The 57,671-nt window shown below is 40.3% G+C and carries 52 protein-coding genes and 1 riboswitch (1 of these 53 running past the window's edge); of the genes, 35 read left to right on the top strand and 17 right to left on the bottom strand.

The window, feature by feature from the left end; translation table 11 throughout:
- Together uraD and puuE are read right to left on the bottom strand one after the other, a co-directional pair.
- Nucleotides 1-124: the start of a 2-oxo-4-hydroxy-4-carboxy-5-ureidoimidazoline decarboxylase gene (gene uraD / locus J582_RS14650; RefSeq protein ID WP_006582453.1), read on the bottom strand. 380 nt of this gene lie to the left of the window's left edge; only the first 124 of its 504 coding nucleotides appear in the window; its start codon is at nucleotides 122-124; the stop codon falls past the left edge of the window.
- A 99-nt stretch (nucleotides 125-223) separates the two neighbouring features.
- Entirely contained in the window at nucleotides 224-1,189 is a 966-nt protein-coding gene (gene puuE / locus J582_RS14645) for an allantoinase PuuE (RefSeq protein ID WP_031983388.1), read from the bottom strand.
- Nucleotides 1,190-1,441: 252 nt separating this feature from the next.
- On the opposite strand from puuE, the gene J582_RS14640 reads away from it, so the two are divergent.
- The 4 genes from J582_RS14640 to dsbD all read left to right on the top strand — a co-directional run bounded on the left by J582_RS14640 (nucleotide 1,442) and on the right by dsbD (nucleotide 5,103).
- A complete protein-coding gene (locus J582_RS14640) occupies nucleotides 1,442-1,792 on the top strand; it encodes an HPF/RaiA family ribosome-associated protein (RefSeq protein WP_002053923.1) in 351 nt (116 codons plus the stop codon).
- Between the two features lie 158 nt (nucleotides 1,793-1,950).
- Nucleotides 1,951-2,496 (top strand): ankyrin repeat domain-containing protein, encoded by a 546-nt coding sequence (locus J582_RS14635; protein WP_004711466.1) that lies wholly within the window; start codon nucleotides 1,951-1,953, stop codon nucleotides 2,494-2,496.
- Between the two features lie 12 nt (nucleotides 2,497-2,508).
- Nucleotides 2,509-3,276 (top strand): transporter, encoded by a 768-nt coding sequence (locus J582_RS14630; RefSeq protein WP_002053755.1) that lies wholly within the window; start codon nucleotides 2,509-2,511, stop codon nucleotides 3,274-3,276.
- Nucleotides 3,277-3,294: 18 nt separating this feature from the next.
- Entirely contained in the window at nucleotides 3,295-5,103 is a 1,809-nt protein-coding gene (dsbD, locus tag J582_RS14625; RefSeq protein ID WP_032048151.1) for a protein-disulfide reductase DsbD, read from the top strand.
- Here the strand turns inward: dsbD and J582_RS14620 are convergent, their stop codons facing one another.
- Both J582_RS14620 and J582_RS14615 read right to left on the bottom strand, forming a co-directional pair.
- The gene (locus J582_RS14620) at nucleotides 5,104-6,297 is read right to left on the bottom strand and encodes a GGDEF domain-containing protein (RefSeq protein ID WP_031983385.1); all 1,194 of its coding nucleotides are present in this window, start codon (nucleotides 6,295-6,297) and stop codon (nucleotides 5,104-5,106) included.
- A 178-nt stretch (nucleotides 6,298-6,475) separates the two neighbouring features.
- A complete protein-coding gene (locus tag J582_RS14615) occupies nucleotides 6,476-7,387 on the bottom strand; it encodes an alpha/beta hydrolase (protein ID WP_002053915.1) in 912 nt (303 codons plus the stop codon).
- Between the two features lie 149 nt (nucleotides 7,388-7,536).
- On the opposite strand from J582_RS14615, the gene J582_RS14610 reads away from it, so the two are divergent.
- Entirely contained in the window at nucleotides 7,537-7,974 is a 438-nt protein-coding gene (locus tag J582_RS14610) for a DUF2147 domain-containing protein (protein WP_002053814.1), read from the top strand.
- 38 nt (nucleotides 7,975-8,012) lie between these two features.
- Here J582_RS14610 and J582_RS14605 read toward each other — a convergent pair whose 3' ends face one another.
- Together J582_RS14605 and J582_RS14600 are read right to left on the bottom strand one after the other, a co-directional pair.
- Complete coding sequence (locus J582_RS14605; protein WP_031983384.1) at nucleotides 8,013-8,363, bottom strand: arsenate reductase; 351 nt, start codon at nucleotides 8,361-8,363, stop codon at nucleotides 8,013-8,015.
- Nucleotides 8,364-8,819: 456 nt separating this feature from the next.
- Nucleotides 8,820-9,644 carry an exodeoxyribonuclease III gene (locus J582_RS14600; RefSeq protein WP_006582457.1) on the bottom strand — a complete coding sequence of 275 codons (825 nt, stop codon included), beginning with the start codon at nucleotides 9,642-9,644 and terminating at the stop codon, nucleotides 8,820-8,822.
- Between the two features lie 38 nt (nucleotides 9,645-9,682).
- On the opposite strand from J582_RS14600, the gene pyrE reads away from it, so the two are divergent.
- Nucleotides 9,683-10,333 (top strand): orotate phosphoribosyltransferase, encoded by a 651-nt coding sequence (gene pyrE / locus J582_RS14595; protein ID WP_031983382.1) that lies wholly within the window; start codon nucleotides 9,683-9,685, stop codon nucleotides 10,331-10,333.
- A gap of 48 nt (nucleotides 10,334-10,381) precedes the next feature.
- On the opposite strand, the gene J582_RS14590 is transcribed toward pyrE, so the two are convergent.
- Nucleotides 10,382-12,574 (bottom strand): TonB-dependent receptor, encoded by a 2,193-nt coding sequence (locus J582_RS14590; RefSeq protein WP_031983381.1) that lies wholly within the window; start codon nucleotides 12,572-12,574, stop codon nucleotides 10,382-10,384.
- 226 nt (nucleotides 12,575-12,800) lie between these two features.
- Entirely contained in the window at nucleotides 12,801-13,013 is a 213-nt protein-coding gene (locus J582_RS14585) for a DUF1737 domain-containing protein (RefSeq protein WP_031982276.1), read from the bottom strand.
- Between the two features lie 161 nt (nucleotides 13,014-13,174).
- Here J582_RS14585 and gshB point away from each other — a divergent pair, with 161 nt between their 5' ends.
- The 8 genes from gshB (at nucleotide 13,175) to lpxC (ending at nucleotide 22,411) form a co-directional block, all read left to right on the top strand.
- A complete protein-coding gene (gshB, locus tag J582_RS14580; RefSeq protein ID WP_006582461.1) occupies nucleotides 13,175-14,122 on the top strand; it encodes a glutathione synthase in 948 nt (315 codons plus the stop codon).
- Nucleotides 14,123-14,356: 234 nt separating this feature from the next.
- A complete protein-coding gene (gene murG / locus J582_RS14575; protein WP_000132437.1) occupies nucleotides 14,357-15,454 on the top strand; it encodes an undecaprenyldiphospho-muramoylpentapeptide beta-N-acetylglucosaminyltransferase in 1,098 nt (365 codons plus the stop codon).
- 11 nt (nucleotides 15,455-15,465) lie between these two features.
- Nucleotides 15,466-16,914 carry a UDP-N-acetylmuramate--L-alanine ligase gene (murC, locus tag J582_RS14570; protein WP_004884918.1) on the top strand — a complete coding sequence of 483 codons (1,449 nt, stop codon included), beginning with the start codon at nucleotides 15,466-15,468 and terminating at the stop codon, nucleotides 16,912-16,914.
- Nucleotides 16,915-16,951: 37 nt separating this feature from the next.
- Nucleotides 16,952-17,878, top strand: a complete 927-nt coding sequence (locus tag J582_RS14565; RefSeq protein ID WP_000063661.1) for a D-alanine--D-alanine ligase — start codon at nucleotides 16,952-16,954, stop codon at nucleotides 17,876-17,878.
- A 2-nt stretch (nucleotides 17,879-17,880) separates the two neighbouring features.
- Nucleotides 17,881-18,735: a cell division protein FtsQ/DivIB gene (locus J582_RS14560; RefSeq protein ID WP_004884912.1), complete on the top strand. Its 855-nt coding sequence runs from the start codon at nucleotides 17,881-17,883 to the stop codon at nucleotides 18,733-18,735.
- A gap of 60 nt (nucleotides 18,736-18,795) precedes the next feature.
- Nucleotides 18,796-20,058: a cell division protein FtsA gene (gene ftsA, locus J582_RS14555; RefSeq protein ID WP_032048150.1), complete on the top strand. Its 1,263-nt coding sequence runs from the start codon at nucleotides 18,796-18,798 to the stop codon at nucleotides 20,056-20,058.
- A gap of 164 nt (nucleotides 20,059-20,222) precedes the next feature.
- Nucleotides 20,223-21,398, top strand: coding sequence for a cell division protein FtsZ (ftsZ, locus tag J582_RS14550; RefSeq protein WP_002053783.1), 1,176 nt, complete (start codon nucleotides 20,223-20,225; stop codon nucleotides 21,396-21,398).
- Between the two features lie 110 nt (nucleotides 21,399-21,508).
- Entirely contained in the window at nucleotides 21,509-22,411 is a 903-nt protein-coding gene (gene lpxC, locus J582_RS14545; protein ID WP_031982274.1) for a UDP-3-O-acyl-N-acetylglucosamine deacetylase, read from the top strand.
- 97 nt (nucleotides 22,412-22,508) lie between these two features.
- Here lpxC and J582_RS14540 read toward each other — a convergent pair whose 3' ends face one another.
- On the bottom strand, nucleotides 22,509-22,949 hold the full coding sequence (locus J582_RS14540; protein WP_004711488.1) for a DciA family protein: 441 nt from the start codon (nucleotides 22,947-22,949) through the stop codon (nucleotides 22,509-22,511).
- Nucleotides 22,950-23,056: 107 nt separating this feature from the next.
- On the opposite strand from J582_RS14540, the gene J582_RS14535 reads away from it, so the two are divergent.
- The 11 genes from J582_RS14535 to recJ all read left to right on the top strand — a co-directional run bounded on the left by J582_RS14535 (nucleotide 23,057) and on the right by recJ (nucleotide 36,929).
- Complete coding sequence (locus J582_RS14535) at nucleotides 23,057-23,749, top strand: M23 family metallopeptidase (RefSeq protein WP_031982272.1); 693 nt, start codon at nucleotides 23,057-23,059, stop codon at nucleotides 23,747-23,749.
- A gap of 250 nt (nucleotides 23,750-23,999) precedes the next feature.
- Nucleotides 24,000-26,717, top strand: a complete 2,718-nt coding sequence (aceE, locus tag J582_RS14530) for a pyruvate dehydrogenase (acetyl-transferring), homodimeric type (RefSeq protein ID WP_002053926.1) — start codon at nucleotides 24,000-24,002, stop codon at nucleotides 26,715-26,717.
- 2 nt (nucleotides 26,718-26,719) lie between these two features.
- Nucleotides 26,720-28,702 (top strand): 2-oxo acid dehydrogenase subunit E2, encoded by a 1,983-nt coding sequence (locus J582_RS14525; RefSeq protein WP_032048149.1) that lies wholly within the window; start codon nucleotides 26,720-26,722, stop codon nucleotides 28,700-28,702.
- Nucleotides 28,703-28,851: 149 nt separating this feature from the next.
- Nucleotides 28,852-29,124, top strand: a complete 273-nt coding sequence (locus J582_RS0104745; RefSeq protein WP_031953548.1) for a hypothetical protein — start codon at nucleotides 28,852-28,854, stop codon at nucleotides 29,122-29,124.
- Between the two features lie 36 nt (nucleotides 29,125-29,160).
- Nucleotides 29,161-29,357: riboswitch (yybP-ykoY riboswitch) on the top strand.
- Between the two features lie 15 nt (nucleotides 29,358-29,372).
- Nucleotides 29,373-29,948: a TMEM165/GDT1 family protein gene (locus J582_RS14520; protein WP_004711493.1), complete on the top strand. Its 576-nt coding sequence runs from the start codon at nucleotides 29,373-29,375 to the stop codon at nucleotides 29,946-29,948.
- A 268-nt stretch (nucleotides 29,949-30,216) separates the two neighbouring features.
- Complete coding sequence (locus tag J582_RS14515; protein ID WP_004711495.1) at nucleotides 30,217-31,014, top strand: MBL fold metallo-hydrolase; 798 nt, start codon at nucleotides 30,217-30,219, stop codon at nucleotides 31,012-31,014.
- A gap of 93 nt (nucleotides 31,015-31,107) precedes the next feature.
- On the top strand, nucleotides 31,108-31,473 hold the full coding sequence (locus tag J582_RS14510; protein ID WP_002053785.1) for a YkgJ family cysteine cluster protein: 366 nt from the start codon (nucleotides 31,108-31,110) through the stop codon (nucleotides 31,471-31,473).
- Nucleotides 31,474-31,608: 135 nt separating this feature from the next.
- On the top strand, nucleotides 31,609-33,075 hold the full coding sequence (gene guaB, locus J582_RS14505) for an IMP dehydrogenase (RefSeq protein WP_002053986.1): 1,467 nt from the start codon (nucleotides 31,609-31,611) through the stop codon (nucleotides 33,073-33,075).
- A 148-nt stretch (nucleotides 33,076-33,223) separates the two neighbouring features.
- Nucleotides 33,224-34,561 (top strand): phosphoglucosamine mutase, encoded by a 1,338-nt coding sequence (glmM, locus tag J582_RS14500; protein ID WP_032048148.1) that lies wholly within the window; start codon nucleotides 33,224-33,226, stop codon nucleotides 34,559-34,561.
- Between the two features lie 10 nt (nucleotides 34,562-34,571).
- A complete protein-coding gene (pdxH, locus tag J582_RS14495; protein WP_006580832.1) occupies nucleotides 34,572-35,228 on the top strand; it encodes a pyridoxamine 5'-phosphate oxidase in 657 nt (218 codons plus the stop codon).
- Nucleotides 35,229-36,929 (top strand): single-stranded-DNA-specific exonuclease RecJ, encoded by a 1,701-nt coding sequence (gene recJ, locus J582_RS14490; RefSeq protein WP_032048147.1) that lies wholly within the window; start codon nucleotides 35,229-35,231, stop codon nucleotides 36,927-36,929. It begins immediately after the preceding gene.
- A 43-nt stretch (nucleotides 36,930-36,972) separates the two neighbouring features.
- Here recJ and J582_RS14485 read toward each other — a convergent pair whose 3' ends face one another.
- Entirely contained in the window at nucleotides 36,973-37,740 is a 768-nt protein-coding gene (locus J582_RS14485; protein ID WP_002053751.1) for a putative porin, read from the bottom strand.
- Between the two features lie 393 nt (nucleotides 37,741-38,133).
- Between J582_RS14485 and prfB the strand changes: the two genes are divergently transcribed.
- The 5 genes from prfB (at nucleotide 38,134) to J582_RS14460 (ending at nucleotide 42,983) form a co-directional block, all read left to right on the top strand.
- Nucleotides 38,134-39,229, top strand: a protein-coding gene (prfB, locus tag J582_RS14480; protein WP_099143691.1) for a peptide chain release factor 2 whose coding sequence is annotated in 2 segments (ribosomal slippage) — nucleotides 38,134-38,205 and nucleotides 38,207-39,229 — 1,095 coding nt in all. Because the reading frame shifts where the segments join, the coding sequence is not laid out codon by codon here.
- A gap of 199 nt (nucleotides 39,230-39,428) precedes the next feature.
- Nucleotides 39,429-39,731 carry an ArsR/SmtB family transcription factor gene (locus tag J582_RS14475; protein ID WP_002053977.1) on the top strand — a complete coding sequence of 101 codons (303 nt, stop codon included), beginning with the start codon at nucleotides 39,429-39,431 and terminating at the stop codon, nucleotides 39,729-39,731.
- 28 nt (nucleotides 39,732-39,759) lie between these two features.
- A complete protein-coding gene (locus tag J582_RS14470) occupies nucleotides 39,760-40,818 on the top strand; it encodes an alkene reductase (protein ID WP_004711502.1) in 1,059 nt (352 codons plus the stop codon).
- A 168-nt stretch (nucleotides 40,819-40,986) separates the two neighbouring features.
- The gene (locus J582_RS14465; protein ID WP_031982268.1) at nucleotides 40,987-42,279 is read left to right on the top strand and encodes a 3-deoxy-D-manno-octulosonic acid transferase; all 1,293 of its coding nucleotides are present in this window, start codon (nucleotides 40,987-40,989) and stop codon (nucleotides 42,277-42,279) included.
- Entirely contained in the window at nucleotides 42,276-42,983 is a 708-nt protein-coding gene (locus tag J582_RS14460; protein ID WP_031982267.1) for a 16S rRNA (uracil(1498)-N(3))-methyltransferase, read from the top strand. The genes J582_RS14465 and J582_RS14460 overlap by 4 nt, the downstream gene beginning before the upstream one ends.
- Here the strand turns inward: J582_RS14460 and J582_RS14455 are convergent.
- Both J582_RS14455 and J582_RS14450 read right to left on the bottom strand, forming a co-directional pair.
- Nucleotides 42,972-43,943, bottom strand: coding sequence for a mechanosensitive ion channel family protein (locus J582_RS14455; RefSeq protein ID WP_002053811.1), 972 nt, complete (start codon nucleotides 43,941-43,943; stop codon nucleotides 42,972-42,974). The two genes, J582_RS14460 and J582_RS14455, sit on opposite strands and share 12 nt — an antisense overlap.
- A 113-nt stretch (nucleotides 43,944-44,056) precedes the next feature.
- Entirely contained in the window at nucleotides 44,057-44,632 is a 576-nt protein-coding gene (locus J582_RS14450; protein ID WP_031982265.1) for a DUF805 domain-containing protein, read from the bottom strand.
- A gap of 294 nt (nucleotides 44,633-44,926) precedes the next feature.
- On the opposite strand from J582_RS14450, the gene acs reads away from it, so the two are divergent.
- On the top strand, nucleotides 44,927-46,876 hold the full coding sequence (gene acs, locus J582_RS14445; protein WP_032048146.1) for an acetate--CoA ligase: 1,950 nt from the start codon (nucleotides 44,927-44,929) through the stop codon (nucleotides 46,874-46,876).
- A gap of 42 nt (nucleotides 46,877-46,918) precedes the next feature.
- On the opposite strand, the gene J582_RS14440 is transcribed toward acs, so the two are convergent.
- Complete coding sequence (locus J582_RS14440) at nucleotides 46,919-47,461, bottom strand: cysteine hydrolase family protein (protein WP_004711510.1); 543 nt, start codon at nucleotides 47,459-47,461, stop codon at nucleotides 46,919-46,921.
- A gap of 105 nt (nucleotides 47,462-47,566) precedes the next feature.
- Between J582_RS14440 and J582_RS14435 the strand changes: the two genes are divergently transcribed.
- Nucleotides 47,567-47,980: an Lrp/AsnC family transcriptional regulator gene (locus tag J582_RS14435; RefSeq protein WP_001019411.1), complete on the top strand. Its 414-nt coding sequence runs from the start codon at nucleotides 47,567-47,569 to the stop codon at nucleotides 47,978-47,980.
- A gap of 91 nt (nucleotides 47,981-48,071) precedes the next feature.
- Here the strand turns inward: J582_RS14435 and sfnG are convergent, their stop codons facing one another.
- The gene (gene sfnG, locus J582_RS14430) at nucleotides 48,072-49,184 is read right to left on the bottom strand and encodes a dimethylsulfone monooxygenase SfnG (RefSeq protein WP_032048145.1); all 1,113 of its coding nucleotides are present in this window, start codon (nucleotides 49,182-49,184) and stop codon (nucleotides 48,072-48,074) included.
- A gap of 44 nt (nucleotides 49,185-49,228) precedes the next feature.
- Nucleotides 49,229-49,966 carry an FMN reductase gene (msuE, locus tag J582_RS14425; protein ID WP_031982262.1) on the bottom strand — a complete coding sequence of 246 codons (738 nt, stop codon included), beginning with the start codon at nucleotides 49,964-49,966 and terminating at the stop codon, nucleotides 49,229-49,231.
- A 376-nt stretch (nucleotides 49,967-50,342) separates the two neighbouring features.
- On the opposite strand from msuE, the gene J582_RS14420 reads away from it, so the two are divergent.
- Nucleotides 50,343-50,993: a response regulator gene (locus J582_RS14420; protein WP_001023261.1), complete on the top strand. Its 651-nt coding sequence runs from the start codon at nucleotides 50,343-50,345 to the stop codon at nucleotides 50,991-50,993.
- Nucleotides 50,994-51,035: 42 nt separating this feature from the next.
- On the opposite strand, the gene J582_RS14415 is transcribed toward J582_RS14420, so the two are convergent.
- A complete protein-coding gene (locus J582_RS14415; protein ID WP_031982260.1) occupies nucleotides 51,036-51,803 on the bottom strand; it encodes a hypothetical protein in 768 nt (255 codons plus the stop codon).
- Between the two features lie 389 nt (nucleotides 51,804-52,192).
- On the bottom strand, nucleotides 52,193-55,690 hold the full coding sequence (locus J582_RS14410; RefSeq protein WP_004884881.1) for a PAS domain-containing hybrid sensor histidine kinase/response regulator: 3,498 nt from the start codon (nucleotides 55,688-55,690) through the stop codon (nucleotides 52,193-52,195).
- Nucleotides 55,691-55,873: 183 nt separating this feature from the next.
- On the opposite strand from J582_RS14410, the gene J582_RS14405 reads away from it, so the two are divergent.
- Together J582_RS14405 and actP are read left to right on the top strand one after the other, a co-directional pair.
- Nucleotides 55,874-56,206, top strand: a complete 333-nt coding sequence (locus tag J582_RS14405; RefSeq protein WP_002053967.1) for a DUF485 domain-containing protein — start codon at nucleotides 55,874-55,876, stop codon at nucleotides 56,204-56,206.
- A gap of 1 nt (nucleotide 56,207) precedes the next feature.
- Nucleotides 56,208-57,671, top strand: a 1,464-nt coding sequence (gene actP, locus J582_RS14400) for a cation/acetate symporter ActP (RefSeq protein WP_050674839.1), incomplete at its 3' end; no start/stop codon positions are given.

The raw sequence follows: 57,671 nt of genomic DNA, 5'->3' as shown, positions 1-57,671 counted from the left end.
CTGATGTTGAAGAGTAGGGACGTTCTGAAATAATTTTTTCGGCCCAAGCAGGAATATGGACGCAGTTGTTTAACAGAGTCTTGAGTTGCTCGGATGGGGCTTGATTAAACTCGGCTAAAAACACTGTTATTCCTAAACTCGTTATCATGATATAGAGTTTTAGCAATAACAGTGCCAAGAGTGGTTAATCTTTCTCTAATGAATTTGGAAAATTAATAACCAACTAACGAGTTATGTGATTTTTAAACCAATATTTTGCAATATCCTGACGACGACACACCCAGACACGATCGTGCATTTGAATATAGTCGAGGAATCTTTGTAAGGCTTTAAAGCGACCCGGACGCCCTAAAATACGGCAGTGCATTCCAATAGACATCATTTTTGGTGCAGTTTCTCCTTCTGCATACAGCACATCAAAACTATCTTTTAAATATTGGAAAAACTGCTCTGAGCTATTAAATCCGCCCGGTGAGCAGAATTTCATGTCGTTACATTCGAGCGTATAAGGAATAATGAGATGAGGACGTGATGCACCAGCCGTATCGGTCAGTGTGGTCCAAAAAGGCAGGTCATCACCATAATAATCAGAGTCGTATTGTATTTGTGGAAACTCTGCGAGTAAATGACGGGTATTAGGACTATCACGTCCAGTATACCAACCTATAGTCTTATTTCCAAACAAGTTTTCTAAAACTGATAAGGCTTGTTCCATGTGCTGTTTTTCGACTTCAATGTCGGTATCTTGATAGTGAAGCCAGCGGTAGCCATGAGAAACGACATCATAATCAGCTTCTTTAATTGCTTCGACAATATAAGGGTTACGGGCCAGCGCCATGGCAACGCCGAAGATAGTCATTGGAAGCTTGCGCCGTTGGAACTCACTATGGATGCGCCAAAAACCAGCACGTGAACCATATTCGTACATAGAGTCCATCGACATATGCTTAGCTGGATAGCTTGCAGCACCGATAATTTCTGATAAAAAATGCTCCGAACCTGCGTCGCCGTGTTCAATATGCTTTTCGCCACCTTCTTCATAATTCAACACAAATTGCACGGCAATCTTAGCATTGTTGGGCCATTTCACCTCTGGAGGCTGTCCGTGATAACCGATTAAATCACGTGAATAAGGAGACTTTTGAATCTGCTCAATGAGTTCTGCTCCAGATAGATAAGATTCGGTCACAATTGCTCTCCGTTTGTTCAATTTTTCATAAAAATTTAAAAAATCAGCTTGCATATTTTTATAGATGGACTGATATTGAAGGTATGAAGATCTTCAAAATAAATTAAAAGCAGTACGTTTAAGTCAGGAGATAACAAACCATTACACCATCAAAATGTACAATTAAAGTCAGTTCATGCATGCTTAAAACATGCCAACATAAAAAAGTTTTGCATAGAAAAGATCCACAGTAAGAAAGAGAGGATGGTATTTATGAATATTGAAATCCGCACAGATAAAAACATCCATAATAGTGAACGTTTAATTACTTATGTACGTGCAGAACTTACTCAAGAATTCCAACGTCATAGCGAACGTATTACACATTTCTCGGTTCATTTTAGTGATGAAAATGGGGACAAAGGTGGCGATAAAGATATCCACTGTATGATCGAAGCACGTCCTGCTGGCTTGAAACCAGTGGCAGTGCACCATAAAGCAGGAAATATTGATGCCTCAATTCACGGTGCGATTGAAAAACTAAAACGTAGCCTTGAACATACTTTTGAGAAAAAGGAACACCCGAGAGGTGGTCAGCCAGAATTCATTGATGATGAAGTTTAAAAATTGCTAAAAAGCCCTTCGGGGCTTTTTTTATGAAAAATAAAAAAGACGGATAAAAACTCTTCACAACTTTTGGTTTGCAATGCAATAGCATTGACCTCTAAAATCTTCATCAGAGATTAGGCATAATAGCCCTAATATATTTTTGAGAGATGGTCATGTTAACCACCCAGCAGCAGGCTTTAATTAAAGCCATAGAAGAATTAGAACTTACGCAAGTACAAAAATTACTTGCTGAGGGGCTTGATCCGAATTTCATTGATCCGGAACAAGGGCCACCTGTATCAATTATTTGTGATGGAATTTTTAAATGGTGGGAAGATGTTTCGGAAGCGTATGAAGCAGGCACTCCCTTATCAAAAGAAGAAAAAGATCAAGCATTACAAGTTTATCTCGATATCCTTGAAGCCTTAATTCAGGCAAAGGCAAATGTTCATCTTTGGGATGCAGAAGAATTTTATGGTCCACTATGGGATGCAGCAAGTTCGGCATGCGCACCAGCGGTTCAACGTTTACTTGATGAAAAAGTTGATCCAAACACACGTGATGAAGAAGGACTCACCATTTTATCTTCAATCAGTCAGTTGTTCTTTGATTGTGATTTTGATGAAATAGATTGGTCAGAAGCGCTTCAAGAAGAGCGTGAAACACTAGAGTTATTGCGCCATCATGGAGCAAAAATGTCAAAAGAACTAACTACTTGATTGGAATATAGAATGAGAACATTTCAAATTTTAACTTTTGCTCTGACCACTGTTGCCGCAGGAAGTAGTTTTGCCGCAGAGTTCTCGTTTGACCGTCCAGGTTCGGGCTTCGGGACAGGTATCACTCCAGTGGGGCAGTTAGCTTGGGAACAAGGTTTGCCAAGTGCAACTTATACAGAAGCAACTGTTGATGGCGTGAAAGAAAAAACCGTAACTGTACATGGCGATATGTTATTCCGTACAGGTTTGGCGAAAGACTTAGAATTACAATTGGGTTGGCAAGGTCCAGGTTGGACTCAAACCAAGCGCGCTGGTAAAAAGACAGATACCTCTGGTTTAGGTGATGTAAGCATCGGCTTAAAAAAAGCGATTGATTTAAATGATGAAAATTTAACAATGGCTGTCTTGGCTCAAGCGCTTATTGCAACGGGTAATGATGAGTTTACTGAACATGACGATATTTATAGTTTAAGTTCAGCAGTGGCTTATCAGTATAATGATTTAATCAATACTGCAATTACGATGCGTTACGAAGTGCAAAACAGCAACTGGGCTGTAACAGCCATTCCAACAATCAATTATAAAATTGCTGGCAAACTTTCTGGCTATTCTGAATTTGTTTACCGTAAAGCTGAAAGCCAAGACTACCAATATGGTTTAGGTACAGGCTTAGTGTATGCAGTTAATAAACGTACTCAACTTGATGCAAGTGTAGGTGTCGATTTAGAGGGTCAAGATAAAGGCTACCATGGTGGCTTGGGCATGGCATTCTTATTTTGATAAAACCAACTTGAATTGATGTTAATGAAAAAGCTTATTTCTCAGGGAATTATTTATTTTCTAGCAGCTGCTAGTTTTGTATTGAGCCAGTTTGTTTTTGCAGAAGATAAGCTACTTTCACCCGAACAGGCTTTTTCATTTTCGGTTGAATCGCCACAATCGCATACCGCAAAGTTATCGTGGCAGATTCAGCCAAATTATTATTTGTATCAGCATAAATTTACTGTCCAGCAGGGTAATCAACCTTTAGCTTTAAATTTGCCTAAAGCCGTTTCTCAATATGATGAGAACTATGGGCAAAGTCAGGTTTATTACCATCAAGTCAACTTCCAGATTAAGACTAAACCTTCAGAGCACTACACTGTAACTTGGCAAGGCTGTGCCAAAGACCGTATTTGTTATCCACCACAAACTATTGAGTTTCAAACCGATGCAGATGGTCTGGTTGGTGTACAAAATCAAGCAGGAACAGCACAGAAACGCTTATTAGATTTGGCAAATAAACCAGTATCTCAAGAACCTTTAGAAGATCCGACAAGTTCAGAAAATAAAGCTGAAGCGGCTGCTCCCCAAATTGCACAAGACCAGATTTGGTCAGCTAAATTAATTGAACACTCACTTTGGTATGGTGTTTTATTGTTTTTAGGTTTAGGCATGCTGCTTGCATTTACGCCATGTTCTTTACCAATGTTGCCAATTTTAACCTCATTGATTATTCGAGAACATAAGGGTTTAAAGGCTTGGACCATTGCGCTTACCTTTGTGTGTAGTATGGCATTGGTTTATGCAGGTCTAGGTTTAATTGCTTCTTCAGCAGGGTTAAATTTCCAACGCTGGTTACAACAGCCTGCTACGCTTATCGCGTTTAGTTTACTGTTTGTAGTTTTTGCGCTGAATCTATTTGGACTGTTTGAGCTTCGTTTACCGCAAACGTGGTTAAATCGGCTTGATCGTATTCAGTCTATGCAACAAGGTGGTACTTTGGTTGGTGCCGGGGTCATGGGCGTAGTTTCTGCGCTCTTGGTTGGTCCATGTATGACTGCACCTTTAGCTGGAACCTTATTATTTATTTCTCAAACCCAGAACCAATGGCAAGGTGCTTTGCTTTTATTCTGTCTAGGTTTTGGGATGGGAATTCCTTTACTCATTGCCAGTGTTTTAGGTGCAAAGTTCTTACCTAAAGCAGGTGACTGGATGCATCAGATTAAAGTAATTTTTGCTTTTCTGATGTTAGGATTAAGTCTTTATTTTATTCGCCCTTTATTGCCAGATTGGGGCATGCAAGTGCTTAGTTTATTGTTAGGGCTGGCTTTTATTATTTATGCGCTGTATCAGTTCTTTTGGAAAAAAGGGCAGTTACAGTGGCTATATGCCTTACTACTTTTATTGGTAACACCATTTGTTGCTTATAACCAGTATCAGCATTTTCAAAATCGAAGTTTGCAAAGTTCTGACCATATGACTGAATGGCATGTTGCAACTACAGCCGCAGACTTTCAGAAAATTTTAGCAGCAGCGCCTGCTGATCGGGCTATTGTCGTTGATGTCTATGCAGACTGGTGTGTGGCTTGTCAGCCTATTGAACATCGTATTTTAAAAGCACCAGAAGTTCAGTCAGCTCTTGCGCCTTACTATCTCATTAAGCTTGATTTAAGCCATTATGATCAGTCACATGAAGCTCTACTCAAGCAGTGGAATATTCTTGGGCCACCAACGTATCTCTTTTTAAATAAGCAACAACAAGAAATTCGTTCTTTGCGTTTAACAGGTGCCTTTAGTCAGCAAGAGCTTTTGCAACAGCTTGCAAGCTTATCGAAAGCTAAATAGTCAAATTGATTTTATATGTGGTATTTGTTGAAAAGTGCGGACTTGATTACGCCCTGAAGCTTTTACCGCATAAAGTGCCTCATCGGCCTGTCGAATCACAAAGTAGGGATCGTTTGCAAAAGCAGAGCTGCTAATTCCAAAGCTTGCACTCACATGAATCTGAATATTCTGATTATTGAAAATAGATAACCCTTGTAAGGCAAGTCGGCAACGTTCCGCAATTTTTTCCGCTTGAATAATGTCGGTATGAGGGAGTAATAAAATAAATTCTTCTCCACCAAATCGACCAATGATGTCTTCATTACGTAAATTTTCAGAAAGACATTGAGCAATTTTAATCAGGACCTGATCGCCCTGATGATGTCCATATACATCATTAATTTTTTTAAAATGGTCTATGTCGAGAAGGACTAAAGCATAATCGAATTGTTGTTCGTGCAGTGTTTCAAGATGCGCATTTAAACTGCGTCTATTTAATACATTAGTTAATGGGTCGATCTGGCTTAAGCGTTGAATATAAGTTTCTCTTTGGCGCCATTGAGTTAGTAGAATTTCAAATAAAATAAAGCACGCCACTAAAATCGGCATAATAAAAAACAGCATACTCCCTAACCAAAATGGATTGGTTTGAGCATGTCGGATAGCCGTGAAGTTAAATAGTGGAGCGTAGGGTATAACCCCATTCATACTTAAATAAGTACACACGGCTAAAATAATTGTTGCTGGTATAAAAGCGCTATAAACAATTTTTCTTTCAAATAAAACTAAACCTACGCCAATCGTACCTACATAACCGACCATTGTGGCTGGGCTGATACTTCCTATTAAATAACCATCGTGACACAGCATGAGCATAAAGGCTTGCACGCTAATAAGAGGAACAATTTTTTGAGCCCAGTCTTGGTCTTTATAGCGGTAACACGGAATAATCAGCAAGGCTAATAAAAATAAGGTCAATAAGTTGAGCCAGAGCTGTGATTCGACTAAAGGTAAATTTGACCATTGCCAGACACTAGGCGTTATTAAGATATAGCCTTTCCATAAAATCCAACTGAAATTCATTGCACAGGCGAGGGTCAGCATCAGTGCACTTTTTTGTAACGGGGTCCAATTAATAATATGATTGTTATGGATGAATTCGAGAATCACCTGTTTTATTTTATTTATAGGATGAGTGATTAAACGAATTTTCATAATAATAAAGGAACTCCTAAATAGTGATATCTCTTCTTCAGATCATCCTAAAATGGGGGAGTTTGAATGATTCATAACCTAAACATACCATGATTCACTCATTAAACCTTAAGATTAAAGTTTTTATAAATAAGATGAAGTGAGAGGTATTTCAAGCTCATCACTTCATTCATTTTAATTAAGTTTTATCAAGTTCATGAGCAAATTCGGCAATATCTGCCATCGCATGTTTTGCTTCGTCGAACCAAGCATTAAACATCTGGAAGTTATGCCACATGCCTGTATAAAGTTTAAAATGTACTTTGACACCTGCTTCTTCAGCTTTTTCTCTAAAGCGTTTTGCATCGTCTAATAAAATTTCTTTAGAACCCACCTGTACTAAAGTCGGTGGCAAACCTTCTAAGTTATCAAAAATAGGCGAAACACGTGGGTCATCTGCTGCAATATGGTTGCCAATATAATGTTGAATACCTATTTGCAGGGCTTCAAGAGAAAGCAATGCATCATGTTTTTGGTTAAATCTTAAAGATTCACTGGTTAAGGTCAAATCTAAGAAAGGTGACAATAAAATTAGACCGCTTGGCATGAGTTCGGGTTGTTCTTTTAAACGCAAGCAAAGTGCCAAAGCTAAATTAGCCCCGCATGAATCGCCCGATAAAATAATATCTTTGGGCTGAATACCTTGAACTAATAATGATTGATATACGTCATATAATGCTTCAATCGCTTCAGGATATGGATGTTCCGGAGCAAGTGGATAGTCCACATGAATGATTTGCATTTGGGTGCGGGCAGCTAAATCCGTCATAAATGCATGATGGGTTTTTACACTACCCAGAAAAAAAGCGCCGCCGTGAATATGAAAAATAAGCTGGGTTGCTGAATCCTGAGCTTTAATTTCCTCACCTTTTACACCAGCAAGCCGAATCGGACGAACAGTTACATTTTTTTGTTTTGGAAATGCTCGGCAAAGTTGTTCAAGCATAGGGCGTAAAGCAGTTGGAGGTAAATTCAACTGACTTGGTTTGCGAATTGCTGTTTTAAGAAATGTTTCTGTTAAATAATATTTTAAAACGTTTGGTATATTCATATAGTATCCGCTTATGTTAATAACTTGTTTCCCTATAAATTTTATTTTTCAAGGTTACAAGGTTACACGAAACAGTCACATTCAAAAATTGCAATATCGTTGCGAGTTTTGAATACTGAAGTCTTGAAAGACCCAAGGATATTACAAAAATGAAAAAGATTGCTTTAGCTTTAGGACTTGTTGGTATGGCTGCATTTGCCAATGCGGCTGACCCACTAAACGGAACGGTATGGAAAACGATTGATGACCAAACCAATAAGCCCAAAGCCGTAGTAAAGTTTACGGAACAGAAGGATGGAACCTTAACTGCAACCATTCAAAGCATTTTGACACCAGGTGAAGAAAACTCTTGTACAAAATGTGAAGGTCCGTATAAAAACAAACCGCTTAAAGGTGTGACCATTGTACATAATCTAAAAAATGTAGGTGGTACCAGTTATGAAAACGGTACAATTTTAGACCCTAAATCTGGCAAAACTTACAAATTAAAAGGTGAGTTGGCTGAGGGTGGTAAAAAGCTTAAATTACGCGGCTATATTGGTGTTTCAGCATTGGGCCGTAACCAAACGTGGATTCGTGCCAACTAAATCTGTGAATAAAAAAACGAGCCATTTGGCTCGTTTTTTTATTCATTTAAGTTTTGATAGGCAGTTTCATCAAAACCGACCAGAAAACCTTTAGAGGTCTGTAGAACTGGACGCTTGATTAAGCTTGGCTGAGCAATTAGCGCTTCAATAAGATGATCTTCGCTACTTAAAGCACGAGTTTGTTCATCTTCAGATAGTTTTTTCCACGTAGTACCTTTCTTGTTGAGAACGGTATCTTGTCCAATTTCTTTTAACCAGATTTTCAAGGTATCGGCATCAATTCCTTGTTTTTTATAATCGTGAAATTCGTAACTCAAACCTTTTGCTTGTAAGGCATCAAATGCTTTTTTCATTGAATTACAGTTTTTAATACCATAAATTTTTAACATTTTATCGGACCATGTCAAAAAGAAAGAACACACAGCCTAACCCAAAATGCATTTGGGCACTACTTTATACCGATACTTTTAAAACAAATGAAAAATAATGATTAAAACAATAAAGAATGTCATGTTATTGTCATAAGACAAGGTAATAATGAACTCAATAAGAAGAATCTAGAAAACTAAAAGAACTTAGCGCAAAAAATAAGAGATAGAAAAGAGAAAACCCGCATTTAATCATCCTGATCATGCGGGTCTCATTTCAACGTCCATTGTCACATCCTTGCAAATAAACTTATCTTAAGTTTATTTTATCTTCCTACGGCGTCCTATCCTTTTGCGTCATCCTGACTGCTTCCCTGTGCCGTGGGGCTATAATGCCGTTAAACGTGTGTAAGAAAAATACTCAAAAACGACATGTGTTGTAAGCAAAAACGACAATGTAAGTGAACACTTGTTCACTTAATCTTGAATTTTATAGTCGATAATAACTGGAGCATGATCGCTAAACCATTGATCTTTATAAACCCATGCATTTACTGTGCGTGCTTTCCAGTCTGGTGAACATGCTTGGTAGTCAATACGCCACCCTACGTTTTTCGCACGAGCTTGTCCGCGATTTGACCACCATGAGTACAATTCGGCTTCTGTTCTTACCACACGAAAGGTGTCTACATAGCCAAGTTCATCATAAATGTGGTCAAGCCAAGCACGCTCATGTGGTAAACAGCCAGATGATTTCTGATTGCCCGACCAGTTTTTAATATCAATCCGTTTATGAACGATGTTGTAATCGCCACAAATAATGATGGACTTATTCTCATCACGCCATTGTTTCAAGATTTTGGCATATTCACCTAAAAATAAATCTTTACGTGCTTGCGCTTCTTCACCACTTGAGCCTGAAGGTAAGTATAATGATGCAATATGTACGGGATGTGACAAACCTAAATCGAATTCGGCAGAAATGAAGCGGCCTTGACTATCGGCCAATTCAAACCCTAAACCATCTTTAATAGAGACAAAGGGTAAGCGGCTATAAATTGCAGTACCTGCATAGCCTGCACGCTCTGCTGGAAAGAGATGGGTATGCCATCCCTCGGGTCTAAACTTTTCAGTCCATTGTTCATGGGTAATGCGGCTTTCCTGCATGCATACGACATCGGCATCGGATTGTTCTAACCATTCAAGTAAGCCTTTCGTCACTGAAGAACGTAAGCCATTTACGTTAATGGAAACGACTCGAAGAATTTTTACATCACTTGGATACTGATCCTTTGGTATCATGCGAAAATTTAACCTCAATTGTGAATTTGGAGCACCTCATGACAACGCCTGTGTCATTTCACCCGCAAGCATTTATCGAACTCGCATTATCACGCGGTGTGCTTAAATTTGGTGAGTTTACTTTAAAATCTGGACGCGTGAGTCCTTATTTTTTTAATGCAGGCCTACTCAACGATGGTGAAGCTTTATCTCTTTTAGCGCAAGGCTACGCTGATAAATTAACACAATGCGAAAATGTTGATGTGATTTTTGGCCCAGCTTACAAAGGTATTCCATTTGTAGCTGCGACTGCTGTTGCTTTGTCGCAAACACATAACAAGAGCGTGCCATGGGGTTTTAACCGTAAAGAAGCGAAAGATCATGGCGAAGGTGGTGTTTTAGTTGGTGCTGCGGTTGAAGGTAAAAAAGTCTGGATTATTGATGACGTGATTACCGCAGGTACAGCGATTCGCGAAGTGGTAACGATTTTGAAAAATGCCGGTGCAACTATTGCGGGTGTTTTGGTTGCGCTAGATCGTCAGGAGCGTGGCCAAGGTGAACTTTCTGCAATTCAAGAAGTTCAAAAAGAATTAGAAATTCCTGTACACGCACTGATTACCATGAAAGATTTAATGGATTATTTAGAAGCGAAAGGCGAAACAGAAGCGCTAGCTAATATGCAAGCTTATCGCGAAAAATACGGTATCTAAAAACAAAAAGCATACCCCTAAATAGGGGTATGCTTTTTTAATACTTATTTAAAACTGATAATTTAAACGCAATAACACATTACGTGGTGTGCCTGGCATGCTGTCTGAACGCCAGTACTCTTTATTGGTTAGGTTATTTACCGCAAGTGTGACATTCCACGGGTCGGCACTATAGCCAATTGCTGCATCGACACGATTGAAGCCTTCCATTTTTACTTGATTATTAATATTTGGATAATAAGAACCGACATAGGTCACGCCCACTTCGGTATACCACTGCTCGGTTGGTAAATAACGAACAAATAAATTACCTGTGTTCTTAGATGTGTTTGCTAAATAGTTGCCTTCACGTTCAGGATTTTGCTTGTCTTCTTTTACTTTTGCATCTGTGTAGCCATACCCACCGCGAACAAAGACATTGTCAAGTACACGCCCAATAAAGCTAAATTCGAGACCACGAGATTGATGCTGTCCTGCAGTTGCCCATACATCTGGCTCACTGTCTGGGTTTGGTTTATAGCGAATATTATTTTTACGAATATCAAAGACAGAAAATTGAGTATTTAACCGATTATCTAACCATTCACTTTTTACACCCACTTCGTATTGCTCGTTATATTGAGGCTCTTTATCCATTTTTGTGACATCGGTGCTCCCAGTAACTTGGTTAACACCCATTTGTCCGCCAAATGGTGCAAAACTCTTAGAGTAAGACGTATAAAAGCTATGTTCTGGAACGGGTTGCCAGACTAAACCCACATTTGGACTAAAACTGCTGTCTTTTACATTACGATGATCATTATTAAGTTTATTAGTAGTTGAAAAGTCAAAGTAATCATAACGTAGGCCCATCATGAGTTTAAGTTGGTCATTTAGACCAATTAAATCCTGAACAAATACACCATAAGTGGTACCTTCATTGTAGTTATGTTGGCTAATTAAAAGAGGGCCATTGCCACGACTATATTCACGTTCACCAGTGAGCGGATTAACGTAACCATAAATGGCTGAACCGTTTTGAGTCTTATTGGCTAGACGTGGTTCTCGTTGCTCATAGGTCCAGTCTGTACCGACCATAATTTGGTGCTCAAGCGAGCCTGTTTTGAATTTGCCCTTAATATCAAAGGTATTGGTTGTGGTCTTATTGCTAGTTTGTTGCCAATAGTAAATTTGATTGATATAGCCTTTTTTTGTTGTACAGGTTTTGCCTTTTAAATCTTTGCCATCTAACCCACAATAAGTCCCAAAATAAAAGTGGTCAAAGTTCTGTTCTGCTTGACGGTAACTCGCTGCCCAGTGGAAGTTCCAGTCAGGTGCATATTCATAATTTACATCGGTGCGGACCACTTGCAAAATATCATCAACATAATCGCCATCTTGGGCAAATCCTGTTTTGATGGATGTACCTGCAGGTAGATTTTCACGCGTTGGCCCACGGTCAGGAACTCGACCTAATTTGTCATAGGTATATTGTGTGGTCCAAGTGAGTGTTCCATCGTCATTTTTATAGGTAAAGCTTGGAGAGAGCATCTCAATTTTATTTTTAATACCTGAGCGGAAGCTGCCTGCCTCGCCATATTCTCCAGTCAAACGTACTGCTAAATTGTCGTTAAGTACTTGGTTGATGTCAGCTGTTGTTCCGTAATTATCGTATGAACCCGCATATGCGCCAACTGAACTTTTAGAGTCAAAATTGGCAAACTTACTCACCATATTTACAACCCCACCACCAGCGCTACGACCATACAAAACCGAAGCAGGGCCTTTTAAAATTTCAATACGTTCGATATTGGCTGTACTGCGGCGTACTTGTCCACTTTCACGTATACCATCGCGGTAAATATCGCCTGTGTCTGCACCAAAACCACGAATCGTGATCCCATCGCCGCGCATATCGTAACTGGTTGATACGCCTGGTGTACCTTGCAGCATGACGCTTAAGTCATTTGATCCATAAATTTTATATTTTTGAACATCAATAGTATCAATAGTTTGCGGAATATCTTTTTTGTCTAAACCATTACGTGTGACATTGGCTTTGTCATAGTCGATATAACTTTTGATGGGATCGAGTTCACTCATCGCTTCAATTTTTATAGTTGGCATGACTGCTGCAACTTTTGAAGATGAGTCCGCTAATTCCTCTGCGTAGGCACCTTGAATATTCAAGATCATTAAACTGAGTAGGCTAAGTGGGAACGAACTTTTAATTTGGGGAGATGATATAGAAATTTTTAACATAAAAATAAAGTCAATTAACAAAAATAAAAGTATAAATGATAATTATAATCATTTAATTGTTTAGAATAAAAGAACTATTGCTTATAAAATTATCGTGATAGATTTTTAATTGTTGATTTTAAAAAAATAATTTATGTGATGAATAATTGCTTGATTGAAATGATTAGTTTTATTTATTAATAGAGGTTTGAAGAGGGTGCTTCATTATTAAAAAACACCCTTAGAGTTAAGCATTGTTTTTGAGCACATCTACAATATCCATTTCTGGATCATAGTTTTCATCAATCATTTTGCAAATTGCTTGGCCCACTATCACTTGAGTGCCATTAAAGGTCATGGTGGGTGCTTCATATAATTCCCAGCCATGATTGAGCGCTTTAGTCACTCGTGCGCAAAAAGCAGAGTCATCAGGGCCTGTTAAATAGCGATAAAGTTTCATCTTTAGCCTTTAAAAAATAATATTTTATGACCTTAGTTTAACTGAATTTATCTGAATTCAAGATAAAGAAATAACCGATAAGGTTTTACTAAAATTAAGAAAAACGAGTGAAAAATCTCAGCTATACTCATGCTAATTTAAATTTTAAGAAGAGCTTGAGCATGCGTGTACTTGTCGTCATGGATCCGATTGAAACCGTAAATCTGAAAAAGGATTCAACCATGGCAATGTTGTGGGCGGCGAGCCGTCGTGGACATGAATTAGGTTATGCATTACAGCAAGATTTATATATCGATCAAGGTAAAGCCTACGGTCTAATCTCTCCGTTAAAAGTTTTCGAAGATTACAATCATTATTATGAGTTAGGTGAAAAGAAAAAAGAATCAATCGCGGCTTATGATGTTGTACTCATGCGTAAAGATCCGCCTTTTGACATGAACTTTGTCTACACGACTTATGTGCTTGAGCAAGCTGAGCGTGAAGGCGCATGGATTATTAACAAGCCTCAATCACTGCGTGATTGCAATGAAAAACTTTTTGCTACGCAGTTTCCAGAGCTACAAGTGCCTACACTTGTGACATCACAGCAGAGCCTGATTCGTGAATTTATTAAAGAACATGGCGATGTGATTGTTAAGCCACTTGACGGTATGGGCGGGATGGGTATTTTCCGTTTATACCAAGACGGTGTAAATATTGGTTCTACATTGGAAATGTTGACAGAATTAGGCACTCGTCCAATTATGGCTCAGCGTTATATTCCTGAAATTGTAGAAGGGGATAAACGAATTCTAATGGTGAATGGTGAACCTGTTCCGTACTGTCTAGCTCGTATTCCACAAAATGGTGAAGTGCGTGGTAATTTGGCAGCTGGTGGTTTAGGTCAAGCGCGTCCACTTACTGAAAATGACAAACTCATTGCAGCGAAAATCGGGCCTTTCTTACGTGAAAAAGGATTGGTATTTGTTGGGCTTGATGTGATTGGTAATTATGTGACTGAAATTAATGTGACTAGCCCAACCTGTATTCGTGAAATTGATGCTCAATTTGGTACATCAATTGCCGATGATCTATTTGACGTATTAGAAGCGGGTCGTCCTGCTCAATAATCCAGTTTGAGTGATTTCCTAAGCGTATGCTGGGAAATCACCTAAAAATATATCAATTAATAAAACCACAATATGAAATACGCTAGCGCTTTGTAGGCATATTTTCAAAAAAGCACATCTTTCTGTTATAAACGAGTGAAATTCGCTTTTCGTTAATGAAGCTTTAGGATTAAAATAAACGGCTACAAAAATAGATGACAATTTCCATTGTTTTTTGAGTTGAAGAATTAGACCGTGACAGATTCACAGCAAAGCAAACCTAAACATGTCATGATGATGGCTGCCGGTACTGGTGGACATGTTTTTCCAGCCCTCGCCGTAGCCAAACAACTTCAACAGCAAGGTTGTCAAGTTTCATGGTTAGCCACGCCAACAGGTATGGAAAATCGGTTATTAAAAGATCAAAATATTCCAATATATCAAATTGATATTCAAGGTGTACGTGGCAACGGGGTCATCCGTAAACTTGCTGCGCCTTTTAAAATTTTAAAAGCAACTTTTAGCGCAATGCGCTATATGAAACAGCTTAAAGTTGACGCGGTAGCTGGCTTTGGTGGCTATGTTGCAGGCCCTGGTGGCTTGGCGGCGCGCTTATTAGGTATTCCTGTTCTCATTCATGAGCAAAATGCGGTTGCTGGTTTTACCAATGCACAGTTATCACGCGTGGCTAAAGTGGTGTGTGAAGCATTTCCAAATACTTTTCCTGCTAGCGAAAAAGTGGTAACGACTGGAAATCCGGTACGTCGTGAGATCACTGATATCTTAAGCCCAAAGTGGCGTTACGATGAGCGTGAGCAAGCGGGGAAACCCTTAAATATTTTAATTGTAGGCGGTTCTTTAGGTGCAAAAGCACTCAATGAACGTTTACCTCCGGCATTAAAACAACTTCAAGTGCCACTGAATATTTTCCATCAATGTGGTCAGCAACAGGTTGAGGCAACTCAAGCTTTGTACGCAGATGCGCCAGCAAATTTAACTGTACAGGTTTTGCCTTTTATTGAAGATATGGCAAAAGCCTATAGCGAAGCAGACCTGATTATTTGCCGTGCGGGCGCTTTAACTGTGACAGAAGTTGCTACCGCTGGAGTTGCAGCAGTTTTTGTGCCGCTTCCAATCGCGGTAGATGACCACCAAACTGCAAATGCCAAATTTCTGGCCGATGTCGGAGCTGCAAAAATTTGCCAGCAATCGACTATGACACCAGAAGTTTTAAATCAATTGTTTACCACGTTGATGAACCGCCAATTGCTTACAGAAATGGCAGTGAAAGCGCGTCAACATGCCCAACCAAATGCAACTCAGCATGTGGTTGATCTTATTCAAAAAATGTAATCGGATTTACTATGTCTCCAACAACAGCTGCAAACCAAGCAAAAAAATTGATTAAAGTGCCTGAAATGCGCCGTATCAAACATATTCATTTTGTGGGTATTGGCGGTGCAGGTATGTGTGGTATTGCTGAGGTGTTAGCTAACCAAGGATATAAAATTTCCGGTTCAGATATTAAAGCTTCAAAAACCACGCAACAATTAGAAGAAAATGGCATTAAGGTCTATATTGGACACGAAGCAGAAAATATTAAAAACGCTAATGTGCTTGTTGTGTCAACGGCTATTGATCCAGAAAACCCGGAAGTGAAAGCCGCAATTGAGCAACGTACCCCAATCGTACGCCGCGCAGAGATGCTAGGTGAGCTTATGCGTTACCGTCATGGTATTGCTGTAGCTGGTACACATGGTAAAACGACAACCACAAGTCTTTTAACGACCATGTTGGCTGAAGAAAACCTTGATCCAACTTATGTGATCGGTGGTTTGCTTAATAGTACAGGCGTAAATGCTGCATTAGGTGAAAGCCGTTTTATCGTAGCTGAAGCCGATGAATCAGATGCATCTTTCCTTTATTTGCAGCCAATGGCAGCGATTGTGACCAACATCGATGCTGACCATATGGACACTTATGAAGGCAGTTTTGATAAATTAAAAGATACTTTCGTACAGTTCCTTCATAACTTGCCATTCTATGGCTTAGCTGTAGTTTGTGGTGATGACGCAAATATTCGTGAGATTTTGCCGCGTGTAGGTCGTCCAGTTATTACTTATGGTTTTAACGAAGATAATGACATCCGTGCAATTGATGTAGAACAAGATGGCATGCGTTCGCACTTCACGGTATTGCGTAAAGGCCGTGAGCCGTTGCGTTTAACCATTAATCAGCCTGGTTTACATAATGTTTTAAATGCGTTGGCTGCGATTGGTGTTGCAACTGATGAAGGTGTTTCTGATGAAGCAATTAGTCGTGCATTAAAAGGCTTTAGTGGTGTTGGACGTCGCTTCCAAGTACAAGGTGAATTTGAGCTTGGTGAAGGTAATGTGAAATTAGTCGATGACTATGGACATCACCCTAAAGAAGTGGAAGCTACGATTAAAGCTGCTCGTCAAAGTCATCCTGACCGTCGTTTAGTGATGCTTTTCCAACCACATCGTTACTCTCGTACTCGTGATTGTTTTGATGACTTTATTGAAGTTTTATCTCAAGTCGACCAATTATTATTACTAGAAGTTTATCCGGCTGGAGAAAAACCAATTGTTGGCGCAGATAGCCGTACTTTGGCGCGTAGTATTCGTTTGCGTGGTCAGGTTGAGCCGATTTTAATTGATCCGGTTGAAGGTAATTTGCAAAACATCATGCAAAATGTGTTACAACCAAATGACTTGTTATTAACGCAAGGTGCAGGTAACGTTGGAGCAATTTCAGTAGAACTTGCACAGCACCATTTGTATGTGAAATAAACAAAAAGTATTGAATTATCGGGTTAAGGATTTAAACGTGTCAAATGCTACAAAATTCGGCAAAGTTGCTGTGTTACTTGGTGGAAAATCGGCTGAGCGTGCTGTGTCTTTAGATAGTGGTCAGGCAGTTCTGGACGCTTTGTTACGTTCAGGTGTTCAGGCTGAGGCATTTGATCCGCAAGACCGTAGCGTGACTGAACTTGTAAACTATGACCGTGCATTTATTGTATTGCATGGTCGTGGTGGCGAAGACGGTCAAATCCAAGGTGTGCTTGAGTGGTTAAACATCCCTTATACAGGAACGGGTGTACAAGGTTCTGCAATAGGCATGGATAAGGTTAAAACCAAGCAAATCTGGCAAGGTAGTGACTTACCAACTGCACCATATCGCATTATTACTAAAGAAACAGATCTAGACTCAGTCATTGCTGAATTAGGTTTACCTGTCATTATCAAGCCTGTACATGAAGGTTCAAGTGTAGGCATGAGTAAGGTTGAAAAAGCTGAAGACTTTGCAGCAGCAATTGAAAAGGCAACTCAGCACGATGCTGTTGTCATGGCAGAAAAATGGATTACAGGTCGCGAATTTACGATTTCATTCTTAAATGGTCAGCCTTTACCTGTTATTCGTTTGCAGCCACCAGCAGATGTTGCTTTTTATGATTATGAAGCAAAATATCAACGCAATGATGTCGAATATGGCATTCCTTGCGGTCTTAGCGAAACCGAAGAGAAAAAACTACAAGCCTTATGCTTACGCGCTTTTCAGGCTGTAGGTGCAGAAGGTTGGGGCCGTATTGATGCAATGCAGGATGAGCAAGGTAATTTCTGGCTTCTAGAAGTAAATACTGTGCCGGGTATGACCAGCCATTCACTTGTGCCAAAAGCTGCTAAAGCCGTGGGCTATAGCTTTGATGAATTGTGTGTTGCAATTCTTGAGCAAACATTGGAAGGTACGGCTTAAATATGGCACAACTTCCGGCTTCCATGCGCCGTAAACGTGCGGCGATTACCTCCATTCATGAAAAACCGCCTACGCGCAAGCAAAAGCTTGCCAATGCTGGCGGATGGGTGCTGTTGGTTATTGCCTTTTTAGTCTTGGCGGTCGGAATTTACGGTCTATATAAAGTTATTACTGATGCAACTGTCGCAAAGCTTGAGGTGGTAGGTTCAACAACTCCGGTTGAGAATCAGCAAGTGATGCGATATGTGCAGCCGATTGTAAAAGATAATTACTTTACGTCTGACTTAGAGCAGATTCGTGATAAAGCATTAGAAATTTCATGGGTAGACCGAGTTGTCGTATCTCGTGCCTGGCCAAATGGTATTCGTGTTCGTGTGATGCCTCGACATGCGATCGCCCGTTGGGGAACAGGTCGCTTATTAAGCGATGGTGGTGACGTATTTAGTGAGGCAGAACCGAGACTTCATCCTGAGCTTCCGCTGTTACATGGTCCAGTAAGCCAGTCTAAAATGATGATGCGACGCTATAATGAAATTAATCAGTTATTCCATCCTGTTAATTTGCGTTTAAAAGAGTTATATCTAACAGAGCGAATGACTTGGTTTATGCAGTTTGATTCTGGTTTGCGAATTATTGTTGACCAAGATCAAACAATGAATAAATTGCAACGTTTAAGTCACTTGGCACAATCTGACCTAAAACCTGTGTGGACGAAAATCTCAGCCATTGATTTGCGATATCGTAATGGATTATCTATTCAATGGAAGAATGCAACCCCACCTAAAATTGTGAATGGTCAGTTTGTTGTAACGAGTGATGACACAAGCATTGCAGGTGGTGCAAAAGCAAAGCCATAATACGTGGCTTTAAAATAGGCAATTTGCCTGGTATTAGACAACAAAGAAATGGTATGAGTGATGAGTGAAGCTGTTCCCTCAGTTGTTGCGATTGACATTGGGACGCATAAAGTTTCAGTTTTGATTGGAAAAATTCATGCGCCGGATAACATTCAGGTTATCGGTATGGCAACTGCTCGCAATCGAGGCATGAACAAAGGAAAAATTGTAAGTCTCGATAAAGTCATTGCTGCGATTAAAAACGCCGTTGCTGAAGCGGAAAATATGGCCGAATGTCGCATTCATAGTGCGTGGGTCTCTATTCCGAGTACCGAGTTGCAAAGTTTCTATGCTTCTGGACGCACACCTGTTGCTAACCCAGCACATGTGATTACAACCAATGAAGTTGTCCGTGCATTAGAGTTAGCAAAAGCAAGTCATGTGACTTCAGACTACTATCTAGCGAGTGCAGTGCCACTCGGGTTTGAGTTAGGTGATTCTGCAGAATGGGTCCAAAACCCAATCAATATGACTGCTCACAGCATCACTGGCCACTATCAGCTCATGATGATGCCGATTGCCACTATGCAAAACCTTGATCGTGCTATGAAAGGTGCGAACATTGGTGTTGAGAAAATGGTAGTTTCTTGCTTGGCTACGGCTGAAGCAAGTTTGCTGAAAGATGAAAAAGAATATGGTGTCTGTCTTGTTGATATCGGTGCAGGTATTACCAACCTGGCAGTTTATTTAGATGGCCGTTTGGCTTTAGCACGTACATTACAACGTGGTGGTGAGCATGTGACACGTGACATTGCTGCTGTGTTGCAAACAACTACTGAAGAAGCTGAACGCATTAAAATTCTGCATGGCTGTGTTGATCTAAGTGCTGTTAAGCCTGACCATATGATTCAAGTTCAGGGTATTGATGGCCCTCAAACGATTAGTCGTATTGAGTTATCAGAAATTATTATTGCGCGTTATGAAGAGATTTTTAGCCAGATTCGCGAAGAACTCGAACAAAGCGGTGCAATCCATGGCCTGTATCATGGTGTAGTGTTGACAGGCGATGCTTGTCAAATCGAAGGTATGGTAAGTTTGGCTCGTCGTATGCTGGGTGTGTCTGCTCATTTAGGTAATCCACCATTACAGGTGTATGCTGATGATCAGCATCAGGCTGCATTACGCCGATCAATGTATGCGACAGCAGCTGGTTTGCTTATGTTTAGCCAAAGCGAATTACAAGAAGCTGTTGAGGAACCTGAAGAGGGGAATGACCGTTCGGTATGGGAACGAATGGTGAATGGCTGGAATGCGTTTAATAGCAAACTTAAAGCCATTTTTTAGGATGTATGGATTTATTGGTAGAATTGTTAGGAAGTTGTAAGAGAAAACCACTGTACTTGACAAGGTTTGTATTGCACAGCATTCTTAAAATTAGTTATTTTTGAAAATCAAGGCAGTATACGGGCTGAAGTGACTGCCATAATGTATTAGGAACCCTAAAGGTCATGGCCTCATTTGAATTTATAGAAGATGAACTAAACGATGGCAACGGTCAAGCCCGTTTCACTGTATTTGGTGTAGGTGGCGGTGGCGGTAATGCCGTTCAGCACATGGTACAGTCTGATATTCAGGGTGTTAAATTCGTTTGTGCCAATACAGATAAACAAGCACTTGACTGTATGAATGCCCCTTTCAAAATTCAGTTAGGTGAGCAAAGTACACGTGGTCTAGGTGCTGGTGCTAACCCTGAAGTAGGTCAGGTTGCCGCAGAAGAAAGCCGTGAAATTATTCGTCAGCACCTTGAAGGAACTGACATGGTATTTGTAACCGCTGGTATGGGTGGTGGTACAGGTACTGGTGCAGCTCCGGTTGTTGCCGAAGTTGCTAAAGAAATGGGGATTTTGACTGTTGGTGTTGTAACAACGCCATTTAACTTTGAAGGTCGTCGTCGTCAAAAATCTGCTGAGCGTGGTATTGAAGCGCTTGAAGCACATGTTGATTCATTGATTATTATTCCTAATCAACGCTTATTAAGCGTGTATGGTGATATTTCAATGAAAGATGCCTATAAAAAGGCAGATGATGTATTGTTAAACGCTGTACGTAGTATCTTTGACCTTGTGGTTAACCGTGGTCACATTAACCTTGACTTCGCCGATTTGAAAACTGCAATGAGTACTCGCGGTTATGCAATGATGGGTGCTGGTTTAGGCCGTGGTGAAGACCGTGCTCGTCAAGCTGCTGAACAAGCCATCCGTAGTCCACTACTTGATAATGTGAATATTATTAATGCAAAAGGCGTGTTAATTAACATTACAGGTGGTGATGACATCACGTTACGTGAAACTGAAATCATTACTGATGTGGTTAACCAAATTGTTGACCTTGATGAAGGCGAGATTTTCTACGGTACAGTATTTGATCCAGATGCGCGTGATGAATTACGTGTAACTGTGATTGCAACTGGTTTAACACGTAATGCAGCTGATGCAGAACCAAGAAAGCGTAATACTGTAAGTCATACAGCAACTCAATCTGCACAATCTGTAGATGAAGATGACGTTCCAGCAATTAATAAGCGTCAAAATGCTGAAAATGATGTGAATAATGCACCAAGTTCATCACCGCGTTCTTCTCCAATGAGCATTCAAGATTACTTGAAAAATCAGCAACGTAAGTAATATAGCATTCAATCTATTAAAAGGCAGTGTATAAACACTGCCTTTTTTTATTTTTGATCAATGACTAAATATGCTAACGTATAGCGGTTTTAAAAAAGAAGTTACAAAGCATGGTGAAACAGCGTACTCTCAATCGTGTGGTAAAAGCGAGTGGAATAGGTCTTCATAGCGGTCAAAAAGTGATGATCAATTTCATTCCACATACCGTGGATGGAGGTATTGTATTTCGCCGTATCGATTTAGATCCACCTGTCGATATTCCTGCTAATGCATTGCTGATTCAAGAAGCATTCATGTGTTCAAACCTTGTTACTGGTGATATTAAAGTAGGTACCATTGAGCATGTGATGAGTGCGATTGCCGGTTTAGGAATTGATAATTTAATCGTGGAAGTGTCAGCATCTGAAGTCCCCATTATGGATGGTAGTGCTGGACCATTTATTTATTTGTTAATGCAAGGTGGCTTGCGTGAACAAGATGCCCCGAAAAAATTTATAAGAATATTAAAGCCAGTTGAAGCTTTAATTGATGATAAAAAAGCGATTTTTAGACCACATAATGGTTTTCAACTCAACTTTACGATTGATTTTGATCATCCTGCCTTTGCAAAAGAATATCAATCTGCGACTATCGATTTTTCTACTGAAACCTTTGTGTATGAAGTCAGTGAGGCACGTACTTTTGGTTTTATGAAGGATTTAGATTACCTCAAAGCAAATAATTTAGCTTTAGGGGCAAGTCTAGACAATGCCATTGGTGTAGATGATACAGGTGTTGTGAACGAAGAAGGCCTACGATTTGCCGATGAATTCGTTCGTCACAAAATTTTAGATGCAGTAGGTGATTTGTATTTACTTGGTCATCAAATTATTGCCAAGTTCGATGGCTATAAATCAGGACATGCTTTAAATAATCAGCTATTACGCAATGTTCAAAGTGATCCGAGTAATTATGAAATTGTAACATTTAATGACGAGAAAGACTGTCCAATTCCATACGTGAGTGTGACATAAGTCATTGTCTTTATTTGGCTATGTTATAATGTAACAATAAAAACTGTGATTTTAATCACATAATAAGAACGATTCTAATTAAGGAATAGAAAGCTCATCATTTTTTATTGCTTGCCAAACGTAGTAAAGCTTGGCTAAGCTTAGGGTCGCTCACGAAGTCGGCAGCACTACGTAACATTTCTTGTGTTTCCGGGGGGATGGATTTAGAAGGCTCAGATGGGGGCGCTGTAGGAATAGTTTTATTTCTTAAGCGAACTTGAATTCTTTGTAGGTCTTTTAGTCCTTCAAGTTGAGATAATTTAGATATATATTGGCTCTGTAAATAGCTGAGTTGACTAATCATTGCCTGATTTTCACCAGTAATAATTAAAGTGCCATTTTGATAACACACGACCTGCCATTGTTCCGGTTGGGGCAATAAGGGTTGGATTATTTTCGTAAGTCTTTGCCATTGCGCGACTTGCGTTGTTAGAAACGTAAGGTTTCCTGTTTTTATGTGTTTTCCGGATTGTTGAAAAACGTTATCGGGTTTAGACATTGATCGTTCTCGAATGGTTTCTTGTCCTAATCTTAAGCGTTCATTTCAACCGATATCAAGGAAGAGATCATAAGGAACTTGAGTAAGAACAGTTTCAAGAGGTTTTTATGCACACGCGTCGTATTTTATTAGCGTTTTCACTTGCCGCTTCGGCAGCATCGGTTGCTTTTGCAGATTATCAAAATATTAACCAATCTACTGACTCAGATCGATTGGAACAGTTATCAAAAACATTATCTCAAGGTTCATATACGCATCCTGATGATTTAGATCTTCCGGCAAGTGCTAAAGTTTCAGTCACTTTACGCCCAAAAACAGTTGAGCTCAACAATGACTCACTGGCAAAAAAATATGGTCATACGACTGCAAAAAATTCTTTTAATGCCTCTTCTTCAAATCCTTATTCTTGGTTAGTTTCTCATCCTCTTCCGGATAGCGTACGTGTTTCTTCTAACTTTGGTGGCCGTACCATGGGTGGTCGTGCAGAGCATCATGGTGGTTTGGATATGTCTGCGCCAAGTGGTACACCGATCTATGCAACTGGTCCTGGTATTGTAACTAAATCAGGTTGGGGTACAGGTTATGGTCAATATGTTGAAATTAACCACGGTAATGGTTATTTAACACGCTATGCACACGCTTCACGTTTAATGGTTCGTGTGGGTGATCAGGTTTCTGCTGGTGATCATATTGCCAATGTGGGTTGTACAGGTCGTTGTACAGGACCGCATTTACATTATGAAGTAGTTAAAGATGGTCAACGTAAGAATCCATCAACTTACTTAGCAATGTTGCCTTAATAGAGTTTCATAAAAGTTCAAGGTTATTAAATTTATGAATCTGAAATGAACATAAACCTTTCTTAACGCAATGATCGTATAAAAAAACGCCAATATTGGCGTTTTTTTGTTATTTTGTTTACTGCTCGGTCAATGACTATTCATTCAGAAAATAATAGAGCCCCCTCACATTCACCCGTGGCAATAACTTGAGAGGGGCAAAACGTGATAAAAATACAAAGTAGATTAGAGAACAAGGAACAGGTGAATTATGGCGTTTTACGGTGACTCCGACGCACAAGAAACCCAAGAATGGCAAGATGCATTCGATTCAGTTTTACAACATATGGGAACTGAGCGAGCGGCATTCTTGTTGGAAAAACTTTACCAACAAGCAATTGCTAAGCATGTTCCAATTCAACGTCTCAATACACCTTACTTAAATACAATTTCTGTTGAAGAACAACCTGCAATGCCAGGCGACCAAGATATGGAACGCCGTATTCGTGCATTGATTCGTTGGAATGCCTTAGCAATGGTACTTCGCGCGAATAAAACAGGTGATGATTTAGGTGGTCACTTGGCGAGCTTCGCATCAAGTGCAACATTATATGACGTAGGTTTTAACCATTTCTTCCGCGCAAACAGCGATAACTTTGGCGGAGATATGATTTATTACCAAGGACACTGTGCTCCTGGTATTTATGCACGTTCATTCCTTGAAGGACGTTTAACTGAAGAACAGTTAAGTAATTTCCGCCGTGAAGTTGGCGGTAACGGTTTACCAAGCTATCCACATCCGTATTTAATGCCGGACTATTGGCAGTTCCCAACTGTATCAATGGGTCTTGGTCCAATCATGTCGATTTATCAAGCGCACATTCAAAAATATTTGATGAACCGTGGCCTGATCAAAGAAGAAGATCGTAAAGTTTGGGCATACCTCGGCGATGGCGAGATGGATGAGCCAGAAAGCTTAGGTGCCATCTCACTGGCTGGTCGTGAGAAGCTTGATAACTTAATTTGGGTAGTGAACTGTAACTTACAGCGTCTAGATGGTCCTGTACGTGGTAACGGTAAAATTATTCAAGAACTTGAATCGATCTTCCGTGGCGCAGGCTGGCGTGTCATTAAAGTAGTATGGGGCCGTCATTGGGATCCACTACTTGCTAAAGATACAAGCGGTGCATTAAAAGCACGTATGGAAGAAGCTGTTGATGGTGACTATCAACGTTATCAAGTAAAAGGTGGCGCGTATACACGTGAAAAATTCTTTGGTAAGTACCCAGAAGCTGCGGAACTTGTAAAAGATTTAAGCGATGAAGATATTGATGCGTTAAACCGTGGTGGTCATGACCCTTACAAAGTTTTTGCTGCATATGCAGAAGCGATGAAAGCGAAAGGCCAACCAACAGTGATCTTGGCGAAAACCATTAAAGGTTATGGTTTGTCTGAAGAAATTGAAGCGGTAAACAAAACACACCAAATCAAAAAGATGCAAATTGACTCTTTAAGATATGTACGTGACCGTTTCAATCTTCCATTTTCAGATGAGCAATTAGAAGAGCTTCCATTCTATCGCCCAAGTGAAAACTCTCCAGAAATGAAATATATGAAAGCACGTCGTGAAGCTTTAGGTGGATACCTGCCTGCACGTCGTCGTGAGAGTGAATCTTTAGCAATTCCTGAATTATCTGTATTTGATGCAGTGTTGAAAGGTTCGGGTGGCAAAGAGCAATCAACTACTATGGTGATGGTTCGTTTAATTGCTGCTTTACTTAAAGAAAAAGCGATTAAAGACCGCGTAGTGCCAATCGTTCCAGATGAAGCACGTACTTTTGGTTTAGAAGGTATGTTCCGTCAGCTTGGTATTTATGCTGCTCACGGCCAAAAATACACGCCAGAAGACCAAGAACAGTTAATGCATTACCGTGAAGCAAAAGACGGTCACATGTTACAAGAAGGGATCAACGAAGCAGGTGCGATGAGTGCATGGGCTGCGTTAGCGACAAGTTATTCAACTAATAACTTGCCAATGATTCCAATGTACATGTATTACTCAATGTTTGGTTTCCAACGTATTGGTGATATTGCATGGGCTGCGGGTGACGCACAAGCTCAAGGTTTCTTGTTAGGCGCGACTGCAGGCCGTACGACATTGAACGGTGAAGGTTTACAGCACCAAGACGGTCATTCACATATCTTGGCAAACACGATTCCAAACTGCGTGTCTTATGACCCATGTTTTGGTTATGAGTTAGCGGTAATTGTACATGATGGTTTACAACGCATGTATGTGAACCAAGAGCGTGTGTTCTATTACTTAACAGTAATGAATGAGAACTACGAGCATCCTGAAATGCCAGAGGGCGTTGAAGAAGGCATTAAACGTGGTATGTATTTATTCGAGAAAGATGAAAAAGCAACTGTCCAGTTACTTGGTTCAGGTGTAATCCTTCGCGAAGTGATTAAAGCTGCGAAAATCTTACGTGATGAATACCAAATCCATTCAAATGTTTGGAGTGTAACAAGCTTCAATGAGTTAGCACGTGATGGTATGGCATGTGAAGAATACAACCGCCTACACCCACTTGCTGAAGAAGTTAAGGAATCTTGGGTATCTAAACAATTACGTGGTACGGAAGGTATCGTAGTTTCTGCTACCGACCATATGCGTGCTTATAGCGAACAAATCCGTGCGTATCTTCCAGATGGTCGCCCATTTGTTGCATTAGGTACAGATGGTTACGGCCGTTCAGATACACGCGCGAACTTACGTAGTTTCTTTGGTGTTGATGCTGCCCACATTGTTGTTGCTACTTTGAAAAAATTAGCTGACGAAGGTGAAGTAGACGCACGTTTGGTGAAAGATGCAATTTCTAACTTTGAGTTAGATACTGACCGTCCGGTTGCATGGGCTCCACAAGCACATCCGGAAGTTCAGCCAGTTGCTGAATACAATGAAACGCAAACAGGTGAGGGGAACTAAGCATGCAAATTAAGACCCCTGATATTGGTGTAGATAAAGCAAACGTCGCTGAAATTTTAGTAAAAGTTGGCGACCGTGTTGAAGTTGACGACAGTATCGTTGTGCTTGAGTCTGATAAAGCAACTGTTGAAGTGCCTAGCACTTCAGCAGGTGTCGTAAAAAGCATCTTGATTAATCAAGGTGATGATGTGACTGAAGGTGTTGCTTTGATTGAGATCGAAGCAGAAGGTGCGGCACAAGCAGCTCCGGAACCAACACCAGCTCCTGCGGCTGAAAAGCCAGCTGCTCCAGCACCTGCACAGCAAACTCAAGCTTCAGCTCAACCTGCTGCCTCTACATCAACTTCTACTGTTGAAGTGACTGTACCTGACATTGGCGTTGAAAAAGCATTGGTTGGTGAAATCCTCGTTAAAGTGGGTGACCAGATCGATGTTGAACAAAGTATTGTTGTTGTAGAGTCAGATAAAGCAACTGTGGAAGTTCCAAGTAGCGTTGCTGGTACTGTAGAAAGTATTCAAGTGAAAGAAGGCGATACCGTTAAAGAAGGTGTTGTTCTTATTCAAGTGAAAACAGCAGCTGCATCTAATGCGCAAGCAGAAGCTCCTGCTACTACACCAGCTCCAGCTGCAGCCGCTGAACCAGTTGCTACAAAGCAAGAAACTGTTGCGGCAGCTGCTACTCAATCTGGTCCAGTTGATATCAATGTTCCTGACTTGGGCGTAGATAAAGCAGTTGTTGCTGAAATCTTAGTACAAGTTGGCGATAAAGTTGATGTAGACCAAAGCCTTGTTGTAGTTGAATCAGATAAAGCAACTGTGGAAGTTCCAAGTACCGTTGCTGGTGTTGTAAAAGCAATTCACTTGCAAGCAGGCCAACAAGTTTCACAAGGTATATTGCTTGCAACAATTGAAGCTGAAGGCCAAGCACCTGCTGCTGCACCAGCGGCAAAAGCAGAAGCAGCCGCAGCTCCACAGGCAGCAGCACCTAAAGCAGCTGCTCCTGCTACAACACAGTCTGCACCTGCGGCGCCTACATCTGGCACTGATAAGTTAACGAAAGAGCAAGAAGCAGAAAACGCTAAAGTATATGCAGGTCCTGCTGTTCGTAAGCTTGCTCGTGAACTTGGCGTGATTTTGTCACAAGTTAAAACTTCTGGTGAGCATGGCCGTGTAGTTAAAGAAGATATCTTTGCTTATGTGAAGAGTCGTTTAACGGCACCACAAGCGGCACCAGTTGCTGCGGCTGCACCAGCAGTTTCGGGTTTACCAAAGCTTCCTGACTTTACTGCTTTTGGTGGCGTGGAAGAAAAAGTACTGACGCGTCTGCAGCAAGTATCAATTCCGCAGTTGTCTTTAAACAATTACATTCCACAAGTAACTCAGTTTGACCTTGCAGATATTACTGAGTTAGAAGCTTGGCGTGGTGAGTTGAAAGACGGCTTTAAGAAACAAGGTGTGAGCCTAACAATTTTGGCATTTATTGCAAAAGCTGTAGCACACTTGTTGAAAGAAGAGCCTTATTTCGCGGGTCACTTGGCAGATGATCAGAAATCTGTATTACTCCGTAATGAAATCCATATGGGTATTGCTGTTGCAACTCCAGATGGTTTGACAGTACCTGTACTACGTAATCCTGACCAAAAATCAATTAAGCAAATTGCTGTTGAATTAGGTGAGCTCAGTAAAAAAGCGCGTGATAAGAAATTAACACCGAAAGATTTACAAGGTGCTAACTTCACGATTACAAGCTTAGGTTCAATTGGCGGTACAGCATTTACCCCACTAGTTAACTGGCCACAAGTTGCAATTTTGGGTATTTCACCTGCAACGATGCAGCCTGTATGGAATGGTAAAGACTTTGATCCACGCTTAATGTTGCCGTTGTCATTGTCTTATGACCACCGTGTAATTAATGGTGCGGATGCAGCTCGCTTTACAAATAAACTTACGAAACTTCTTAAAGATATTCGTACTTTATTAATCTAATGCTTTGAAAGAACATACTAAAACCTCGCTTCGGCGGGGTTTTGTTTTAATGTCTGTTTGACTTAATTTTTAGGTTAATCTACACATTAAGCAGGATTTATCGAGAGTGAGGAAAAATTTCTCGTTATTACATAAAGGAGAAGTAGTAAATGTTGGGTTTTCTGAAAATTATGTTGCCCTTACTATTGATTGTGTTTTTATTGATGGGATTATGGGTCAGTATTTTACACTTCCCCTGGGAATGGATGACTTATGTGGTGATGGGTTTTGAGGTGTTTGTTGCTACTTTGATTTTGCCTTTTGAATATCAGGCTGGAACGAGCAGTAGCCCTATTGGTTTTATTCATATAAGTGCTTATTTTGCAGTGATATTAGGTATTGCACGATTAGTCGTGTGGGCGTGGATAAAATTTGTTACTTGAAAGTTTGAAAAATCGACTGACTTGAATATAATAGACGCATACTTCATTGGGGAGTAGCCGCTATTCACAGCAAAGGTGAATAGGTGATGGTCAACATAATTGTTCAACAGAACATGGTCATCATAGCTTAAACGTCTCATCGTTTCTGAGTTGGCAAGACCTTTGATTTACCACTCTGCAATCATTTTATGATATTTGGCTAGCAGGAGGGGTAGGTCATAGGCATTTATGCTAGCCAGAGAACCGACATGCAAGAATTTCTGATTTCTACCTCGATTGTTGCCCTCGCTGAAATGGGCGATAAAACTCAATTGTTGGCACTTTTACTATCTGCGCGTTTCCGTAAGCCAATTCCTATTTTAATTGCGATTCTTTTAGCAACACTTATTAATCATGGTATTTCTGCTGTGCTTGGACAATGGATTACCACAGTTCTAAGCCCTGAAATTTTAGTCTGGGTACTCGCTGTTGGTTTCATTGGTATGGCATTCTGGATGCTTATTCCGGATAAGCTCGATGATGAAACCGATAGTATTAATAAATGGCAAAAATTTGGTGTTTTTGGGGCAACCTTTATTTTATTTTTCTTAGCAGAAATTGGTGATAAAACCCAAATTGCGACAGTCGCTTTAGCTGCACGCTATGACAGTATTTTCTGGGTGATGCTAGGTACAACATTAGGTATGATGATTGCCAATGCACCAGCTGTATTTATTGGTAATAAATTAGCTGAACGTCTCTCTATCTCACTGATTCATAAAATTGGTGCAGCTATTTTCTTCATTGTAGGTGTTTCTACGCTAGTACAACATTATTTCTTCTAAGTTATTTTCAATTTGTATAAAAACGCATTCATGAAGAGTGCGTTTTTTTTGAGCTTTGAAGAAGTTAAACTTTACGATATAGCTTATTTAAGAAAATGTTAGAGGATTACTCAATTTCTTGATGATTCATTTCTAGAATAAGAAAAGTAAAATCTATTTTAAAATATTATGAGAAATATCAATTAATTCATTGCAAGCACTTTAGAATCCCTTTATTTTAGTAGGGATATAAAAATATCTAATATTTAAAATTTTTTTGGGGAATTGTATGGGGTTTGAAAAAACAACATCACAGATATTATTTGATAATGGCGTACATAAATGTATTAGTTTTACCAGTTTGGTCAAAGGGGAAGGCATACAAGCCAATCAATTTTTAATTATTGATCATGAACGAGCAGCCGTTATTGACCCAGGTGGCGACTTGACCTACGTTCCATTGACGATGGAACTTAATAAATATACTCGTCTTAAAAATTTGGACTATGTAATCGCTTCACATCAGGACCCAGATATTATTACTTCAATGCCTCGTTGGCTGGTTTATACCGATGCTAAGGTGGTGGCCTCTAAATTGTGGGCACGATTTTTACCTCACTTAAATTCATCATTTATGAGTGAGCGTATGAAAGGAAATTGGGAAGATCGTCTAATTGAGCTACCAGATCGTGGTCAAGTGATTCAACTAGGCGAATCAAAGCTTGTCATGGTTCCGGCCCATTTCCTACATTCGGTAGGTAATTTTCAGTTTTATGATCCAGTTGCCAAGATTTTATTTTCTGGTGATATGGGGGCTTCTATTGTGGAGGATGCAAGTCAGCCTCTCAAAGATTTTGATGCCCATGTGATGAAAATGAAGGCTTTTCATCAGCGCTATATGTGCTCCAATAAAGTTATTCGTTTATGGGTCAACATGGTCCGTCAAATGGATATTGAGATGATTGTACCTCAGCATGGTACTCCATTTATTGGTAAAGAAATGATTAATCAGTTTTTAGACTGGATTGAGACCTTACCATGCGGCGTAGATTTAATGACTGAGCAAATTTTTAGCTGTCCGACATAAAAAGTTATCTTCAATATCTTGAGTCCAATTTGAAATTTTTTTAGGATTTTGCGCCATAGAAAAAAATTTTTGATGACGAGAATTTGAATAAAAATGTTATCTCAAGTTGCGACTCCAGATGAGTGCCTACGCTGTGGGGCGTGTTGTGCACATTTTCGGGTTTCATTTTATTGGGCTGAGGCCGAGTTAATGGATGAACATCTCGTTGAACCTTTAACACCCGTTTATTCGTGTATGCGTGGAACCAATCAAGCTCAGCCACGATGTCAGGCTCTAACAGGTGAAATTGGTAAAGAGGTAGGTTGTTCTATTTATGCTGTGCGTAGTTCTACCTGTAAAGAAGTACAGATTGCAGATGAACAGTGTAATAAAGCACGCTTGGCGCACCAATTGATTCCTTTGATTGAGGTAAGCCCAGCAGATTCAGAAAATGATCATGATTATGATCAGGTGAGTTAAATATGAGCTAACACGATAATAAGTGAGAAATATTTAGAGTAGGTAAATATCTATTGCTGAAAAAGGCAAAGATAATATGAAAATTGCATTGAAATTTGTTTATAATAGCTCACGGAATTTACCAGTGAGATTGTTATGCTGACCATCGTTCAAGAAGCGCTAACCTTCGATGATGTCTTATTACTTCCTGCCTACTCTACTGTTCTCCCAAAAGATGTCTCTTTAAAGACACGTTTAACTCGCGGCATTCACTTAAATATCCCATTAGTTTCAGCTGCAATGGATACGGTGACTGAGTCACGTATGGCGATTGCAATGGCGCAAAATGGTGGTATCGGGATTTTGCACAAAAACATGGATATTGCTGCTCAAGCTGCAGAAGTACGCCGTGTGAAAAAATTCGAAGCGGGTATGGTGAAAGATCCAATCACTGTAACCCCAGAAACCACAGTACGTGAACTTATTGCAATTACCAGCGCTAATAACATTAGCGGTGTACCTGTTGTTAAAGACGGCAAGGTTGTTGGTATTGTGACAGGCCGTGATACACGTTTTGAAACTAACTTGGAACAACCTGTTAGCAACATCATGACAGGCCAAGATCGTTTGGTGACTGTGCGTGAAGGCGAGTCTAAAGAAAATATTCAAGCATTATTGCAAAAGCATCGCATTGAAAAAGTTTTGGTCGTTGGCGAAAACAACGAACTTAAAGGTTTAATTACGGTAACTGACTTCCGTAAAGCTGAGAGTTATCCAAATAGTTGTAAAGATGATCTTGGTCGTTTACGTGTTGGTGCTGCGGTAGGTACAGGCGTTGAAACACCAAGTCGTGTAGAAGCATTGGTTGAAGCTGGTGTTGACGTCATTGTTGTTGATACAGCACACGGCCACTCTGCTGGTGTTATTGAACGTGTACGTTGGGTAAAACAAAACTTCCCTCAAGTCCAAGTGATTGGCGGTAATATCGCAACTGGTGATGCTGCATTGGCATTATTAGATGCAGGCGCAGATGCTGTAAAAGTAGGTATTGGTCCTGGTTCTATCTGTACGACACGTATTGTGGCAGGTATTGGTATGCCGCAAATTTCTGCGATTGACAGCGTTGCTAATGCACTTAAAGATCAAATTCCTCTAATTGCAGATGGCGGTATCCGTTTCTCTGGCGATATGGCAAAAGCGATCGGTGCGGGTGCAAGCACAATCATGGTTGGTTCACTTCTAGCGGGTACTGAAGAAGCGCCTGGTGAGGTTGAATTCTTCCAAGGCCGTTACTACAAAGCATATCGTGGTATGGGCTCATTAGGTGCAATGGCTGGAGCGACAGGTTCTGCTGACCGCTACTTCCAGGATTCAAAAGCAGGTGCTGAAAAGTTAGTACCAGAAGGAATTGAAGGTCGTGTTCCATATAAAGGCCCAATGGGTAATATCGTTCATCAAATGATGGGTGGTTTACGTTCATCTATGGGCTATACAGGTTCATCAGTGATTGAAGACCTTCGCCAAAATGCGAAATTTGTGAAAATTACTTCAGCGGGCATGTCTGAGTCACATGTTCATGATGTAACGATTACTAAAGAAGCTCCGAACTATCGTGTTGGTTAGATTTTAGTAACCAAATCAAGTAAGAAAGCCGTCAGTACACTGACGGCTTTTTGTTTTTGGTGTAAAGTAAATCTGATGAAAATAGATATGGCAGAATAGCCATATATGAAATGAGCCACGGCTGAAGTGGCGTAAAATGAGATAAGCTATGAGTTATTTTGGAACGGATGGTATTCGTGGAAAATTTGGGCAAATGCCGATTAAACCAGAGTTTGCTTTAAAACTCGGGTTCGCCGCAGGGAAGGTATTAAAACGAACGAGTCCAAAAAATAAACCGCTTGTGGTATTAGGAAAAGATACACGTTTATCTGGCTATATTTTAGAGTCTGCTTTGCAGGCGGGATTAAACGCTGCTGGCGTATATGTTCACTTACTTGGACCATTGCCGACACCGGCTATTGCACATCTTACCCGTGCCTTACATGCGCATGCAGGTATTGTTATTTCTGCATCACATAATCCTTATTTTGATAATGGAATTAAATTTTTCTCAAGTGAAGGTAAAAAATTACCAGATGCATTACAGGAAGAAATTAATAAAGAATTAGAAAAAGAGTTATTTATTGATGACACTGCGAACTTAGGTAAAAGTGTTCGTGTAAATGATGCAAATGGTCGTTACATTGAATTTTGTAAGTCTACATTTCCATATCACTTCGATTTAAATAATTTAAAAATTGTTGTGGATTGTGCACATGGTGCAGCTTATAGCGTTGGGCCTTCAGTTTTCCGTGAGTTAGGTGCCAAAGTTGTTGCTCTGTACAACGAACCAGATGGTTTAAATATTAATGAAAACTGTGGTTCGACTCACCCAGAAAGTTTACAAAAAGCAGTAGTTGAGCAAGAAGCTGATCTAGGAATTGCCTTTGATGGCGATGCCGACCGTGTCGTGATGGTTGATAAGTTTGGGAACTTAATTGATGGTGACCACATCTTATATATTTTGGCGACTCAAGCGAAAAACAAGCCAGTAGGTATTGTTGGTACTGTTATGAGTAATATGGCGCTTGAAATTGCACTTGAAAAAGCAAACGTTGGCTTTGTTCGTGCAAAAGTTGGTGACCGCTATGTATTACAAGCATTAGATGAAAATGGATGGGTCACAGGTGGAGAACCATCTGGACATATTTTAACGTTAGATAAGAGCACAACAGGTGATGCGATTATTGCAGCACTTCAAGTGTTAACTGTAATGGTTGAGCAAAATAAAGCGCTCCATGAATTGGTTCAGGACTTTAAATTATTCCCACAAGTGCTTGTAAATATACGTTTAGAACAAATGCTTGATCCATACTCCATTCCAGCATTAGTGACTGAGTTCAATAAAGCAGAAGAACAGCTTAAAGGACGTGGACGTATTTTAGTTCGTAAGTCTGGAACTGAGCCAGTCATTCGTGTCATGGTTGAAGGCGATGACGAACAAGAAGTGAATGCTTTGGCTGAACATTTAGCAAATGCAGTCCGTTCACAAGCGCAAGTTGCATAAGGTGTATGGCATGAGTGACGTCATTAAAGACTTAAGTGAATTACGTTTAAGCTATGAACAAGGTGAATTGTACGAAACACAAGTCGCGAGTAATCCGCACGAACAATTCTTAGGTTGGTTTAATCATGCCTTAGCCGCCAACTTGCACGAACCATATGCGATGTCTTTAGCAACTGCGAGCGCTAGCGGTCGTCCACATGTCAGAACTGTATTGTTACGCGGTGCGACAGAAGCAGGTTATGATTTCTATACCAACTATGACAGTCAGAAAGGGGCAGATTTGGCAGAAAATCCCTATGCTGAACTGTTATTTTATTGGCCTAGCTTAGAGCGTCAGGTACGAGTGGGTGGTCATGTCGTCAAAATTCCTGAACAGGAATCTACCGACTATTATCATAAGCGTCCACGTGATAGCCAGATTGCAGCTCATATCAGTACACCGCAAAGCGGTAAGATAGAAAGCCGAGAGTTGTTGCAACAGCGTTTTCAAGACTTGCAACAACAAGTTCAAAGCCGTGAAGTACTCGATAAGCCAGAGTTTTGGGGCGGATATCGTCTGCAACCGGACTATTATGAATTCTGGCAAGGACGACCAAATCGTTTACATGACCGCTTGAGTTATGAAAAAATCGACGGTCAATGGACATTGCACCGACTGATGCCTTAAATGACAAAAATACAAATTAAACAAAGACCTTTATTGACGCGCCCTGAACAGTTTCAGGGCGTGCCTCCGTTTATTGCCGAGATTTTGGCAAGACGTGGGGTGCAATCTGAACAAGAATTAGAGCTAAAACTTAAGAACCTGCTTGCTCCAGAGCTCAAAGGGTTGGACGCTGCTGTCGCATTAATGGACCAAGCCATCGATGAGCAGAAAAAAATAGTTATTGTAGGGGACTATGATGCTGATGGTGCAACTAGCACTGCTTTAATGATGCTCGTGCTTCGCGATATGGGAGCAAAAGTCGACTATCTGGTACCAGATCGTTTCAAATATGGTTATGGCCTTACTCCAGCCATTGCTGAGCTTGCTTATCAAACTTATCAACCCGATCTATTAATTACGGTAGATAATGGAATTTCCAGCCATGCTGGTGTTGATGCAGCACATGCCTTAGGCATGCAAGTAATTATTACCGATCATCACTTAACGACCAAAGAAACCCCGCTTGCTGAGGCGGTAGTAAACCCGAACCAATTAGGATGTGAGTTTCCAAGTAAGGCGCTTGCCGGTGTTGGCGTTGCTTTTTATGTACTTGCCAATTTGGCGAGTCTACGCAATAGACAAGGCAAAAGCACAAGTAAAGTGACTCAATATTTAGATTTAGTCGCTTTGGGAACTTATGCCGATGTTGCTGTTTTGGATTATAACAACCGTATTTTGGTTGATGCCGGTGTAAAACGTATTCAGCAACATCAGTGTCGAGTAGGGATTTTAGCTTTACTCGATATTGCTGGTCGGGAAGCAACTTCAATACGTGCGCAAGACTTAGGTTTTGTGCTTGGACCACGGATTAATGCAGCAGGGCGCATGGAGAGCATGCGCATTGGGATCGAGTGTTTATTAGCAGATTCGATGGAAACTGCTTATCCAATTGCTCAACAATTAAATCAGCTAAATATAGACCGCCGCCAAGTTGAAGGGGAGATGAAACAACAAGCTTTATCGGCTTTAGATAATTTGCAGCTTTCACAACAGGATATCCCACCGGCGCTTGTTCTATTTGAAGAAAACTGGCACCAAGGTGTCATCGGGATTGTCGCGGGGCGTTTGAAAGAGCAATTTCATCGGCCAACGATTGTTTTTGCACCCGATGAGGATGGCATTCATATTAAGGGCTCAGCACGTTCAATCGATGGTGTTCACATTCGAGATACTATTGAGCAAGTTGCTGAACAACATCCTGAGTTGGTCAGCCATTTTGGTGGACATGCTGCGGCAGCCGGCCTTACGATTCGTAAAGAAAACTTTGAAGCTTTTAAGACAGTATTTAATGATTGTGTCGCTGCGATGGATGAATCAATCTTTCAAGCGACATTATGGACTGATAGTGAGTTACCTGTCTCTGCTTTGCAGTTAGATACCTTGAACTGGATTGAGCAGTTAGGGCCATGGGGACAAAAATTTCCACTGCCTCAATTTGAGGGAAATTTTAAAGTTATCGATTTCCGTTGGCTCAAAGAGACACACCTGAAACTTAGACTAGCGATAGATCAATACAGTTTCGATGCGATTGCTTTTAACGCAGCCGGCCGCTTCGAGTTTGATCCAATGCGTGATCATGTACATTTAGTTTATGAAATAGACCGTAATGTTTTTAATGGCAATGTGAGCTTACAGCTACGAATTGTGCATTTAAATCAATAAAAAAATCCGCTCAATTGAGCGGATTTTTTAAATCTAGGTAAGATTAGAAGCGGTATGCTGCACGAACACCATAAGTGTTGTCGTTATCACCGAAACCAATACGACCTTCAAGACTTACTTGCTGATTTAAGAATTTTTTAGCATTAATGCCCCATTCGTCTTTATCAGTTAAGTCATTGTTGTAGTAGTCCACACCTAAACTTAAAGTTTTATCGATGTAGTAGTCACCACGCACTTTATATTCGTCAAGGTCACCAAACGCACCATACGCTTCAAGGTTTACGTCATGTTGACCAACTTGAGTTACGTATTTCGCACGAACGGTAGGATCTGCGCCGTCTTTACCGTCTTTTTCGTCATAACCTTTAACACCCAAAGCAAGTAACAAACCTGGTGCTGGTAAGTAACCTACTTCAGCAGCATAAGTTGTAACTTTTTGATCGTAGTTTGTGTTGTCGATTTCACGTTCATTTCTGCCTACATCACCGCTAAGGTAGAAGTCAGTGTTAGGAACATAGTATTCAACGCCTACGCCATATTGAGTATCTTTAGTACCGCTGTTATCGCCATAGTTAACGTGTGCGTTAACGTTGCTTGCACGGTTTAAGAATGCTGCTTCAGCAAGCGGTGCATTACGTGTTTGAACAGGGTTGAAATAATAAGTCCCATCAACACCAAATTTACTTACGCTGCTGCCGTTATCTGGATCAAGATAAGTGTAAGAACCACCAACTTCAGCTTGGTAAGCGTTTGCTGCGCCACTTACTGCAAGTGCAGATAAAAGAGCTGATGCAATTGCTAGTTTTTTCATGGAATCTCTCCCCTCTTAAAAACGATTTTATAAATGTTTTGTTACAACTTTTAGTCTAGAGCAAAAACATTTACCGTCAATCTTGGGCAAGTAACCGGACTGTAACCATGTGCTTTTTCTGTAACTATATTTAATTTAATATATTGATTTTAAATAATTAAAACATAATGTTTTATTTTATTAAAATTGAGGAGATTTTGTGTAGAAATTCAAAAATGCTGGAAAAGTACCCAATTTTGTATGGGGATGTTACGAATTAAGCTTAAAATCTTCTGAAAGAAAATTAAAAAATTTATAAATTGAAATGACAGTTATAAATTAAAGCAGGTTCGAAGATAACCATAGCTATGATAAAATATTCGACTGTTTATCTGTTTTTATGGGAACACTCGCGTGGAAATTAATCCTTATCTAAACCAATTGAAAGACTTAACTGATCGTAGCCAAACACTACGGGGGTATCTTTGACTACGATCTGAAAAAAGAACGTTTAGAAGAAGTTTTACGTGAGTTAGAAGACCCTGCGATCTGGAATGATCAAAACCGTGCTCAGGCAATGGCAAAAGAAAAGGGCGAACTAGAAAACGTTATTAATGTATTAGATGGCTTGTCTACACAGCTTGAAGATGCCAAAGCAATGCTCGATTTAGCTGTTGAGGCTGATGATGAAAGCTTGCTGGTAGATGTCCAATCTGAGCTTGGCGCTGCCGAAGAAGAATTAGCAAAACTTGAATTCCGCCGTATGTTTAGCAACCCAATGGACCCGAATCCTTGCTATGTCGAGATTCAGGCAGGTTCAGGCGGTACAGAAGCACAAGATTGGGCTTCAATGTTATTACGTATGTATATGCGCTGGATTGAACGTCACGGTTTTAAAGCAGAACTTATGGAAGTATCTGATGGTGATGTAGCAGGTATCAAATCTGCAACGATTCGCGTTGAAGGTGAATATGCATACGGTTGGTTACGTACAGAATCTGGTGTACACCGTTTAGTGCGTAAATCACCATTCGACAGTGGTAACCGTCGTCATACTTCATTCTCTGCGGTATTTATTTCACCAGAAGTTGATGACAATATCGAAATCGATATTAATCCTTCTGATGTTCGTACTGATACTTACCGTGCATCTGGTGCAGGTGGTCAGCACATTAACAAAACAGATTCAGCAGTTCGTTTGACGCACATTCCATCTGGTATTGTGGTTGCGTGTCAAAACCAGCGTTCACAACATGCGAACCGTGATCATGCATGGAAACAGTTACGTGCAAAATTGTATGAACTAGAAATGCAAAAACGTAATGAAGCAGCTCAAGCACTTGAAGACTCGAAGTCTGATATTGGTTGGGGTAGCCAAATTCGTTCTTATGTACTTGATGACTCTCGTATTAAGGACTTACGTACAGGTGTTGAAAACTCAAACACTGGTGCAGTTCTTGACGGTGACCTTGATCGTTTCATCGAAGCGAGTTTAAAGCAGGGGTTATAAGAGTCTTTTGAACTTTTAGTTCTCTAAAACTCTTAAATTTTTAGCGATTAAAACGGCAAAGCAGTTCAGTGATCGGAAGTTAATCGGAAAAATACGATATGAATATCGAAAAAAATGGATATGAATATCGAAAAAATGCGATATTATGTTTTCGAAATGCTGAACGAAGCTTTGTTCGTTTAAAAGACGTGTTGAGCCTATGGATATTGATGCAATTAGCAAAGCCCTAGCCAATCCTCTGCGTCGGCAGATTCTGCAATGGTTAAAAGAACCTGCGCATTATTTACCGGTAGAAGAGTGTGGTGGTAGTTTTGAAAAAGGGGTTTGCGCAGGTCATATTGAACGTTTGGGTAAAGTAGCTCAGTCTACCATGTCCAATCATTTGTCTGTATTACAGCAGGCAGGTCTCATTCAGGTCCAAAAATATGGACAATGGTCTTATTTTTCACGTAACGAAGCTTTGATTCAGCAATATATCGAACATTTAAAACAAACACTTTAAAACAAATAAAGTGTAAGTCGAGGCGATCATGGCTGAACTCAATACTCCCTTAACAGTTGGTGATTTTGAAATTAAAAATCGACTGGTAATGGCCCCATTAACACGTGCACGTAGTGGCGAAAGCCGTGTTCCAAACGACTTAATGGTGGAATATTATCAGCAACGTGCAAATGCTGGTCTCATTCTCACTGAAGCAACAGTTATTGGTTCAAAAACTGTGGGTTATGCAGACACTCCAGGACTATGGTCACAAGAGCAGGCACAAGCGTGGAACAAGATTATTGAAGCAGTTCATGCGCAAGGTTCAAAAATTGTAGTTCAACTTTGGCATGTGGGCCGTATTTCAGATCCTGAACTTTTGGATGGCGATATTCCTGTTGCACCAAGTGCGATTCAACCTGCGGGTGAAGTGAGTTTATTACGTCCTAAGCGCCCATATGTAAAACCACGTGCGCTTTCGATTGAAGAAATTAAAGAAGTTGTTGCTCAGTATAAACATTCAGCAGAGCTGGCTAAAGCAGCAGGTTTTGATGGTGTTGAGTTACACGCTGCAAATGGTTATTTAATTGACCAGTTCCTTCAAAGTAATACCAACCAGCGTGATGATGAGTATGGTGGTCCGGTTGAAAACCGCGCTCGTTTATTATTAGAAGTAGTTGATGCCTTTATTGAGGTGTGGGGCGCTGGCCGAGTAGGTGTACATATTGCACCGCGTGGCGATTCACACGATATGGGTGATGAAAACCCATTAGCAACATTCGGTTATGTGGTTGAGCAATTGAGTCAACGTAATGTAGCTTTCATTTTCTCTCGTGAATATGAAGCAGCCGATAGTATCGGTCCACAATTACGTCAAAAATTTAATGGTGTATGGATTGCTAATGAAAACCTGACACCAGAATCAGCAAAACGTATTTTGCGTGAAGGTCAGGCAGATGCTGTATCTTTTGGTAAGGCTTATATTGCTAACCCTGATCTATTACAACGTTTAGAGCAAGGTCTACCATTAAATGAGCTTCAACCAACGACTTTATATGCTAAAGGTGCTGAAGGTTATACGGACTATCCTGCTTTAGAAGCTTCTTAAAATCATTATTTTATTTAGATTTACTATGTGCTGAACTTGCTCTTTTGTGAGTTCAGTCAATGACTTTTCTTGTATATGGTAGAGTTTAGGTATCGAAACTCTGCCATTTTTTTTATCTATGTTATATTTTCCCCAGTTTTTAAATTTTGACTATTTGAGGCAAACCGCTTGGCGACCCCATTTTGGTACAACACAGCACTCCATTTATTAAAACCTTTTTATCGTTGGCGAATAAAAAGACGTGCAGAAAGTCTGGAATTATATCATCAGGAATGTCTGGAACGATTTGGGCCGTTTGAAGATCCGAAAAATATAAAAGCCATCTGGTTTCATGCGGTTTCAGTTGGAGAAACCAATGCTGCGCAGCCACTTATTGAGCACTATCTCAAACTAGGCCAGCCAGTTTTAGTGACCAATACTACAAAAACTGGTCAGGCACGCGCTAAGTCACTTTTTTTAAAAGAGCCATATTTAGATTTATTCCAAGCAGTTTATTTGCCTGTAGATCAAAAGCCTCTTTTAAAACAATTCTTCGAATCATACAAACCGAGACTTTTAGCATTAGTTGAAACTGAGCTTTGGCCAAATTTAATTGATCAAGCCAAATTACAGCATGTACCATGTTTATTACTTAATGCTCGTTTATCTGAAAAGTCAGCAAAAGGCTATAGTAAAGTCTCAAGTTTAACTGCCGGTATGTTAAAGCAAATCGATTGGGTATTAGCACAAGATAGTGCAACCCGTCAGCGTTATGTCGAACTTGGTTTAGACGAGCATAAAAGTCAGGTTGTTGGAAATATTAAATTTGATATTCATGCACCTGAGGCTTTTATTAAGCAAGCTGTTCAATTGCATCAGCAGTGGTATTTGGAAAACCGTCAGGTTGTGACGATTGCCAGTACACATGCACCTGAAGAACAACAAATTTTAGAAGCACTTGTGCCTCATTTAAATTCAGACCGTGAGTTGGTGTGTATTGTGGTGCCTCGTCATCCTGAACGTTTCGACGAAGTATTTGAAATTTGCCAAAATTTAAATTTAGTTACGCATCGTAGAAGTATGGGACAGAGTATCCATGCGAGCACACAGGTTTATTTAGCCGACAGCATGGGGGAGCTTTGGTTATGGTATGCCTTAAGTCAGGTGTGCTTTGTAGGTGGTTCTTTAAATGAGCCGGGTGGTGGACATAACATTTTAGAACCTATGGTTTTAAATGTACCTACAGTGGTTGGACCGCGTTACTTTAACTTTCAAACGATTGTTGATGAATTCATTTATGAAAATGCTGTGCTTATCGCTCAAGATGCACAGCAGGTCGTTGATATCTGGCTAGCGTGTCTGGCAGAGCCTGAGGCGACTGAACAGCTAGTGGCACAGGCGCATAAAGTATTGCATCGTAATCAAGGTTCATTACAAAAACATATCGGGGTGATTAATCGCTATCTGGCCGAAAAATCATGAATATTGTTTTACTAGAGCCTGAAGATGTTCAATCGGATACATGGTCTATCCATTCAAAACGTCAATTACAACATTTACGTGAACATCTTGATATCACGGTCGGCCAGAACCTAAAAGTTGGTATTCGCAACGGCGTCCGTTATATCACTGAAATTGTTTCAATGAATGAGCACGAAGTCCGTATACGCCCTATTCGTGAAGAAGCAGTACCAGCAAAACTTCCAGCTCATTTAATTGTGGCTTTGCCAAGACCAAAAGTTTTACGCCGTCTAATTATGGACAGTGTGACTTTAGGTGTTGAAAAGATAAGTCTAATTCATAGTTATCGCGTTGATAAAAGCTATTGGCAAACTCCATTTTTACAGCAAATTGATCAATACGTTACGCTTGGACTTGAGCAAGCAGGCGACACAATTGTTCCTGAAATTCAAATGTATAAACGTTTTAAACCTTTTGTTGAAGACGTTTTGCCAACCCTAATTTCAGAAGAATCTCCTGCCTACGTGGCTCACCCTTATGCCGAGCAGAGTATGCCAAATAATATTGGCTATGCTTGTAGTGTAGTGGTTGGGCCGGAAGGGGGATTTATTCCTTATGAAGTTGATTTACTCATAAAAAACGGCTGCCAAGCGATGAGCTTAGGCAACCGTATTTTAAGAACCGAAACGTCTATTTCTTATATTTTAGGGCGTTTATTTAGCTGAGTTCTCAGCATTCAATGGCGAATGATTAGCGGCCATTTTTAATTCCTGAATAGGGTAAGGAATATTAATGCCATTTGCATTGAAGGCTTGTTTTACTTCAGCTTGAATAGTGCTTGTAGATGACGAAATATCTGTCTCAGTGGTATTAATCCACCAACGTACCGTAAGGTTAACCGAGAAGTCTGCTAGAGCTGTCACGTTAACCGAGAAAGCAGGTTGGCTGAGTACATTACGGTCATTATTGAGAATATCTAAAATAATTTGTTTTGCTTTTTGCTCATCGTCATCATAACCAATACCGACTACGAACTCACAGCGACGTTGTTGGTAAGCCGTATTTACCGTTAAAGCACTCGTATAAACGGTTGCATTTGGAATAACGATACGACGGCCATCCGGTGAGCGCAGGAACGTTGCACGAATCTGAATATCTTCTACAGTTCCTTCAAGTGAATTCACTACAATCGAATCGCCAATACGGAATGGCTCGCTCAATAAAATCAAAATACCTGAAAGCAGGTTTTGGAAAATATCTTTAAATGCAAAACCAATTGCGACCGAACCAATACCCAATGCACTCATGAGTTGGCCTGGCGTAAACCCTGGAATCATAATGACTAAAGCAATTAAGAAACCAAAGAATAAGATTGCTGTACTACCGACACGGTTTAAAACAAGAACCAAATTTTGGCGAGTATAAGAACGATTTTCTAAAGTCTTACGCACAAAGAATTTAAATAATTTGGTCAGTAGCCAAAAAATAATAAAAACGGTAATCGCAATGCAGATATAAGGTACACGTTCCCAAAAACTATCTACGATTTTGTCGATAGTAGTATAGGCATCATGATATTTCTCGGTATGTGCTAAAACCGTTTGAGTGGTTTTAGTACCTGCTTCTTGCAAAAGTTCGCCTGTATTTTTTGCAACATCCGTTAAGGATTTTTGTTCATCAGCCACGACAAGTCTCTAATTAAATAAATTCATGAAAGCTTTTTTAGCTTTCATCATAGTAGGAGATAAAATGTGCGCCTACTATAATGAGTTCATCTAAATAATAAAGTGTTTTTTAATTAAAAGTATTGCGTTCCTTTTTGTAAAATTTGTGTTGGGGTTTGAATAGTATCGATACCAGAGAAGTAGTAAAAAAAGCCTGCGGTAGAAATAAGGCTAATTAAAATAGCGATTAAAATAAGCCAAGCCATCAGTTTCTCGATAAAGGTTGAAGGCCGAACAGGGCCATACTGATTTGGGCCTGCAGTACCAGAAGCAAGTAATAAATAGATCATAAAAAAGAACTGAACCACCGGAATAAATAACAGCAGGCCCATCCAGCCACTTTTATTTAAATCGTGTAAGCGCCGAACGACCAGAATAATATTGAGATAGATCAAAAACAGCCAAAAAGCCCATATTACTAAGGCACTTACGCCAGAGAGAGAGCTATAAAACTCAAAATTAAATAGATCGCTTGAAAGCTGAAAACTTCCAAGAAAGGAAGCTAAAATGAAATAACCTATAAGTGTAATTAAATAAATTAGGCCATATCCACCTAAATAACTCATGCGGTTAAAGCGACCATGAATTGAAAAAGGACTATCTTTAAACGGAAGCTCTGGTGGTCGTGAAGAGGGAGTTTCGGCAAACATCTTATTTTATTCCTGCACTGCTTCTAAAAGCTAAAATAAACTTTGTTGATGGTCAAAACCATCAAAACTTAAAAAAATTATAAAAGTAAAAGCTATAGACAAATGTTTTAAATCAACTTAATTTTATAAAAATGTTCACAATTTCGTATGTTTGAGTAAGTGGTCAATATATGACCAAAGTCGGATTGTTTTGACTTTGAGAGAGTCATCATACTGAAAAGGCATACAAATAAGATCCAGTAAAATAATAGCCACAGTCTCGAGATGGGATGCACAAGATCAAGGAAGTTGCGTATGAATGAGATCTATCCAGTACCAGAGGAATTTAAAAAAACAGCTCGTACTGTTGAAGCAGACTACTTTAAACGTTATCAACACTCTATCGAGAACCCAGATGAATTCTGGGCAGAGCAAGCTAAAATTGTCGATTGGATAAAGCCATTTACCCAAGTTAAAAATACCAGTTTTGACAAAGACAATTTCAAAATTGAGTGGTTTGCTGATGGTGAGTTGAACGTGTCAGCAAACTGCTTGGACAGGCATCTTAAAGAACATCCACATAAACCTGCCATTATTTGGGAAGGTGACCATCCTTCTCGTCATAAAATCGTTTCTTATAAAGAATTACACGATGAAGTCTGCCGCTTTGCTAACGTTTTGAAGAAATATGGCATTGGTAAAGGTGACCGCGTTGTACTGTATATGCCAATGGTGACTGAGGCTGCAATTGCCATGTTGGCCTGTGCCCGTATTGGTGCGGTGCACTGCGTGGTATTTGGTGGTTTTTCGCCAGACTCGTTGGCAAGCCGTATTGAAGACAGCCAAGCTAAACTTGTAATTACCGCAGACTCAAGCCTACGTGCCGGTAAGTTGTTACCACTTAAAGAAAATGTCGATTTGGCTTTAGCATTGCCGGGTACCGAATGTGTTGAAAATGTGATTGTGGTTTACCGTAATGCAAACCCAATCGAAATGAAGTCAGGCCGTGATTTGTGGTATCACCTTATTATTATGGAGGTGGATGCTGACTGTCCTCCAGAACCAATGAAGGCAGAAGACCCTTTATTTATTCTTTATACCTCAGGCTCAACAGGTAAACCGAAAGGGGTGTTGCATACCACAGGCGGTTATCTGGTTTATGTAACCAGTACTTTTAAAGAAGTCTTCGATTTAAAACAAGATGATGTGTATTGGTGTACAGCCGATATTGGCTGGATTACAGGGCATAGTTATCTGATTTATGGTCCACTGGCAAATGGTACGACGACCTTAATGTTTGAAGGTGTACCTCAATATCCAACATGGGCACGTCTTGGTCATGTAGTCGATAAACATAAAGTCTCTATTCTCTATACAGCGCCAACCGCGATTCGTGCCATGATGCGAGAAGGCGATTCGTATGTACGTGAAAGTAATCGTAGCAGTTTACGTTTACTTGGTTCGGTTGGTGAACCTATTAACCCAGAGGCTTGGAACTGGTACTACAATGTTGTCGGCGAAGGCCGTTGCCCGATTGTTGATACATGGTGGCAAACTGAGACAGGTGGTATTTTGATTGCGCCATTACCGGGTGCAACAGCTTTAAAACCAGGTTCAGCAACGCGTCCTTTATTTGGTATTCAACCGGCCATTGTAGATGGTGAAGGTAATGAGTTAGAAGGTGCAGCTGAAGGTAACCTTGTGATTAAAGATTCATGGCCAGGTCAGATGCGTACCATTTGGGGTGACCCAGATCGCTTTATTGAAGCGTATTTCTCAACCTTCAAAAATACTTATTTTACAGGTGATGGCGCCCGCCGTGATGAAGATGGTTATTACTGGATTACAGGTCGTGTTGACGATGTCTTAAACGTTTCAGGCCACCGTCTAGGTACGGCTGAAATTGAAAGTGCTCTTGTTTCGCATGAATCAGTAGCAGAAGCAGCCGTGGTGGGTATGCCGCATGATATTAAAGGACAAGGTATTTGTACTTTCGTGACCTTACAGGCGGGTGTTCCAGAATCGGAAGAGCTGCGTAAAGAGTTAATTAACTGGGTACGTAAAGTACTCGGGCCAGTAGCTTCACCAGATGCATTGCATTGGGCACCAGCATTACCTAAAACGCGCTCTGGCAAAATCATGCGCCGTATTTTAAGAAAGATTGCGGCAAACGAGCTTGATAGTTTGGGCGATACCTCAACCTTAGCTGAACCTGCTGTAGTAGAGCAGTTAATTGCCACGGTTTATCCCGATAGACAAAAATAATCTCTAAAAAAGCCCCTAAGGGGGCTTTTTTATTAAGCGCCATTAAGAGCTTGCTAAAAAGTCAGTCGTATTTTGTACATTTGCAAATGTACTAAGCGCAGTTAAAAAAGCTATTTGCACGTCTTCAGCTTTTACGGTTTTTCCAGCATAGCTTAAATCACGTGTTGCGGTGGCATCTGCAATTAAGATAGGTTGATAGCCAAGCTCTTTGGCTGCACGTGTCCCTGAATCAATACACATATGTGTCATCATGCCTGTAATCACGAGTTGATCAATTTGGTGTGCTTTTAAAAGTTCTTCTAAATTAGTTTCTAAAAAACTATTGGGATAATGCTTAGTTACAACCAATGAATCATTATGAACATGCAGTTCGGGATGAAGTAAAACCCCATCTGTATTTTCTTGAAAAAAACTGGCTTGTGGCGGGTTAATATGTTGCACATAAATAATCGGTAAATCTTTTTCGATAAAATATTGCTCGAGCTGTTTTATTTTATCGAGCGCTTGATCTGGACCAACCAATTCCATTTTGCCATTTTTAAAATAATCATTTTGTACATCGATAACTAACAGTGCTTGTTTCATGAGAACACTCTTGTTGATATGAGATAAAACAAGATTATTCTCTGCTTGAAAAATCGGCTATAGTCAAATGAAAGCATTATCGCAAGTTTTCTTTCGCCATGAAAAATGAATATTGAATTAGACCCGATTGATCTAAAAATTATTGCATTACTCAAGCAAGATTCCCGTTTAACAAATAAAGAAATTGGTCAGCGTGTCCATCGAACGGGGCAGGCCGTAGGTGCTCGAATAGCCCAGTTGATGGATGCAGGAGTTATCAAAAACTACACCATTGCTGTGCAATACCTACATAAACAATTTATTCATTTGCATTTAAATGAACAACGCGCTTTTGAAGAAATTGAAAATTTGGTCAAGCAATACGAACAGATTGATGAATGCTTTAAGGTTATGGGTAATGCCTGTTATATGATTGTGAGTCATTTTGAACCTGCAGCATTAAATGAATTTATTGAGGTTCTTTCAAAATGGTGCCGCTATTCAGTTGAAACTGTTGTTCGAGAAGTTGAGAAATCTTAAAAAATAAAAGCTCCAAGCCGAGTCTTGGAGCCAATAAAACTTTATTTTAATTTGTTGTTTTTATTATCTTGCGCTATTTAACTGGAGTTTTTTAGGCTGATTTAGCTGGGATTTCTACCTCCTTTTCCTGTTGAAGTTCTAACTGACGAACGAGCGGCAGAACTTTTTCTCCGAAATATTGCACCTCTTCAATAAAGTGTAAGAAACCGGAAAGAACCAAATCGACACCTACATTTTTAAGCGCCACAATACGCTCTGCAATTTGCTGAGGTGTACCAATTAAATTGGTTTTAAAGCCATCGTTATATTGAACTAAATCTTCAAAAGTTGATTTTGCCCAGTTGCCTTCTTGTTCTGGTGAAGCCGCACCCGCTTCACGAGTTGCATCGCCAAATGCATTGACTGCTTCAGTATTGGCTTTATCAATAATTTCTTGAAGTACTGCTTTAGCTTCTTCTTCGGTATCTCTGGCAATAATGAACGCATTTACCCCAATTTTGACATGGTGATTATTGGCTTTTGCTTTGGTGCGAATATGTTCGACTTGTTTTTGAATTTCTTCTACAGTATTACCATTGGTGAAATACCAGTCGGATACACGAGACGCCATATCTCTTGCTGCACGTGAACTGCCGCCCTGAAAGACTTCAATATGTGGTTTTTGCAGAGGTTTTGGCTTAAGTGTGTAGTTCTGGAATTGGTAATACTTACCATCGAAACTATAGTTATCTGTGGTCCAGATTCCTTTTAGCGTGCGAATAAACTCTTCAGAGCGAACATAACGCTCATCATGCTCAGGCCACTCTTCACCAATCGCATCAAACTCGCCTCTGAACCAGCCACTCACAACATTAATCGCAATACGGCCTTCAGTTAGATAATCAATTGTCGTGAGCTGTTTAGCTGCAAGTGCCGGTTTCCAAGGGCCGGGCAGAATCGCCGCAATCACTTTAAGTTTCTCAGTTTTTGCAAGTAATGCATGACTGAAACTCACAGACTCATACTGGTTTTCTGCCCCATAGCCCGCCGTAAAACGAATTTGAGTGAGCGCATATTCAAAACCATTGTTTTCGGCAGCCTGTGCAAGACGAACATTGTAGTCATAACTCCAGTCTGTACGCTGTTCGATGTTACTCACTACAAGGCCACCGCTTACGTTTGGTACCCAATAAGCAAATTTAATTGGTTGTTGTAATTGCGTCATGGTGCTCTCTCCCCATTCGTTATTTTTATTTAGCTATATTGCGCTTAGGCAACATGCGTTAATGATTTACTGGACTTGTGATGCAAACGAGATTCTGCTGCATCAAGGTTTGGTACAGCTGCCGAAGGTAATACTTCTTCTTGCTCAATTTGCTTGTTAATACCAAGCTCTTGATTCGCTTGCTGAGATTTAGGTTTAACCACCTCAGCACGTTTACCTTTTGCTGGCGCCCATTCTAGAATTGGCAATGCACGTGCTACGGCCAATGTAATACGGTCAGCTAGTTGCTCACTTTTCACTGTATATTCAGGAGTAAAGTCGCGATCTGTTGCGTATACGCCAATTGGTAAAGTTTGTGCTTGGAAGAAGCTGAACAATGGACGAAGTTGGTGTTCGAGTACCAGAGCATGGCGATCACTACCACCTGACGCAGCTAAAAGTACAGGTACATCGACTAATGCAGTTTGTTCAACGAAGTCAAAGAAGTGTTTGAAAAGACCGGTAAAAGAGGCACGGTAGACAGGTGTACCCACAATCAAGGCATCTGCTGCTTCAACTGCTGCAAGGTCATCTTGTACACGTTGCGGAAGTTGATTTCGATAAAATGCACCGCCTAATAATGGTCCGATTTCACTTAATTTAATAAAGTGAACTTGAATATCAATTGCTTCAGATAACTCATCAAGAATGGCCTGAACCAGACTTTCGGTTTTAGATGGGGTATTTAAGCCACCAGAAACAGCAACAATATTTAAAGGTTTTGATGATGCGATACCAGTCATGATTTGGTTCCTAAGCCTAAAAAACAACATTGGACTTATTAATCAACAATGACGGCAAACTGTAAAATAACGAAATTGGTCAACCTTATCAGTTTTAAATATAAAACCCGAAAAGTTGATTTTTATAATTTAATAGTAAGTTAAGCAATTGTTTTTATTTTATATAATTATTGGTGATATCTTTTTTAGAATAAAAATGAAGCTTATATAAAAAATAGATTAATTTTGATTAAAAGGTAAAAAACAACGGAAAAACGAAGCAAAGGTCTGTATTTAACAACATTTTGCATAAAAATGGATAAGATGAGCATATCTTTCATCTAAATAGTAGGGTTACAATAGGCCATACTTATGCTCAAGATTACTTTAATCGCTTATGAATATTTTAATCGTTGATGATCATCCTTTGTTTCGTCATGCTTTGATTCAAGCAGTACGTTATAGCCTGCCACAGGCACAAATTCATGAAACAGCTTCGGTTGATGAGTTTTATGAGCGTTTGGAAAATGGGGCAGAACCTGATCTGGTATTACTTGATTTAAACTTACCAGGTGCTTCAGGCTTTTCTGCTCTGGTCTATGTAAGAGCACAATATCCCTCTATTCCAATTATTGTGGTTTCTGCACACGAAGAAGCGTCAATTATCCAACGTGCGATTGCACATGGTGCAATGGGTTATATTCCTAAATCGGCTCATCCAAGTCATATTGGTGAAGCGATTCGTCAAGTTCTAGATGGCGAAATTTGGTTACCACCAAACCTTCCATCAAATATTAATCTTGACCCGCGTGCGGCAGATGAAACTGCTTTGGCTGAACGTATTCAGTCGTTAACGCCTCAACAATTCCGTGTTTTGATGATGGTTGCGGAAGGTTTGTTGAATAAACAGATCGCTTATGAGCTTGATGTTTCAGAAGCCACCATTAAAGCGCACGTAACCGCTATTTTTAGAAAACTAGGCGTACAAAATCGTACACAGGCTGTATTGGCAATCAGCGCATTAAATATTGAAGATAAAAAAATCTAAAATAAAAAAGACCTCAATGGAGGTCTTTTTTATATGTTCCACTTAAGCAAGGCAATCTTGCTTAGGTGTTAGGCTGTCGCAGTACAGTGGGTTAAGAGCACATTGCAAATCATCAATTTGTTCTTGAGTTACGTAGCCTTTACTTTTTAAATATTCAGCTACACGGTCATCACGCAAGCTTAAGAAAGCTGCATCATAAACACCTAAATCAACAAAAAGTGCTGCGGTTTCTAGGCTATTGAATCGATCAAGGAAAATATCATTGCCATACATTAAGAAGATATGGTCAAGTTTTGCTTTTTCATCTACATGCAAACGCTCAGCAAGTTGATGTGGAGGTATCTTAATAAAGAGCAAGTCAGAAAGTTCATCAAACTGAGTCATATCTAACTGGTTTTCGCCAAGTTTGACATGGCCAAGCCAAGCCTTGAAAACCAGAACAGCACCACCGCGGAGTAACATGCTCCAGATTTGATGGCGTGTGTCATGATCAAGATTTTCACTTTCAGCAGTGAGGACTTTTAAGAAGTTCTCTTCTTGTTGCGCTAACTTGTCAAATAAGCCCAAACCTTGCGGATGATAAGCAGCAGGTGCAAATACATCAAAATTTAAATCATGAAACACATTAAGTGCGAGGGGCACAGCACACTGATAAATTGTATTAAGAGCTTTGATATGTGCTTCGCTCAGCTTGCTGTGCGGAAAAATACTTTGCCAATCTAACTCTGGAAGTAAGGCATTGGCACTGTATTGGCGATAAAACTGTTGAGAAGAAAGTTGGCCTTGCGGGCTGTTATCAGAAATATTCATGGCAGTGGTCCTTTGCGTTAATTCATGAGCAGGGGTGCGATCAGGCAAAATAAGTTCAAATAAATCGTCAGACGAATAAAATGCGTTTTGAATATTTATGTGTCATGCAGAATGCAAGTAGAATAAGACTAAAGTCGTATATAGTGATTTTTATCAAATAAATAGTTATAAAAACAATGACTTATTAAATTGTAACCAAGTGTACAAGTGTTCACTTACAAAAAAGGTGAGCTTTGCCATAGAAAAAGAGTCTTTGGAAATTTTGGTCAATAATTTATTGAGTAAAAGTAGACATTTTGAGCAGTTCTGCCTATTGGCTTAAATTTAGCTAAACATTTTTGCCAAGAATCGCTTCCCAAACTTATCAAAGGTTGGGAAGCGATAAATGATTAGTCTGTTGTACTAGCAATTTTAAGACCAGATAACCAAGCTCTTAATGAGGCCGGTTTTAGTGGTTTTTTAAGTAGAACTATATTTAGTTCTTTTAATTGCTGTGGTAACTCGGGGTGGGAGTCCGCTGTAATTAAGGCAACGGGAACATCTTCTTGACGATTTTGATTAATAAAATCAACACCAAGCTGATTGTTATTTAAATGCTGGTCAATGAGCCAAACCTGAATATTCTCTTTTTGAATAATGTCTAGAGCTTGCTCAGGTTCGGTAGCTTTGAACACCTGATAACCCCATCGGCCTAATAAACTACTCATACCCTCTAAAATGGTTTCATCATTATCTAAGCATAAAATACGATACGCTTTAGTTTTTAAAGGCACTGCTTGTACAGTCGGAGTTGCAACTTTTGGTGGCTCGACAATAGGCACTTCAATCATAAAGCATGAGCCTTTGCCCAACTCCGAGTAAACATGAACAGGGTAATTTAGCAAACCTGTCATACGTTGTACGATGGCGAGACCTAATCCTAAACCTTGTTCACCCCAAGGTGATAAATGCCCGCAACGTTCAAACTCTTGGAATAGCTTAATCCGTTGTTCTTCAGCAATACCAGGTCCGGTATCCCAAACCCCAATTCGAATATGACCAGATTGCTGTGCAGAACGAAGTACACCTACGACTACTCGACCTTTGGCGGTATAGCGTAGGGCATTGCTAACAAAGTTTTGAATAATACGACGAATCCACTGCGGGTCAGTATCGATCCAGAAAGATACATCGTGGACTTTCAGTGAAATATTCCGCTGAGCAGCGATCGATTTAAACTGCAACTCAAGGTCACTGAGTAAATCATGCAATGGATAAGGTTGTCTTTTTGGTTGTATGGTGCCGCCTTCCAAACGTGCAATATCGAGTAGGGCAGACAGCATACTTTCTGCACCATAGAGTGCACGGTCAAGTTGCTGTAAGGTTTGGCGGTCTTCTTCAGTCGAAATGCTTTGCTCAAGAACAGTACTAAACAGACGAGCAGCGTGCATAGGCTGTAATAGATCGTGACTTGCCGCAGCAATAAATCGGCTCTTGGACATATTGGCCATATCAGCTTGCTCACGTGCAAGCTGTTGTTCAGTTAAGGCATCAGCAAGCTGTTGAGTCCGATCTTTTACGCGAGCTTCAAGTACGGCTTCGTTCGCACGGAAGGCCGTAATATCGGCAAATGTCGTGACGAAACCACCGCCTGAAATTGGATTACCTCGCATTTGAATAACGCGGCCGTCTTTACGGATACGTTCAAACTCGTGGGCGCTGCCGACTTTCATCCAGTGAAGACGTTTGCGTACATGCTCTTCGACTGAACCGGGGCCACATTCGCCGCGTTCAGCGTTATAACGAATCAGGTCGGCAATTGGGCAGCCGACATAAACAAGGTCTTTTGGATAACCAAATAGTTTTAAATATTGGTTGTTCCACGCGACCAGACACATATTTTTATCGACCACACTTACCCCTTGGGTCATGTGGTCAATCATGGTCATAAGCAGATTTTGATTGAAACGTTGCCACTGAGATGCTTGGTCTAAAATATTAGCGACTTGACCCAAAGCAAGGCCATTATTAATCATGGCTGTCGTGAGCAAAGTACGTGCAGAAGCAGCACCGATAATACCGGCCAGATATTGCTCGGTAAAACGCCACCACATACCATTGGCAATTGTATTGGGATTGAGTGTGAGATGGTTTTGCTCACAAAAGTTCTCGAACGCTTGTGTAGTGGGTTGCTCACCTGTAATTCTTTTTGCCAAGGCAAATAAATCACCTACTTTTAAACGGGCCGCGTCATGAGGAAGATAGGTTAAATCAGTAGATGTGTGCGGTGATGGTAAAGGCTTAGTTTCATAGTAGAAGAAGCTTTCTGCCTGAATTTGTTCTGCCACACTTGGTCGATAAATTTTTGAAATCCAGATATATAAAACAATATTTAAACCAAGTGACCAAATGACACCGTGAGTTAAAGGTGCAAATGACTCAAAACCAAATAAAGATTCCGGACGTAAGGCATTAATGCCAAAAGGACCAAAAAGCAAAATACTTTGAGCAGCATCCTGATAGGCTTCAGGCAAGCTACGCAAAATTGTTGGAAAGAGTAAGGTATAACTCCACATTAAAAATCCAACAATCAGACCTGCATAGACACCTTGGCGGCTTCCGCCACGCCAGTACAAACCACCAATCAGTGCCGGAGCAAACTGCGCTACAGCACTAAATGCCAATAAACCAAAAACTGAAAGTTGGTTAATATCATTAAAGAAATGGAAAAATAAAAAGCCAAGTAGCATCACTGCGACAATACTGATACGACGGCTGAACTTCAGAACTTTAGGTAAATGTTTATCATGACGCGACAGCAATTTAAAACGCCATAAGGCAGGCATAATCAAGTCGTTACTGAGCATGATAGACAATGCAACTGATGAAACCAGTAACATACCTGTCGAGGCTGAAAAGCCACCTAAAAAGGCTAGTAAAGCGAGCCATTCTTGGTTGTAACTTAACGGCAGTGACAGTACAGCCACATCGGGTACAGTTAGGAATTTCGGTGCGGCATGCAAAGCCCAGCTTGCGATTGGGATAATAGCTAAAATAGTTAAAATGAGATAAACCGCGAACCATTTACGGGCACCGCGAATATGCTTTTCATCGCGTAGCTCGACCACCGCCACGTGGAACTGGCGTGGTAAACAAATAATAGCTAAGCCTGCCAGTAAAGTTTGAATCCAGAAAGTTTCAGGTACACCAAAGAGCTGAACCTCCTGAAAAGTCTGGTTTACATCAGAGGTCATTTGGCTGAGGTTAGCTGGTGATTCAAAAATAAAAAATAAAGCGACGCAAAGTAAGGCAAATAACTTCACAAATGACTCAAATGCAACTGCAAGCATGAGGCCGCCATGCTGTTCCGTATTTGCGATCTGCCGTGTACCAAAAATCATGGCTAAAATCGCAAGCACACTGGTGAGCAATAACACACTGTTGGTCGTCGTATGAATATGCGAGCTTTGCTCCATAATGACCGAGGTACTTAAAGCGATTGCACGGAGCTGTAACGCAAGGTAGGGGATAATCGCGATAACCGCCAGAATAGTGACTAGAGAGGCGAGTACGCCACTTTTACCATAGCGCGCTGCGACGAAGTCAGCGATTGATGAAATCGCATGGTGCTGGCGTACTCGACCTAAACGCCGCCAGATGTCGTAACCAAACCAGACAAATAGCAGTGGGCCTAAATAAATAGGCAAGAAGATAACGCCTTCACGTACGGCTGCACCGGTTGCCCCATAAAATGTCCATGATGAGCAATAGACACCTAAAGTTAAACTAAATAAAAACATGCGGCCACGTGTGCCAAGACGACTGGCATGCTTCTCACCAAAAAAAGCACAGACAAATAAAAGCGCAATATAAAGAGTGAGCACCCCAATAATCAGCCAGCTGTTCATATGACCTACATAAGTGAAACCGTGTGTCTATCATAACCTATGCCGATACAAAGCTATAAATTGATTAAATTTTAACGACCAAAGTCTAAGTTACGACTTAGAGGTAATCTTGCTAACTTTAATAATGAAAAAATACATTAAAAAAAAGTGACCAAGGTTGGGCACTATGTAAGGAGTTTGGTTATGGATCAAAGCCAAGTGGAACAGATTCTACGTAATCCAAAGTTTCAAAAAATGGTCAAGACAAAAAGTGCATTAAGTTGGACCCTCACCATCATCATGTTAATTCTCTACGTGGGCTTTATGCTACTTGTAGGCTACAACAAAGAATTTTTGATGAGTTCATTTAGTGGCGGTGTAACGACATGGGGGATTCCTCTTGGAATAGGAATTATCATTTTATCTTTCGTACTTTGTGGCGTGTATTCCTACATCGCGAATAACACCCTTGATCAGTTGAGTGAAGAAGCGTTGAAGGAAGTCGAGGCCATCACGCACGAGAAAGGATTACACTAATATGAAATGGAATTCATTAAAAGCGAAAGCCTTATTGGCGGCAGCATCGCTATATTCAACTGTTGCTATGGCAGGCCCGGATTTAGGTGAAGCTGAGCAGCAAGCAACCAACTGGCATGCCATCATCATGTTTGTCATCTTTGTTGGTTTCACATTGTTCATTACTAAATGGGCTGCAAAACAAACTCAATCAGCACAAGATTTCTATACGGCTGGTGGCGGAATTAGTGGTTTCCAAAATGGTTTGGCAATTGCGGGTGACTTTATGTCAGCGGCGTCATTCCTTGGTATTTCTGCAATGGTGTTTAGCTCTGGTTTTGATGGCTTACTTTATTCTCTGGGGTTCATGGTCGGTTGGCCAATCGTTTTATTCTTGGTAGCAGAGCGTTTACGTAACCTCGGTAAATATAACCTTTCCGATGTCGTGTCATTCCGTCTTGAAGAAAAACCAGTTCGTACTTTAGCTGCTTTTAGCTCACTTGTAGTTGTTGCATTTTATTTAATTGCGCAAATGGTGGGTGCAGGTCAGCTGATTAAATTGCTATTTGGTTTGAACTACAACATTGCTGTAGTCATCGTTGGTCTATTGATGATGGCATACGTAATTTTTGGTGGCATGTTGGCAACCACATGGGTACAAATTATTAAAGCGGTCATGTTACTGAGCGGTGCAACCTTTATGGCATTTATGGTCATGAAAGCTGTTGGTTTCAGTTTCAGCAATATGTTTACCCAATCTATTGAAGTGTTCAGTAAAGTCCATAACATAAGCCTTGCCGACGCTGCAAAAATTATGGGTCCTGGTAAACTTGCCGCGAACCCAATTGATGCTTTATCTCTTGGTTTAGCACTCATGTTTGGTACAGCGGGTCTTCCACACATTCTTATGCGTTTCTTTACTGTAAAAGACGCAAAAGAAGCACGTAAATCTGTAGTCGTTGCAACAGGTTTTATTGGTTACTTCTACCTTTTAACTTTCATTATTGGTTTCGGTGCGATCCTTTTTGTATCAAACAACCCGCAATTCCTTGATGTTGCGAAAATGGCAATGACAGGAAAGCTTGAGCTGGTTGGCGGTAACAACATGGCAGCTGTGCATTTAAGCGACGCTTTAGGCGGTGACTTGTTCATGGGCTTCATTTCAGCAGTAGCGTTCGCAACGATTCTTGCTGTTGTTGCTGGTTTAACACTTTCAGGTGCATCTGCAATTTCACACGACTTATACGCTAACGTATTTAAAAAGGGTCAAACGACTCCAGCTTCTGAACTTCGTATGTCAAAAATCGCGACGCTTGGTTTAGCAGTTTTTGCCATGATCTTGGGTATTTTGTTTGAAAAGCAAAACGTAGCATTCATGGTAGGTTTAGCGTTCTCTGTAGCTTGTTGTGCGAACTTCCCGGTACTTGTTCTTTCAATGTTCTGGAAAGGTTTAACCACACGTGGTGCTGTGATTGGTGGGGTGGTT

The sequence above is a fragment of the Acinetobacter sp. 1566109 genome (assembly GCF_000582255.1).
GTDB lineage: Bacteria > Pseudomonadota > Gammaproteobacteria > Pseudomonadales > Moraxellaceae > Acinetobacter > Acinetobacter nosocomialis.
This window is presented reverse-complemented; position numbering and strand designations above follow the sequence as displayed.

Bases quoted from the DNA above. Each gene is read 5' to 3' on its own strand.
- J582_RS14610 (WP_002053814.1), top strand. From the start codon at position 7,537: ATGAAAAAGATTGCTTTAGCTTTAGGACTTGTTGGTATGGCTGCATTT.
- J582_RS14440 (WP_004711510.1), bottom strand. From the start codon at position 47,461: ATGAAACAAGCACTGTTAGTTATCGATGTACAAAATGATTATTTTAAA.
- J582_RS14600 (WP_006582457.1), bottom strand. From the start codon at position 9,644: ATGATACCAAAGGATCAGTATCCAAGTGATGTAAAAATTCTTCGAGTC.
- J582_RS14560 (WP_004884912.1), top strand. From the start codon at position 17,881: ATGGCACAACTTCCGGCTTCCATGCGCCGTAAACGTGCGGCGATTACC.
- guaB (WP_002053986.1), top strand. From the start codon at position 31,609: ATGCTGACCATCGTTCAAGAAGCGCTAACCTTCGATGATGTCTTATTA.
- acs (WP_032048146.1), top strand. From the start codon at position 44,927: ATGAATGAGATCTATCCAGTACCAGAGGAATTTAAAAAAACAGCTCGT.
- aceE (WP_002053926.1), top strand. From the start codon at position 24,000: ATGGCGTTTTACGGTGACTCCGACGCACAAGAAACCCAAGAATGGCAA.
- recJ (WP_032048147.1), top strand. From the start codon at position 35,229: ATGACAAAAATACAAATTAAACAAAGACCTTTATTGACGCGCCCTGAA.
- J582_RS14510 (WP_002053785.1), top strand. From the start codon at position 31,108: ATGTTATCTCAAGTTGCGACTCCAGATGAGTGCCTACGCTGTGGGGCG.
- J582_RS0104745 (WP_031953548.1), top strand. From the start codon at position 28,852: ATGTTGGGTTTTCTGAAAATTATGTTGCCCTTACTATTGATTGTGTTT.
- J582_RS14585 (WP_031982276.1), bottom strand. From the start codon at position 13,013: ATGAAACTTTATCGCTATTTAACAGGCCCTGATGACTCTGCTTTTTGC.
- J582_RS14450 (WP_031982265.1), bottom strand. From the start codon at position 44,632: ATGTTTGCCGAAACTCCCTCTTCACGACCACCAGAGCTTCCGTTTAAA.
- lpxC (WP_031982274.1), top strand. From the start codon at position 21,509: ATGGTGAAACAGCGTACTCTCAATCGTGTGGTAAAAGCGAGTGGAATA.
- pdxH (WP_006580832.1), top strand. From the start codon at position 34,572: ATGAGTGACGTCATTAAAGACTTAAGTGAATTACGTTTAAGCTATGAA.
- glmM (WP_032048148.1), top strand. From the start codon at position 33,224: ATGAGTTATTTTGGAACGGATGGTATTCGTGGAAAATTTGGGCAAATG.
- J582_RS14460 (WP_031982267.1), top strand. From the start codon at position 42,276: ATGAATATTGTTTTACTAGAGCCTGAAGATGTTCAATCGGATACATGG.
- J582_RS14485 (WP_002053751.1), bottom strand. From the start codon at position 37,740: ATGAAAAAACTAGCAATTGCATCAGCTCTTTTATCTGCACTTGCAGTA.
- msuE (WP_031982262.1), bottom strand. From the start codon at position 49,966: ATGACTGGTATCGCATCATCAAAACCTTTAAATATTGTTGCTGTTTCT.
- J582_RS14525 (WP_032048149.1), top strand. From the start codon at position 26,720: ATGCAAATTAAGACCCCTGATATTGGTGTAGATAAAGCAAACGTCGCT.
- J582_RS14590 (WP_031983381.1), bottom strand. From the start codon at position 12,574: ATGTTAAAAATTTCTATATCATCTCCCCAAATTAAAAGTTCGTTCCCA.
- J582_RS14620 (WP_031983385.1), bottom strand. From the start codon at position 6,297: ATGAAAATTCGTTTAATCACTCATCCTATAAATAAAATAAAACAGGTG.
- J582_RS14630 (WP_002053755.1), top strand. From the start codon at position 2,509: ATGAGAACATTTCAAATTTTAACTTTTGCTCTGACCACTGTTGCCGCA.
- J582_RS14435 (WP_001019411.1), top strand. From the start codon at position 47,567: ATGAATATTGAATTAGACCCGATTGATCTAAAAATTATTGCATTACTC.
- J582_RS14635 (WP_004711466.1), top strand. From the start codon at position 1,951: ATGTTAACCACCCAGCAGCAGGCTTTAATTAAAGCCATAGAAGAATTA.
- sfnG (WP_032048145.1), bottom strand. From the start codon at position 49,184: ATGACGCAATTACAACAACCAATTAAATTTGCTTATTGGGTACCAAAC.
- J582_RS14405 (WP_002053967.1), top strand. From the start codon at position 55,874: ATGGATCAAAGCCAAGTGGAACAGATTCTACGTAATCCAAAGTTTCAA.
- ftsZ (WP_002053783.1), top strand. From the start codon at position 20,223: ATGGCCTCATTTGAATTTATAGAAGATGAACTAAACGATGGCAACGGT.
- J582_RS14470 (WP_004711502.1), top strand. From the start codon at position 39,760: ATGGCTGAACTCAATACTCCCTTAACAGTTGGTGATTTTGAAATTAAA.
- J582_RS14535 (WP_031982272.1), top strand. From the start codon at position 23,057: ATGCACACGCGTCGTATTTTATTAGCGTTTTCACTTGCCGCTTCGGCA.
- pyrE (WP_031983382.1), top strand. From the start codon at position 9,683: ATGACAACGCCTGTGTCATTTCACCCGCAAGCATTTATCGAACTCGCA.
- J582_RS14615 (WP_002053915.1), bottom strand. From the start codon at position 7,387: ATGAATATACCAAACGTTTTAAAATATTATTTAACAGAAACATTTCTT.
- murC (WP_004884918.1), top strand. From the start codon at position 15,466: ATGTCTCCAACAACAGCTGCAAACCAAGCAAAAAAATTGATTAAAGTG.
- J582_RS14420 (WP_001023261.1), top strand. From the start codon at position 50,343: ATGAATATTTTAATCGTTGATGATCATCCTTTGTTTCGTCATGCTTTG.
- J582_RS14520 (WP_004711493.1), top strand. From the start codon at position 29,373: ATGCAAGAATTTCTGATTTCTACCTCGATTGTTGCCCTCGCTGAAATG.
- dsbD (WP_032048151.1), top strand. From the start codon at position 3,295: ATGTTAATGAAAAAGCTTATTTCTCAGGGAATTATTTATTTTCTAGCA.
- J582_RS14540 (WP_004711488.1), bottom strand. From the start codon at position 22,949: ATGTCTAAACCCGATAACGTTTTTCAACAATCCGGAAAACACATAAAA.
- J582_RS14640 (WP_002053923.1), top strand. From the start codon at position 1,442: ATGAATATTGAAATCCGCACAGATAAAAACATCCATAATAGTGAACGT.
- J582_RS14415 (WP_031982260.1), bottom strand. From the start codon at position 51,803: ATGAATATTTCTGATAACAGCCCGCAAGGCCAACTTTCTTCTCAACAG.
- J582_RS14410 (WP_004884881.1), bottom strand. From the start codon at position 55,690: ATGAACAGCTGGCTGATTATTGGGGTGCTCACTCTTTATATTGCGCTT.
- gshB (WP_006582461.1), top strand. From the start codon at position 13,175: ATGCGTGTACTTGTCGTCATGGATCCGATTGAAACCGTAAATCTGAAA.
- J582_RS14475 (WP_002053977.1), top strand. From the start codon at position 39,429: ATGGATATTGATGCAATTAGCAAAGCCCTAGCCAATCCTCTGCGTCGG.
- J582_RS14605 (WP_031983384.1), bottom strand. From the start codon at position 8,363: ATGTTAAAAATTTATGGTATTAAAAACTGTAATTCAATGAAAAAAGCA.
- J582_RS14515 (WP_004711495.1), top strand. From the start codon at position 30,217: ATGGGGTTTGAAAAAACAACATCACAGATATTATTTGATAATGGCGTA.
- ftsA (WP_032048150.1), top strand. From the start codon at position 18,796: ATGAGTGAAGCTGTTCCCTCAGTTGTTGCGATTGACATTGGGACGCAT.